The organism is Streptomyces sp. NPDC002835, from assembly GCF_053591995.1.
In genome coordinates this window covers 1-57,671 of the sequence record NZ_JBSFUW010000013.1, presented here as the reverse complement: position 1 = coordinate 57,671, position 57,671 = coordinate 1, and the positions used below count along the sequence as shown (strand labels likewise).

42 protein-coding genes, 1 tRNA gene and 4 pseudogenes (1 of these 47 running past the window's edge) are annotated in these 57,671 nt (G+C 70.0%); 15 read left to right on the top strand and 32 right to left on the bottom strand.

Going from position 1 to position 57,671, the window contains the following annotated elements; genetic code table 11:
- Positions 1 to 408 carry the 5' portion of a carbonic anhydrase gene (locus ACWD01_RS16600; RefSeq protein WP_451162327.1) on the bottom strand. The gene continues 441 nt to the left of window position 1, outside the view, so only the first 408 of its 849 coding nucleotides appear in the window; the start codon lies at positions 406 to 408; its stop codon lies beyond the left edge, outside the window.
- A 1,459-nt stretch (positions 409 to 1,867) separates the two neighbouring features.
- Between ACWD01_RS16600 and ACWD01_RS16595 the strand changes: the two genes are divergently transcribed.
- Entirely contained in the window at positions 1,868 to 2,071 is a 204-nt protein-coding gene (locus ACWD01_RS16595) for a helix-turn-helix domain-containing protein (RefSeq protein ID WP_451162325.1), read from the top strand.
- 63 nt (positions 2,072 to 2,134) lie between these two features.
- A pseudogene (locus ACWD01_RS16590) lies at positions 2,135 to 3,300 on the top strand (tyrosine-type recombinase/integrase).
- A 68-nt stretch (positions 3,301 to 3,368) separates the two neighbouring features.
- On the opposite strand, the gene ACWD01_RS16585 reads toward ACWD01_RS16590, so the two are convergent.
- The 11 genes from ACWD01_RS16585 to ACWD01_RS16535 all read right to left on the bottom strand — a co-directional run bounded on the left by ACWD01_RS16585 (position 3,369) and on the right by ACWD01_RS16535 (position 20,099).
- Positions 3,369 to 3,442 (bottom strand) — tRNA-Thr (locus ACWD01_RS16585).
- A gap of 112 nt (positions 3,443 to 3,554) precedes the next feature.
- Positions 3,555 to 5,096: an alpha/beta hydrolase gene (locus ACWD01_RS16580; RefSeq protein ID WP_451162323.1), complete on the bottom strand. Its 1,542-nt coding sequence runs from the start codon at positions 5,094 to 5,096 to the stop codon at positions 3,555 to 3,557.
- 125 nt (positions 5,097 to 5,221) lie between these two features.
- A complete protein-coding gene (locus tag ACWD01_RS16575; RefSeq protein ID WP_451162321.1) occupies positions 5,222 to 6,427 on the bottom strand; it encodes a DNA polymerase III subunit delta' in 1,206 nt (401 codons plus the stop codon).
- Positions 6,428 to 6,644: 217 nt separating this feature from the next.
- The gene (gene tmk, locus ACWD01_RS16570) at positions 6,645 to 9,845 is read right to left on the bottom strand and encodes a dTMP kinase (protein ID WP_451162319.1); all 3,201 of its coding nucleotides are present in this window, start codon (positions 9,843 to 9,845) and stop codon (positions 6,645 to 6,647) included.
- Positions 9,846 to 9,964: 119 nt separating this feature from the next.
- Complete coding sequence (topA, locus tag ACWD01_RS16565) at positions 9,965 to 12,808, bottom strand: type I DNA topoisomerase (RefSeq protein WP_451162317.1); 2,844 nt, start codon at positions 12,806 to 12,808, stop codon at positions 9,965 to 9,967.
- Positions 12,809 to 13,031: 223 nt separating this feature from the next.
- Positions 13,032 to 13,229 (bottom strand): hypothetical protein, encoded by a 198-nt coding sequence (locus tag ACWD01_RS16560; protein WP_356894555.1) that lies wholly within the window; start codon positions 13,227 to 13,229, stop codon positions 13,032 to 13,034.
- A gap of 646 nt (positions 13,230 to 13,875) precedes the next feature.
- Complete coding sequence (locus ACWD01_RS16555) at positions 13,876 to 15,375, bottom strand: DUF7059 domain-containing protein (protein ID WP_451162315.1); 1,500 nt, start codon at positions 15,373 to 15,375, stop codon at positions 13,876 to 13,878.
- Between the two features lie 73 nt (positions 15,376 to 15,448).
- Complete coding sequence (locus ACWD01_RS16550) at positions 15,449 to 16,036, bottom strand: small secreted protein (protein ID WP_451162313.1); 588 nt, start codon at positions 16,034 to 16,036, stop codon at positions 15,449 to 15,451.
- Between the two features lie 200 nt (positions 16,037 to 16,236).
- Complete coding sequence (locus ACWD01_RS16545) at positions 16,237 to 18,642, bottom strand: sodium-translocating pyrophosphatase (RefSeq protein WP_451162311.1); 2,406 nt, start codon at positions 18,640 to 18,642, stop codon at positions 16,237 to 16,239.
- A 567-nt stretch (positions 18,643 to 19,209) separates the two neighbouring features.
- Positions 19,210 to 19,653: an ATP-binding protein gene (locus ACWD01_RS16540; RefSeq protein WP_451162309.1), complete on the bottom strand. Its 444-nt coding sequence runs from the start codon at positions 19,651 to 19,653 to the stop codon at positions 19,210 to 19,212.
- Positions 19,654 to 19,745: 92 nt separating this feature from the next.
- A complete protein-coding gene (locus tag ACWD01_RS16535; protein ID WP_003967428.1) occupies positions 19,746 to 20,099 on the bottom strand; it encodes an STAS domain-containing protein in 354 nt (117 codons plus the stop codon).
- Between the two features lie 78 nt (positions 20,100 to 20,177).
- Here ACWD01_RS16535 and ACWD01_RS16530 point away from each other — a divergent pair, with 78 nt between their 5' ends.
- Positions 20,178 to 22,781, top strand: a complete 2,604-nt coding sequence (locus tag ACWD01_RS16530; RefSeq protein ID WP_451162307.1) for a DEAD/DEAH box helicase — start codon at positions 20,178 to 20,180, stop codon at positions 22,779 to 22,781.
- A 158-nt stretch (positions 22,782 to 22,939) separates the two neighbouring features.
- Here the strand turns inward: ACWD01_RS16530 and ACWD01_RS16525 are convergent.
- From ACWD01_RS16525 to ssd, 10 genes and pseudogenes are all read right to left on the bottom strand, one after another.
- Positions 22,940 to 23,161, bottom strand: a pseudogene (locus tag ACWD01_RS16525) (Rv3654c family TadE-like protein); the annotation flags it as partial.
- 53 nt (positions 23,162 to 23,214) lie between these two features.
- Complete coding sequence (locus ACWD01_RS16520) at positions 23,215 to 23,838, bottom strand: TadE family type IV pilus minor pilin (RefSeq protein WP_451162305.1); 624 nt, start codon at positions 23,836 to 23,838, stop codon at positions 23,215 to 23,217.
- Positions 23,825 to 24,025, bottom strand: coding sequence for a DUF4244 domain-containing protein (locus ACWD01_RS16515; protein WP_451162303.1), 201 nt, complete (start codon positions 24,023 to 24,025; stop codon positions 23,825 to 23,827). The genes ACWD01_RS16520 and ACWD01_RS16515 overlap by 14 nt, the downstream gene beginning before the upstream one ends.
- Before the next feature lie 75 nt (positions 24,026 to 24,100).
- Complete coding sequence (locus ACWD01_RS16510; protein WP_451162301.1) at positions 24,101 to 24,889, bottom strand: type II secretion system F family protein; 789 nt, start codon at positions 24,887 to 24,889, stop codon at positions 24,101 to 24,103.
- On the bottom strand, positions 24,886 to 25,719 hold the full coding sequence (locus ACWD01_RS16505) for a type II secretion system F family protein (RefSeq protein WP_451162561.1): 834 nt from the start codon (positions 25,717 to 25,719) through the stop codon (positions 24,886 to 24,888). Before ACWD01_RS16505 ends, ACWD01_RS16510 begins: the two co-directional genes overlap by 4 nt.
- 14 nt (positions 25,720 to 25,733) lie before the next feature.
- Positions 25,734 to 26,033: pseudogene (locus ACWD01_RS16500) on the bottom strand (ATPase, T2SS/T4P/T4SS family); the annotation flags it as partial.
- A 61-nt stretch (positions 26,034 to 26,094) separates the two neighbouring features.
- Complete coding sequence (locus tag ACWD01_RS16495) at positions 26,095 to 28,329, bottom strand: tyrosine-type recombinase/integrase (RefSeq protein ID WP_451162299.1); 2,235 nt, start codon at positions 28,327 to 28,329, stop codon at positions 26,095 to 26,097.
- Between the two features lie 206 nt (positions 28,330 to 28,535).
- Positions 28,536 to 29,243 carry a tyrosine-type recombinase/integrase gene (locus ACWD01_RS16490; protein ID WP_451162559.1) on the bottom strand — a complete coding sequence of 236 codons (708 nt, stop codon included), beginning with the start codon at positions 29,241 to 29,243 and terminating at the stop codon, positions 28,536 to 28,538.
- A 684-nt stretch (positions 29,244 to 29,927) separates the two neighbouring features.
- A pseudogene (locus ACWD01_RS16485) lies at positions 29,928 to 30,791 on the bottom strand (TadA family conjugal transfer-associated ATPase); the annotation flags it as partial.
- On the bottom strand, positions 30,788 to 31,891 hold the full coding sequence (gene ssd / locus ACWD01_RS16480; protein ID WP_451162297.1) for a septum site-determining protein Ssd: 1,104 nt from the start codon (positions 31,889 to 31,891) through the stop codon (positions 30,788 to 30,790). The gene ssd and the pseudogene ACWD01_RS16485, both read right to left, overlap by 4 nt.
- A 524-nt stretch (positions 31,892 to 32,415) precedes the next feature.
- Here ssd and ACWD01_RS16475 point away from each other — a divergent pair.
- On the top strand, positions 32,416 to 33,288 hold the full coding sequence (locus tag ACWD01_RS16475) for an HAD family hydrolase (protein WP_451162295.1): 873 nt from the start codon (positions 32,416 to 32,418) through the stop codon (positions 33,286 to 33,288).
- A gap of 391 nt (positions 33,289 to 33,679) precedes the next feature.
- Here the strand turns inward: ACWD01_RS16475 and ACWD01_RS16470 are convergent, their stop codons facing one another.
- Positions 33,680 to 34,510 (bottom strand): oxidoreductase, encoded by an 831-nt coding sequence (locus ACWD01_RS16470; RefSeq protein ID WP_451162293.1) that lies wholly within the window; start codon positions 34,508 to 34,510, stop codon positions 33,680 to 33,682.
- A gap of 103 nt (positions 34,511 to 34,613) precedes the next feature.
- On the opposite strand from ACWD01_RS16470, the gene ACWD01_RS16465 reads away from it, so the two are divergent.
- Positions 34,614 to 35,600 carry an ATP-binding protein gene (locus tag ACWD01_RS16465; protein WP_451162291.1) on the top strand — a complete coding sequence of 329 codons (987 nt, stop codon included), beginning with the start codon at positions 34,614 to 34,616 and terminating at the stop codon, positions 35,598 to 35,600.
- Positions 35,601 to 35,728: 128 nt separating this feature from the next.
- Here ACWD01_RS16465 and ACWD01_RS16460 read toward each other — a convergent pair whose 3' ends face one another.
- A complete protein-coding gene (locus ACWD01_RS16460) occupies positions 35,729 to 37,036 on the bottom strand; it encodes a hypothetical protein (RefSeq protein WP_451162289.1) in 1,308 nt (435 codons plus the stop codon).
- A 285-nt stretch (positions 37,037 to 37,321) separates the two neighbouring features.
- Here ACWD01_RS16460 and ACWD01_RS16455 point away from each other — a divergent pair, with 285 nt between their 5' ends.
- The 6 genes from ACWD01_RS16455 to ACWD01_RS16430 all read left to right on the top strand — a co-directional run bounded on the left by ACWD01_RS16455 (position 37,322) and on the right by ACWD01_RS16430 (position 45,363).
- Positions 37,322 to 39,697: a SulP family inorganic anion transporter gene (locus tag ACWD01_RS16455; protein WP_451162287.1), complete on the top strand. Its 2,376-nt coding sequence runs from the start codon at positions 37,322 to 37,324 to the stop codon at positions 39,695 to 39,697.
- Between the two features lie 240 nt (positions 39,698 to 39,937).
- A complete protein-coding gene (acs, locus tag ACWD01_RS16450) occupies positions 39,938 to 41,893 on the top strand; it encodes an acetate--CoA ligase (protein WP_451162285.1) in 1,956 nt (651 codons plus the stop codon).
- A 196-nt stretch (positions 41,894 to 42,089) separates the two neighbouring features.
- A complete protein-coding gene (gene nhaA, locus ACWD01_RS16445; protein ID WP_451162283.1) occupies positions 42,090 to 43,484 on the top strand; it encodes a Na+/H+ antiporter NhaA in 1,395 nt (464 codons plus the stop codon).
- A gap of 55 nt (positions 43,485 to 43,539) precedes the next feature.
- A complete protein-coding gene (locus ACWD01_RS16440; RefSeq protein WP_451162281.1) occupies positions 43,540 to 44,043 on the top strand; it encodes a phage holin family protein in 504 nt (167 codons plus the stop codon).
- 55 nt (positions 44,044 to 44,098) lie between these two features.
- Positions 44,099 to 45,046, top strand: a complete 948-nt coding sequence (locus ACWD01_RS16435) for an alpha/beta fold hydrolase (protein WP_356894519.1) — start codon at positions 44,099 to 44,101, stop codon at positions 45,044 to 45,046.
- 125 nt (positions 45,047 to 45,171) lie between these two features.
- Positions 45,172 to 45,363 (top strand): hypothetical protein, encoded by a 192-nt coding sequence (locus ACWD01_RS16430; RefSeq protein WP_451162279.1) that lies wholly within the window; start codon positions 45,172 to 45,174, stop codon positions 45,361 to 45,363.
- 18 nt (positions 45,364 to 45,381) lie between these two features.
- Here the strand turns inward: ACWD01_RS16430 and ACWD01_RS16425 are convergent, their stop codons facing one another.
- The 3 genes from ACWD01_RS16425 to nth all read right to left on the bottom strand — a co-directional run bounded on the left by ACWD01_RS16425 (position 45,382) and on the right by nth (position 48,344).
- On the bottom strand, positions 45,382 to 46,590 hold the full coding sequence (locus ACWD01_RS16425) for a MarP family serine protease (protein ID WP_451162277.1): 1,209 nt from the start codon (positions 46,588 to 46,590) through the stop codon (positions 45,382 to 45,384).
- Between the two features lie 115 nt (positions 46,591 to 46,705).
- Complete coding sequence (locus tag ACWD01_RS16420) at positions 46,706 to 47,443, bottom strand: NUDIX hydrolase (RefSeq protein ID WP_451162275.1); 738 nt, start codon at positions 47,441 to 47,443, stop codon at positions 46,706 to 46,708.
- A gap of 58 nt (positions 47,444 to 47,501) precedes the next feature.
- Entirely contained in the window at positions 47,502 to 48,344 is an 843-nt protein-coding gene (nth, locus tag ACWD01_RS16415; RefSeq protein WP_451162273.1) for an endonuclease III, read from the bottom strand.
- 291 nt (positions 48,345 to 48,635) lie between these two features.
- Between nth and ACWD01_RS16410 the strand changes: the two genes are divergently transcribed.
- Positions 48,636 to 49,310 (top strand): Crp/Fnr family transcriptional regulator, encoded by a 675-nt coding sequence (locus ACWD01_RS16410; RefSeq protein WP_356894509.1) that lies wholly within the window; start codon positions 48,636 to 48,638, stop codon positions 49,308 to 49,310.
- Between the two features lie 95 nt (positions 49,311 to 49,405).
- On the opposite strand, the gene ACWD01_RS16405 is transcribed toward ACWD01_RS16410, so the two are convergent.
- The 4 genes from ACWD01_RS16405 to ACWD01_RS16390 all read right to left on the bottom strand — a co-directional run bounded on the left by ACWD01_RS16405 (position 49,406) and on the right by ACWD01_RS16390 (position 51,878).
- On the bottom strand, positions 49,406 to 50,248 hold the full coding sequence (locus ACWD01_RS16405; protein ID WP_451162271.1) for an MBL fold metallo-hydrolase: 843 nt from the start codon (positions 50,246 to 50,248) through the stop codon (positions 49,406 to 49,408).
- The gene (locus ACWD01_RS16400) at positions 50,245 to 51,111 is read right to left on the bottom strand and encodes an NUDIX hydrolase (RefSeq protein ID WP_451162269.1); all 867 of its coding nucleotides are present in this window, start codon (positions 51,109 to 51,111) and stop codon (positions 50,245 to 50,247) included. Before ACWD01_RS16400 ends, ACWD01_RS16405 begins: the two co-directional genes overlap by 4 nt.
- A 132-nt stretch (positions 51,112 to 51,243) precedes the next feature.
- Positions 51,244 to 51,720, bottom strand: a complete 477-nt coding sequence (locus ACWD01_RS16395; RefSeq protein ID WP_451162267.1) for a RidA family protein — start codon at positions 51,718 to 51,720, stop codon at positions 51,244 to 51,246.
- Positions 51,717 to 51,878, bottom strand: a complete 162-nt coding sequence (locus ACWD01_RS16390; protein ID WP_356894501.1) for a DUF4177 domain-containing protein — start codon at positions 51,876 to 51,878, stop codon at positions 51,717 to 51,719. Before ACWD01_RS16390 ends, ACWD01_RS16395 begins: the two co-directional genes overlap by 4 nt.
- Positions 51,879 to 51,994: 116 nt before the next feature.
- Here ACWD01_RS16390 and ACWD01_RS16385 point away from each other — a divergent pair, with 116 nt between their 5' ends.
- Together ACWD01_RS16385 and ACWD01_RS16380 are read left to right on the top strand one after the other, a co-directional pair.
- The gene (locus ACWD01_RS16385) at positions 51,995 to 52,957 is read left to right on the top strand and encodes an ArsA family ATPase (protein WP_451162265.1); all 963 of its coding nucleotides are present in this window, start codon (positions 51,995 to 51,997) and stop codon (positions 52,955 to 52,957) included.
- Entirely contained in the window at positions 52,954 to 54,357 is a 1,404-nt protein-coding gene (locus tag ACWD01_RS16380; RefSeq protein ID WP_451162263.1) for an ArsA family ATPase, read from the top strand. The genes ACWD01_RS16385 and ACWD01_RS16380 overlap by 4 nt, the downstream gene beginning before the upstream one ends.
- A 239-nt stretch (positions 54,358 to 54,596) precedes the next feature.
- Here the strand turns inward: ACWD01_RS16380 and ACWD01_RS16375 are convergent, their stop codons facing one another.
- Entirely contained in the window at positions 54,597 to 54,941 is a 345-nt protein-coding gene (locus tag ACWD01_RS16375) for a WhiB family transcriptional regulator (protein WP_050791514.1), read from the bottom strand.
- 408 nt (positions 54,942 to 55,349) lie between these two features.
- On the opposite strand from ACWD01_RS16375, the gene ACWD01_RS16370 reads away from it, so the two are divergent.
- Positions 55,350 to 57,587 carry a transglycosylase domain-containing protein gene (locus tag ACWD01_RS16370; RefSeq protein ID WP_451162262.1) on the top strand — a complete coding sequence of 746 codons (2,238 nt, stop codon included), beginning with the start codon at positions 55,350 to 55,352 and terminating at the stop codon, positions 57,585 to 57,587.
- Positions 57,588 to 57,671: the final 84 nt, after the last annotated feature.

The window sequence follows — 57,671 nt, the reverse complement described above, 5'->3', positions numbered from 1 at the left end:
GCCGTCGATGACGATTTTGCTGCCTGTGGAGACATTGGCCTGGACGGTGTGGCCGTTGTTCACCAGCTCCGCGGTGACGGGCCTGTAGTCGATGGTCACTGCCTTGTCGACCGGGGCCTCGTCCACCTTGTCGTCGTCGAGATCGATCGGGGACTGCTCGTGCCCGGCCTCACACGCCTCGAAGTCCTCGGCGAGGGTCGCCCAGTTCGCCGGACCGCTGGCTCCCTGGTAACCCCAGTGGGCACCCTCCTTCTTCTCGGCCTTTCCGTCGGACTGAGGTGAAGCGGCCACGGCCGGTTTCTCCATCGTGTCCGTGCCGGCATCTCCCTCGGCGCAGGACGTGGCCGTGAAGACCGTGAGGGTGGTGACTCCGGCTATCGCGGCCATGCGTATGACATTGGAAGACATGCTTGTTCCACCTCGCGGAGGTTGGCTGATCGTGGTCCTCGGCACCCGCTGGGTGCCGACCCCCACTGTTCCGCCTCGCTGACCAGCGCTTGGACAAGCAATGAACAAGAGAGAATCAATAAAGGTAAGCGATCGTTCAAATTCCGACTACTGCTGGGTCTTTCACCGCGACTCCCAGGCAGGCCCAGCCCGCGCGTCTGCTCCCAGGCTCGGGCCTGCTCTCTGGCTGCCTGCGGCTCGGCGCGCTCCTGCCGCTGCCGGTCCTGTTCCGCCGCCCGCGTCCGCCGTAACTCCTCCTCCTGCTGCCGCCTTCGCTCGGCGACCTTCGCCTCCTGGCGCTGCTGGTGTACGGACAGCAGTTGACTCGCCGAGGACTTCTTGCGCGCCACATCCCCTCCCACCGGGCCGATCCCGCCGTACGACGCTCCCCACCGGCATGGAGCCAAGGGCCTGTCCAAAGTGAGGTCAGGAGCCAGTCGTGATGAGGGACTTCAAGACGTTCGGTGTAACTCCCGACGTAGCACGACGTGAGCCTCCCCCGCCGTCAGCAGCGGGATACGGTCGCCGGGCACATCGAGGAGGGCGTCGAGATCCATGCTGAGATCAACGCCACCCAGACGGAGCCAGTCACGCCGCTGCAGCCGCTGCTCACCCGCGGCTATCGTCGGAAGCGCCGAGAGTCCCAGCAATGCGCCCGGCACTCGGATTCCAGGCGGCTCCTCTGGCTCGGGAGCGGGCATCTACTGGCGCCACCGTTCGCGGTGTTGGCGGACGCATTCAGGTCGATCGCATGCTGGGAATGGGTCCGCAGGGTGCCACCTGCCTCCCCGGTGCGGAGCGCGGTGAGGTCGAAGGAGGAATCAACGACCGCCTTCAGACGAATCTGGCTCGTGGGGTCCTCATCGACTCGGGCCGCACCCGCGAAGGCCGATACCTCGAAATGACCCGCCGGGCCACCCCGCCGCCACACGAGCAGACGGGAGCGTTCTGACCCGCGACCGCGTTCGTCCGGACAAGCAAGAAGAGCACCCGCCGCGCCCAGGGTGCTCTTCTTGCTGTTCGGCGGAACGCCGCCCGATGGTCGCGCCGCGCAGCGGCCCCTCATTCACGTCCTGAGAGACCACCGGACCACTACAGACACCCCTTCTTTTTCCTAAGTAGGGAAGCTCTGCGTCACAGCGTCACACGGACGGAAAAAACACCCTCTGGCCTGCGGATACAAGCGTGACGCAGACGGCAGGCTCTGCGTCATCGTGCGTCACCTGCGTCACGCCGTGACGCAGCCCGTGACGCACCGATGACGCACGCTCGCTGCGCCGCGTCACGCGAAACCGCAGGTCAGGAGCCCGAGTGACGCTGGTGACGCTGTGACGCAGAAATCCGCACCTAGGACAGGTGCGGGCCGAGATCCCGAGCCCAACCCCTCGCAGGCAAAGACGACTGCCCAGGAGCACCCCGGATGAGCACCGCGACTGCCGCCCCCGTCGACCGACTCCTGTACAAGCCCGAGGAAGCGGCCGAAGCGCTCGCCATCGGCCGATCCACCGTCTACGAGCTGATGGCCGAAGGCGCCCTGAAGTACATCAAGTTGGGCCGCACGCGCCGGATCCAGCGTGCTGACCTCGAAGCATTCGTAGCAACCCTCTCCCCGCTGTCCAACTGACCAGAGCACGCACTGAGGCGCCCCGAGCACTCTGCTCGGGGCGCCTCCCGCATGGAGGAACACATGAGCCCCCGCAAGCCCAACATGGAGTCGTCCATCTACTTCGGCGCCGATGGCTGGTGGCACGGTCGCGTGACGATGGGCGTCAAGAGTGACGGCGGCCCCGACCGACGCCACCGCCGGGCCCGGACCGAGGCCGAGATCAAGCGCAAGGTGAAGGAGCTGGAGCGCCAGCGGGATCAGGGGCGTGCACCCGCAGCGGGCCGTAAGCCGACCGTCGCCGCGTGGATGGAGACCTATCTCACCGACATCGCGAGCCTGAAGCTCAAGCCGCGTTCGCTCGATGACTACTGGTCCAAGAGACCGAGGCCAACCCCTTTACCAAGGAGGAGGCGAAAACGTTCCTCGAAACCGCGGCAAAGCGGCCGACCTTCATGCGGTGGATTGTCGGGGTCGGCATGGGGTTCCGGCAGGGCGAGACGCTCGGGCTGCGCTGGTCGTACGTCGACCTGGAAGCGGAGCTGTTCCGCCCCGAGTGGCAGCTTCAGCGCCTCACGTGGCGGCACGGCTGCGACGATCCGCACGCCTGTGGAGGGCGTCTGCACCGCTTCGAGCCGTGCCCGCCGGACTGCACCGCGCACAAGGGCTACAAGCGTGGCTGCCCGAAGCCGTGCGCCAAGACGTGCACGAAGCATGCAAGCACCTGCCCAGAGCGCAAGGAAGGCGGACTCACCTTCACCCGGCCCAAGACCAAGAAGAGCCGGAACGCTGTGCCCATCCCGCCCGTCTTCGTTCCCTTCCTGCACGACCACAAGGCCCAGCAGCAAGCGGCACGGGAAGCTGCCGGGGAACTGTGGCAGGAGCACGACGTCGTGTTCTCGCGCCCGGACGGCCGGCCGCTGGATCCGCGCGCCGACTACGAGGAGTTCAAGGAACTGCTCAAGGAAGCCGGGATCGATGACCGCCGCCTGTACGACGGGAGCCGCCACACCGCCGGCACGATCCTGAACGAACTGGGCGTCGACATGCCCACGATCATGGAGATCCTGCGGCACACGCAGATCAGTCAGACCCGGCGGTACGTCAAGGGCCGGTCCCACCTGTCCAAGGACGCCATGCGGCGCATGGGCGAGTTTTTCGTACCCCCACCGTCGCCTCCGTCGGCCCCGGTTCTGGGCCCCACTGAGACCAGAAATGAGACCGCCGACACTCGCACGGCACGCGCGTAGCGCCGCCGTCGTATCCGGTAAAAGCAAAAGCCCCAGGTCACGGCGAGTGAGTCCTGAGGCTTCTACAGAGCCGCCTTCGGGATTCGAACCCGAGACCTACGCATTACGAGTGCGTTGCTCTGGCCAACTGAGCTAAGGCGGCAAGCTGCGGACGTACGCGTCCTCGCGGGACACGCTCTCATCAGCAGCGGCGCCAAGTCTACAGGGTTCCAGGGGGTGCCCCGGACCACCCCCGGTCACCCCCGTCGCGGGCCTCAGCAGCGCTTGCCGTCCTTGGGTGCCTCGCCCTCCAGGAGGTAGGTGTTGATCGCCGTGTCGATGCAGTCGCTGCCCCGGCCGTAGGCGGTGTGGCCGTCGCCGTCGTACGTCAGGAGCCGGCCGGACGACAGCTGGCCGGCGAGGCTCTCGGCCCACTTGTACGGGGTGGCCGGGTCGCGCGTGGTGCCCACGACCACGATCGGGGCCGCGCCCTTCGCCTCGATGGCGTGGGCCTTGCCGGTGGCCTCGGTGGGCCAGAAGCCGCAGTTCAGGGAGGCCCAGGCGAAGCCGCGGCCGAAGACCGGGGACGCCTTCTCGAACTCGGGGAGCGCGGCCCGCACTTCGTCGGCGCCCTCGAAGGCGGCCGGGAGGTCGAGGCAGTTCACGGCCGCGTTGGCGAACATCAGGTTGGCGTACGAGCCGTCCGCCTCGCGCTCGTAGTAGCTGTCGGCCATGGCCAGGAGCGGGGCGCCGTCGCCGTCCTGCGCGGCCGTGAGCGCGGAGCGCAGCTGGGGCCACGCGCCGTCGTCGTACATCGCGGCGATCACGCCGGTGGTGGCCAGCGACTCGCCGAGCGGGCGGTCCTCACCGGTCGGCACGGGCGAGGCGTCGACTTTCGCGAAGAAGTCCTTGAGGCGTTCGGTCGCGTCGGCGACGGACGTGCTGCCCAGGGGGCAGTCCGCCTTCTGCACGCAGTCCGCGGCGAAGGCCTTGAACGCGGTCTCGAAGCCGGCTGTCTGGTCGCGGTTCAGCTCGCGCGCCGGGAGCGCCGGGTCCATCGCCCCGTCGAGGACCAGTCGGCCGGTCCGGTCCGGGAACAGTTCGGCGTAGGTCGCGCCGAGGAAGGTGCCGTACGAGGCGCCGACGTAGTTCAGCTTCGCGTCGCCCAGGATCGCGCGCAGGACGTCCATGTCCCGGGCCGCCTCCGTGGTCGAGACATGGGGCAGGACCTTGCCGGAACGCTTCTCGCAACCCGCGGCGAAGTCCTTGTACGCCTGCTCCAGCCTGCCGGCCTCCGCGGTGTCGTCCGGCGTCTGGTCGACCTGGGTGTACGTGTCCATCTCCGGGCCGGTCAGGCACTCGACGGGCTCGCTGCGGGCGACACCGCGCGGGTCGACGGCCACCATGTCGTAGCGGGCGCGGACCGGGGCCGGGTAGCCGATGCCGGCGTACGCCTGGAGGTATCCGACGGCCGAGCCGCCGGGGCCGCCCGGATTCACCAGCAGGGAACCGAGCCGCTTGCCGGGCCCGGTGGCCTTGATCCGGGAGACGGCGAGCTTGATCGAGTCGCCCTCCGGCTTCGCGTAGTCCAGCGGAGCCTTCATCGTGGCGCACTCGAAACCGGGCACGCCGCACTCCCGCCAGTCCAGCTTCTGGCTGTAGTACGGCTTGAGGGCCGGCGACGGCGCCGCCCCGCCGGCCGCGCCTGGTGTGTCACGCTCCCCTGCCGACGGGCCGCCCGCCGTACAGCCGGAGACGAGGAGGCCGACCGTGGCCAGTGGAAGGGCGAAGGTGCGGAACAGGCGCCTGGTGTCCATCCAACGGAGCGTAATGGCAGCGGGCCGCCGATGCCGGTCCCGGCTCGCGCGGACGAACCCGGCCGGGCGGGCCCGGTGAGGTACGTGAACCGCCGCGGTGCCCGTACACGGCCCGCCCGGGCGCGTCAGCCGTCCCGCAGCGAAACCGCCATCGCCTCGACGGCCAGCAGCGGTGCCACATTGCGCTCCAGGGCCTCACGGCAGGCGACCACCGCCTCTATCCGCCGCAGAGTGCCCTCCGGTGTGGAGCTCCGGGCGACGCGGTCCAGGGAGTCCCGCACGTCACCGTTGGCGAGCTCCACGCGCGACCCCATCTGGAGCGCCAGTACGTCGCGGTAGAAGCTGGTGAGGTCGGTGAGCGCGAGGTCGAGGCTGTCGCGCTGGGTGCGGGTCTTGCGGCGCTTCTGTCTGTCCTCGAGCTCCTTCATCGCGCCGGCCGTGCCGCGCGGCATCCGGCCGCCCGCCTGCGCGCCGAGCGCCGCCTTGAGGTCCTCGGTCTCCTTGACGTCGATGGCCTCCGCGACCTGCTTGGCGTCCTCCGCGGCCGCGTCGATGAGCTCCTGAGCGCCTCGGAGGCAGCCGCCGATGTCCTCCACGCGCAGGGGCAGCTTGAGAACCGCGGTACGGCGGGCACGGGCCCGCTCGTCGGTGGCGAGCCGGCGGGCCCGGCCGATGTGGCCCTGGGTGGCACGGGCCACGGCCGCCGCGACGTCCGGCTCGATGCCGTCTCTCCTGATCAGCACGTCCGCCACGGCGGCCGCCGATGGCGTACGCAGGGTGAGGTGACGGCAGCGGGAGCGGATGGTGGGCAGCACGTCCTCGATGGACGGCGCGCACAGGAGCCAGACGGTACGGGGCGCGGGCTCCTCGACCGCCTTCAGCAGAACGTTCCCCGCGCCCTCCGTGAGACGGTCGGCGTCCTCCAGGATGATCACCTGCCAGCGGCCGACCGCGGGCGAGAGCTGGGCGCGGCGGACGAGCTCACGGGTCTGGCCGACACCGATGGAGAGCAGGTCGGTGCGGATCACGTCGACGTCGGCGTGCGTCCCGACGAGCGTGGTGTGGCACCCGTCGCAGAAACCGCAGCCCGGTGCGGCGCCGAGGGCACGGTCCGGGCTGGTGCACTGCAGCGCGGCGGCGAACGCACGGGCGGCGGTGGAACGTCCCGAGCCGGGCGGGCCGGTGAACAGCCACGCGTGCGTCATCTTGGACGCGGCGGGCACCGGTTCGCCCGCCGACTGGGCGGTGATCTGCGCGTCCGCGTCGCGCGCGGCGGCGGAGAGCTGCTCCTGGACACGCTCCTGGCCGACCACGTCGTCCCACACGGCCATGTGCCGTCACCGCCTTTCCTGCTGGGGTCTCCCATTGTGGCGGAGAGCACCGACAGTCCCGTCCACGTCGTCCACAGGTCCGAGACGGCACAGGCGCCGGCGCGGAAAGGCCCCGGCACGGAAAGGCCCCGGCACGGGAAGGCCCCGGCACGGAAAAGGACCGGGTCCTGTGGGACCCGGTCCTCTCCTGTCGCGTCCGGTCCGCCCGGAGCGTCCGTCAGCCGCGCCTGCCCCGGCGCCCGCGGCCGCCGTCGTCCTCGTCGTCCTCACGCGGACCGAGGAGTTCGTCCGCGAGCGTCGGCAGGTCGTCGAGCGGTGTCTCCTCCGCCCAGTCCGAGCGGCGGCGTGAGCGCTCCGCCGAGGGATCGATCTGCGGGAGTTCCGTGGTGCGCTCGTTCCCGTTCTCGCCGCGCTGCGCCTCGCGCTCGTCGCGGAAGATGCCCGGCGGCACACGGTCGGCCGGACCGGACGGCCCCGCGTCCCGTACCGGCGGCAGAACCGCCGTCTCGTCCGCCGCACGCTCCTCACGCACCTGCGGGAGCATGGCCGTCTCCGCCTCGTCGGGAACCTGCGGGAGCATGGCCGTCTCCGCCTCGTCGGGAACCTGGGGCAGCATCGCCGTCTCCGCCTCGTCCTGCACCTGCGGCAGCATCGCCGTCTCCGCCTCGTCCTGCACCTGCGGCAGCACGTTCGTCGCGTCGTGCGCCCCGCCCGGGACCGGGACCTCCTGCGTGACCTCGTCCGGCCTGACTACCGGAGTCGCCACCGTGGTCTCGGCGGACGACGCGGCGGTGACCGAGGCCGCGGCGGCCTCCGCCGCCCGGCGGGCCTCCTCGGCGCGCAGCAGCGCCTCCTCCGCCTTGCGCTGCTTCTCCAGGCGGCGCTCCTCGGCCTCCTTGCGCAGCCGGGCCTCTTCCTCGGCCTGCCTGCGCAGCCGTTCCTGCTCCGCCTGGCGGGCCTTCTCCTCGGCCTCGCGGCGCCGCATCTCCTCGTCGGCACGGCGCCGGGCCTCTTCCGCCCGCTGCCGGGCTTCCTCCGCCTGCCGCTCGGCCTCGCGCTGCCGCGCCTCCTCCAGCTCGCGGCGCTTGCGCTCTTCTTCCTCGGCGCGGAGCCTGGCGAGCTGCTCCTGCCGCTCGCGTTCGAGACGCTCCTCCTCGGCCTTGCGGGCGGCCTCTTCCTCGGCCTTGCGGCGAGCCGCCTCCTCGGCCGCCCTGCGCGCCTCTTCCCGGGCCTTGATCTCGGCCTCGGACAGCGGCAGCAACTGGTCGAGCCGGTGCCGTACGACGGTGGTGACCGACTCGGGCTCCTGGCCCGCGTCCACGACCAGATAGCGGCCGGGGTCGGCGGCGGCCAGCGTCAGGAAGCCGGACCGCACCCGCTGGTGGAACTCGGCCGGCTCCGACTCGAGGCGGTCCGGCGCCTCGGTGAAGCGTTCCCTCGCGGCCTCCGGGGAGACGTCGAGCAGCACGGTCAGGTTCGGTACGAGGCCGTCCGTCGCCCAGCGCGAGATCCGGGCGATCTCGGTCGGCGACAGGTCGCGGCCCGCGCCCTGGTAGGCCACGGACGAGTCGATGTACCGGTCGGAGATGACGACCGCGCCGCGCTCCAGAGCCGGGCGGATCACCGAGTCGACGTGCTCCGCGCGGTCGGCCGCGTACAGCAGTGCCTCCGCCCGGTTGGACAGTCCGGCGCTCGACACGTCGAGCAGGATGGAGCGCAGCCGCTTGCCGACCGGGGTCGCGCCGGGCTCGCGGGTGACGACCACTTCGTGGCCCTTGGCGCGGATCCACTCGGCGAGGGCCTCGACCTGGGTGGACTTGCCGGCCCCGTCGCCGCCCTCGATGGCGATGAAGAAGCCGCCTGCCACGGGCGCCTGCGCCGGGTCCGCCCCGCCACGCAGGGCGTCGCCGAGGTCCCGGCGCAGCGGCACACCGGACCGGTCGTCCGTCTTGGCGAGCACGATCGCCGCGACGGGCAGCAGCAGCGCCCCGACGAGCATGAGCGTGAACGCCGCCCCGCCGTGCGCGAAGACGAAGTCGCCGCTCGCCAGCCGGTGGGGGCCGATCGCGGCGGCGAGCAGTGGTGCGGCGATCGCGGCGATCGCGATGACGACGCGGACGACCGCCTGCAGGTGCGAGGCGAGCCGGTGCCGCCGGAACTCCTCGGTCTCCTGGTCGATGAGGATGTGCCCGGTGTTCGCGGCGACGCCCGCGGAGACGCCCGCGACCGCGGCGAGGAACAGCCCGGTCGCCGTGTCCGGCACGAGGCCCAGCGCGAGCAGCGCGACGCCGGTCACGGCGACCGCGAGCGGCAGCAGCCTGCGGCGGGACAGCGAGGGCAGTACGGAACCGGCCCCCCGGATGCCGGCGGCGGTGCCGCCGATCAGCGCGAGGATCAGCAGCGAGAACGTCACGGGCCCGCCGCCGAGGTCGACGGCGTGCAGCACGGCGACGGCGGCAGCGGAGGCGACGGCTCCGGTGACCGCGGCGCAGGCGACGACGAACAGCGGTATGCCGCCGGTGCGGCCCTTGTCCACGCCGTCGCCCGCGGACGGCCTGCGCAGGCCCTCGAGGGGCGAACGCGGCCGGGGCGTCTGGGAGCCGGGCAGCTCGAGGAAGTACAGGATCGACACGGACGCCGCGAAGAGGCCGGCCGCGATGTAGGACCCGAGGGCGGCCTGATGGGCGGTGAACCAGTTGATGCCGGTGCCCAGCAGATTGCCGATCAGGGTGGCGGCCAGCAGCACCGCGGCGGCGACGGGGATGACCCCGAAGCCGGTGCGCAGCCACAGCCTGCGCAGCGCGTCGAGGTGGTCGGGCAGCGGCCGGACCGCCGCGCCCTCCGGCGGCGGCGCGGGCAGCAGCGACGGCGCGGCGCCTTCACGGGCGACGGTCCAGAAGCGCTCCGCGACTCCGGTCAGGAAGACCGTGACGAGCAGGATCGCCAGCGCCTTGCCCGGCATCCAGTCGATCCACAGCGGTGCGACCACCAGCAGTCCCAGTCGCAGCCCGTCGGCCCCGATCATGGTCCAGCGCCGGTCGAACAGGCCGCTGGGCGCCGTCAGCGAGGTCATGGGACCAAGGAGTACGGCTCCGAAGAGCAGCGTGGACAGCACGCGGGCGCCCAGCACGGCGGCGACCGCGAAGGCCGCCCCGCGGTACCCGCTCCCGAACGCACCCGACGCCACCGCCGCCTGCAGCGACAGCAGCAGGAGGACGAGAACGGCGAGGGCGTCCGCGACGCCGTTGACCACCTGCGCGTTCCACAGCCGCCTCAAAGGAGGGTGGCGCAGCAGGGAGCGCACGGCCCGTTCTCGTGAGTCCGTGGCGAGTGTGTCGGAATCCGATGCGTGTGCGGCAGTCTCTGAAGCGGTGTTCATGACCGCCTGCTGATCGGCTGGCTGCTCGGCTCGCGTCATTCGGCCAGCCTATCCGGAGCCGCACGCTCCCCGGAGGCGTGTCCGAACATACAGGCGCTTTGTGGCAAGGGTGTGAAATTCCCCTGGCACGAAGCGCCTGTATGCGGTCGCGCGGAGGCCTACTCCTCGGACGGCGCGGCCGTCTTCCTGGCCGCGGTCTGCGCGGTCGTCTTCTTGGCCGTCGTCGTCTTCTTCGCGGCAGTCGTCTTCTTGGCGGCGGTCGTCTTCGCCGCCGTCTTCTTGGCTGCCGTCTTCTTGGCCGGGGCCTTCTTCGCCGGCGCCTTCTTGGCCGCCGTCTTCTTCTTGACGGGCCCCTTGGCCCGCTTCTCCGCAAGCAGCTCGTAGCCGCGCTCGGGCGTGATGTCCTCGACGCTGTCGCCGGTCCGCAGCGTGGCGTTCGTCTCGCCGTCCGTGACGTACGGGCCGAAGCGGCCGTCCTTGACGACCACCGGACGCTCGCTCACCGGGTCGGTGCCCAGCTCCTTCAGCGGCGGCTTGGCGGCGGCCCGGCCACGCTGCTTGGGCTGCGCGTAGATCGCCAGGGCCTCGTCCAGCGTGATGGAGAAGAGCTGCTCCTCGCGCTCCAGGGAGCGTGAGTCGGTGCCCTTCTTCAGGTAGGGGCCGTAGCGCCCGTTCTGCGCGGTGATCTCGACGCCCTCGGCGTCGGTGCCGACCACGCGCGGCAGGGACATCAGCTTCAGCGCGTCGTCGAGGGTGACCGTGTCCAGGGACATGCTCTTGAAGAGGGAGGCCGTCCGCGGCTTGACCGCGTTCTTGCCCGTCTTCGGCGTGCCCTCGGGAAGGATCTCCGTGACGTACGGGCCGTAGCGCCCGTCCTTGGCGACGATCTGGTGCCCGCTGACCGGGTCGGTGCCCAGCTCGAAGTCGCCGCTCGGCTTGGCGAGCAGTTCCTCCGCGTACTCCACGGTGAGCTCGTCGGGCGCGAGGTCGTCCGGGACGTCGGCGCGCTGGTGGCCCTCGGCGTCCTTCTCACCGCGCTCGACGTACGGCCCGTAGCGGCCGACGCGCAGCTTGATGTCGTTGCCGACGGGGAAGCTGGAGATCTCCTTGGCGTCGATCGCGCCGAGGTCGGTGACCAGTTCCTTGAGGCCGCCGAGATGGTCGCCGTCGCCGTTGCCCGCCTCCGAGGCGGCGCCGGTCGCGTCGCCCTTGCCGAAGTAGAAGCGCCTCAGCCACGGCACGGCCTGCGCCTCGCCCCGCGCGATGCGGTCGAGGTCGTCCTCCATCCGCGCGGTGAAGCCGTAGTCGACGAGTCGGCCGAAGTGCTTCTCCAGCAGGTTGACCACGGCGAAGGAGAGGAAGGAGGGGACGAGGGCCGTCCCCTTCTTGAAGACGTAGCCACGGTCGAGGATCGTGCCGATGATCGAGGCGTAGGTCGACGGGCGGCCGATCTCGCGCTCTTCCAGCTCCTTGACCAGGGATGCCTCGGTGTAGCGGGCGGGCGGCTTGGTGGCGTGGCCGTCGACCGAGATCTCCTCGGAGGACAGGGCGTCGCCCTCGGCGACCTGCGGCAGGCGCCGCTCACGGTCGTCGAGCTCCGCGTTCGGGTCGTCGGCGCCCTCGACGTAGGCCTTCATGAAGCCGTGGAACGTGATGGTCTTGCCGGACGCGGAGAACTCGGCGTCCCGGCCGTCGGACGCCCGGCCGCCGATCTTCACGGTGACCGAGTTACCGGTCGCGTCCTTCATCTGAGAAGCGACGGTCCGCTTCCAGATCAGCTCGTAGAGCCTGAACTGGTCGCCGGTCAGCCCGGTCTCGGCGGGCGTGCGGAACCGGTCGCCGGAGGGACGGATCGCTTCGTGCGCCTCCTGCGCGTTCTTCACCTTGCCGGCGTACACCCGCGGCTTCTCCGGCAGGTAGTCGGCGCCGTAGAGCTGCGTGACCTGCGCACGGGCCGCGGAGACGGCCGTGTCGGAGAGGGTGGTGGAGTCCGTACGCATATAGGTGATGAAGCCGTTCTCGTACAGCTTCTGCGCGACCTGCATGGTGGCCTTGGCCCCGAAGCCCAGCTTCCGGGAGGCCTCCTGCTGCAGCGTCGTCGTACGGAACGGAGCGTACGGAGAACGGCGGTACGGCTTGGACTCGACCGAGCGGACGGCGAACGACGCGCTCTCCAGCGCGGCGGCCAGCGCTCGGGCGTTCTCCTCGTCGAGGTGGAGCATCTGGTCGGACTTGAGGCGGCCGTCCGAACCGAAGTCGCGGCCCTGTGCGACACGCCGACCGTCGACGGTGTTCAGCCGGGCGGTGAGCGTGGACGGGTCGGACACGTCACCGGCACGGCCGGTGGAGAAGGTGCCGGTCAGATCCCAGTACTCGGCGGAGCGGAACGCGATGCGCTCACGCTCACGCTCGACGACGAGACGGGTCGCCACGGACTGCACACGGCCGGCGGACAGCCGGGGCATGACCTTCTTCCACAGGACCGGCGAGACCTCGTAGCCGTAGAGACGGTCGAGGATGCGGCGGGTCTCCTGGGCGTCGACCATGCGCTTGTTGAGCTCGCGCGGGTTGGCCACGGCGTCGCGGATGGCGTCCTTGGTGATCTCGTGGAAGACCATGCGGTGGACGGGGACCTTGGGCTTGAGGACCTCGAGGAGGTGCCACGCGATGGCTTCGCCCTCGCGGTCCTCATCGGTTGCGAGGTAGAGCTCGTCGGACTCGGCGAGCTGCTCCTTGAGCTTCCTGACCTGCGCCTTCTTGTCAGCATTGACGACATAGATGGGCTGGAAGTCGTGCTCGACGTCGACGCCGAGGCGCCGCACCTCACCGGTGTACTTCTCCGGCACCTCAGCGGCGCCGTTCGGGAGGTCGCGGATGTGCCCGACGCTCGCCTCGACGACATAGCCGGGGCCGAGATAGCCCTTGATCGTCTTCGCCTTGGCAGGCGACTCGACGATCACGAGTCGGCGGCCGCCCTGTGCGGTCTCGCTGGTCGGGGACAACTTCGCTCTTCTCTCCGGTCGACGCTCGATGGGCGCTCACAGCACTGCGGCACGCGGTGGTGGTGCCTTGCTGCGCTGCTGTGGCGCTGCTGTCGCTGCGGAGTGTGACGGTACAACCCGCCCCCGTGTCAAACGGCAAAAGCCCGCAACGGCCACTCGAACGGTAACCCGAGTCCAGCCATTCATGCCGCCCGGACCGGCACGTCGTCTCCCGGGCACCCCCTCAGAGGCGGCTGAAGCACCACACCGCGAGCGTGAGGAATGCCGCACCGAACAGCGTGCCGAAGGTGCCGGCCGTGGCCGCGGTCACTCCGTGCGCGACGGGTCGGCGGTGCGCGAGCCGCGTCCCGGTCCACAGCAGCAGCGCGGCCCCGAACAGCGCGAATGCCGTCCCGGCGAAGATCGCTGGCCCGCTCTCCATACCCGTACCCGGTCCTTCCCTGGTGCCGAGGTCCTTGCAGGGCGAGGCTGGCACCCCTGAGCGTCGTAGGCACGAATTACGGGTGAACGCCGCGGGGGGTTCACCCGCCCGGTGGCGGGCGATGTCACAGGAAACGCGGCCGCAAAACGAACCTTGGCCGGATTTACCTGTGGATTCGGGCCACCGGGGGGTCCGGGGCGGGCGTCTGTGAGCGAGCTCGGGAGGTCCGGGGCGGGCGTCTGTGAGCGAGCTCGGGAGGTCCGGGGCGGGCGTCTGTCACCGGGCGCGGGACGTCCGGTGCCCGCGCCGTCACCCGGAGCGGGTGAGGGCGGGGGCGGCGTGGGCCGGCGCGGGCGCCCGACCGGCAGCCGACCCGCAGTCGACCGGGGCGCAGCGGCAGGCGGCGCGACGGGGCGAAGACCGGCGCGGCCGCGGTCCGCGAACGGACGGAGATCCGGGAGGACCGGGACCCGTCGGCGCGGCAGGCGTCGGCCCCGCCGGACGAGAACCGGGCGCGGCAAGGCCGTCGCGCCGGGCGAAGATCCAACGCGGCTGCGGTCGGCGAGCGGTCACAGGCCCAGGGCGGGTACCCGTCAACGCACGGCGGCCGTTGGCAGCGTCGGGCGAAGATCCCGCGCGGCGGCCGTCAGCGCGCGGCCGGTTCCAGGAAGCCCTCGTCGACCAGCAGCCGCAGCGCCTGCGGCGTGCGGTCGCGCAGCTGGACGGGGTCCTCCCCGAGGAGCTGGGCGATGGCGTCGAGGATCTGCCCGGCGCTCAGGCTGCCGTCGCACGCCCCGGCGAAACCGGCGCCGACCGTGTCGACCTTGGTGGCGCGCCGCATACCGCGGTTCTGTCGCAGCACCACGTGCTCCGGGTCCTCGGCGCCCGGCAGCCCGACCTGCTCCTGCATGACCTCGTCGGCGAGCACGAAGTGGTCCGCGAGCAGCGCCGCGTCGTCCCGCGTCCGCAGATACTCCTGCCGGTCGAAGTGCGCGCGCACGCTGTCGCCGAGCGGCTGCTCGACCGGGTGCGGCCACTCCTCCGTGACGATCGAGGGCCGCTCGGAACCGGACTTCCGGAGGGTGATCCAGCCGAAGCCGACCGCCTTCGTCTTCCGCGCCTCGAACTCGTCGAGCCACGCGTCGTACCGCGCCGCGTACTGCGCGGGATCGCTGCGGTGGTCCCCGCTGTCCCGCAGCCAGAGCTCGGCGTACTGGGTGATGTCCTGCACCTCGCGCTGCACGATCCAGGCGTCACAGCCGCGCGGCACCCAGGAGCGGAGCCGTTCCTGCCAGTCCTCCCCTTCCACGTGCTGCCAGTTGGCGAGGAACTGGGCGTATCCCCCGGCGTTGAGCCGCTCCCCCGCCTCCGACACGAGCGTGCGGCACAGGTCGTCGCCGCCCATCCCGCCGTCCCGGTAGGTCAGCCGGGCGCCGGGGGAGATGACGAACGGCGGGTTGGACACGATCAGGTCGTACGTGTCGGAGCCGACGGGCCCGAACAGCGAGCCCTCCCGGAGATCGGCCTCCATGGCGCCGGACAGGGCGAGCGTGAGCCGGGTGAAGTGCAGTGCGCGGGGGTTCAGATCGGTGGCCGTCACGCGCACCGCGTGCTGGGCGGCGTGCAGTGCCTGGATGCCGGAGCCGGTGCCCAGGTCCAGGGCCGAGGCGACGGGCGTCCGCACCGTGATACCGGCGAGCGTGGTGGACGCCCCGCCGACCCCGAGGACCACTCCCTCGCCCTGGCCACCGGCACCGCCCGCGCCGCCGACCGCGCAGCCGAGGTCGGAGACGATGAACCAGTCCTGCCCTTCCGGCCCGCCGTACGGCCGGATGTCCACCGAGGCCCGTACCTCGTCGCCGTCGCGCATCACCCAGCCGTCGGCGAGGCACTCCTCGAGGGGCAGCGCGGCACGGGCCCGGTCCTGCGGCACGGCGCGCTGGAGCAGGAAGAGCCGGACGAGGGTCTCCAGGGCGCCGCTCCCCCGGGTGGCGCGCAGGGCGGGCACGGTCTCGCTGCGGGCGAGCGCCGCATAGGCGGGCGCGCCGAGCAGGTCGAGCAGCCCGTCCGCGGTGAACGCGGCGGCGAGCAGGGCTTCGCGGAGCCGGGGCGAGCGGTCGGGCGAGGGAAGGCTGGTCGTACTCACCAGCCCATTGTGGCCGCCCCCACTGACAACCGCCGCACGGCCCGGCCCACTCGGCCTCTTCCGAGGCCGCGGTCTACGCGCTGTCGGGGGACGCGGAGGCGCCGCTCGCGGGGCTGGACGTCTTGGCCCGCTGGCAGCCGGGCTGCTTCGCCATGGCCTTGCCCAATTCGCCGGCCTGGAGCTTCTCGAGCGCCGCCTGGTCCATCCGCTCGATCTTCTTCAGACCGTCCGCGACGGTCTGCAGGCCGTCGGCGAACTTCTGCTGGTCCTTGGGGTCGAGTTCGTCGACCTTCTTCTTCAGGTCGAGGTAGGCGCCCGCCGTGGCTTCGAGTTCCTTCACCGCGTCCTGCTGGAGCTTCGCGCCGTTCTCCACCGGGGGCGCTCCGGCGTCGTTGATGCCCTTGGCGAGCGCCTTGTCCGCCGCCGCGATGTCCGCGAACGCCTTGGAGTCGGCCGCCTGGATGTCGGCGGGCTTGCCGTCCGCGGCCGTGGAGATGATGGCCTGCTGGGCGTCGGCCCTCTTCTTGATCTGCGGCTGGGCCTGGTCGCAGACCTCCTTGGCCCAGGCGTTCACTTTTTCCTCGCTGTCGTCGCCGCAGCCCGACAGTGTGAGTACCAGTACCGCACCGCTGGACAGTGCGGCCGCAAGCTTCTTGTTCACCGGATCGGTCCCTTCCAAGGCCTCTCGGCCCCGGAACATACACGCCAACTGGGCGACAACCGCGTGTCGTGCGCCCGATTAAGGTGCTATTGAAGCCATTTGCACCAAGGGAGACAAGCCTCACCCATGCCCCTTGAGCACACACGGACGGGCGGGCGGCCGCCCCAAGGCGCACCGCCCGCCCGTCCACTGACAACGGGTCAGGAAACCACCGCCGCACCGGTCTGCTTCGCGCCGCGCTCCGCCGTACCGCTCTCGTCGTCGACGGCGATGCCGCGCCGCTTCGAGATGTACACGGAACCGACGATGATCAGGATCGACAGGACCGCGATCACGGCACGTACACCGGCGCTGGCGTCGTCCCCGTAGCTGAACTGGACGACCGCGGGCGCGATGAGCAGCGCCACCAGGTTCATCACCTTCAGCAGCGGGTTGATCGCCGGGCCGGCCGTGTCCTTGAACGGGTCGCCGACCGTGTCGCCGATGACCGTGGCGGCATGTGCCTCGCTTCCCTTGCCGCCGTGGTGCCCGTCCTCGACGAGCTTCTTGGCGTTGTCCCAGGCGCCACCGGAGTTGGCCAGGAAGACGGCCATCAGGGTGCCGGTGCCGATCGCACCCGCCAGGAACGACCCGAGGGCGCCCACGCCGAGCGAGAAGCCCACCGCGATCGGTGTCATCACGGCGAGCAGACCGGGGGTGGTCAGCTCGCGCAGCGCGTCCTTGGTGCAGATGTCGACGACGCGCCCGTACTCCGGCTTCTCCGTGTAGTCCATGATCCCGGGGTGCTCGCGGAACTGCCGCCGCACCTCGTAGACCACCGCACCCGCGGAGCGGGAGACGGCGTTGATGGCCAGCCCGGAGAAGAGGAAGACGACCGCCGCGCCAAGGACCAGGCCCACCAGGTTGTTGGGCTGCGAGATGTCCATCACCAGGTTCATCGGGGCGCCGTCGCCCAGTTTCTCGCCGACCTCCGTGGCCGCCGTCGCGATGGCGTCGCGATACGAGCCGAAGAGCGCCGCGGCCGCGAGTACGGCCGTGGCGATGGCGATGCCCTTGGTGATGGCCTTGGTGGTGTTGCCCACCGCGTCCAGGTCGGTCAGGACCTGGGCGCCGGCGCCGGTGACGTCACCGGACATCTCGGCGATGCCCTGCGCGTTGTCGGACACCGGGCCGAAGGTGTCCATGGCCACGATCACGCCGACCGTGGTGAGCAGGCCGGTGCCGGCCAGCGCCACCGCGAACAGCGCCAGCATGATCGACGTACCGCCGAGCAGGAAGGCCCCGTACACGCCGAGGCCGATCAACAGGGCGGTGTAGACGGCCGACTCGAGGCCGATGGCGATACCGGCCAGGACCACGGTGGCCGGGCCGGTCAGCGAGGACTTGCCGATGTCCCGCACGGGGCGCCGGTTGGTCTCCGTGAAGTACCCGGTCAGCTGCTGGATCAGCGCCGCCAGGACGATGCCGATGGCGACGGCGACGAGCGCCAGCACCCGCGGGTCCCCGTCGTGCGCCCGGACCGCGGCGTCGCCGACGCCGTCCAACTCGGCGTAGGAGCCGGGGAGGTAGACGTAGGCGGCCACTGCCACCAGGGCGAGCGAGATGGCCGCGGAGATGAAGAAACCGCGGTTGATGGCCGTCATCCCGCTGCGGTCGGCGCGCCGCGGGGCGACCGCGAAGATACCGATCATCGCGGTGACCACGCCGATCGCCGGGACGATGAGCGGGAAGGCGAGGCCGGCGTCGCCGAACGCCGCCATGCCGAGGATGAGCGCCGCGACGAGCGTCACGGCGTAGGACTCGAAGAGGTCGGCCGCCATGCCGGCGCAGTCGCCGACGTTGTCGCCCACGTTGTCGGCGATGGTGGCGGCATTGCGCGGGTCATCCTCCGGGATGCCCTGTTCCACCTTTCCTACGAGGTCGGCGCCGACGTCGGCCGCCTTGGTGAAGATGCCGCCGCCGACACGCATGAACATGGCGATAAGCGCGGCGCCCAGGCCGAAGCCTTCGAGCACCTTCGGCGCGTCGGCCGCGTAGACGAGTACGACACAGGAGGCACCGAGCAGGCCGAGGCCCACGGTGAACATGCCGACCACGCCTCCGGTACGGAAAGCGATCTTCATGGCCTTGTGCGCGACGGCCGTCAGATCCTTTTCCGGCTCGCCTTCCGCCGGTGTCGCTTCGCGCGCGGCAGCGGCGACGCGCACATTGGCCCGTACCGCAAGACGCATCCCGATGTATCCGGTGGCTGCCGAGAAAAGCGCACCCACCAGGAAAAACACGGAACGCCCGGCCCGCTGCGACCAGTCGTCGGCCGGGAGCAGCATCAGCAGGAAGAAGACCACGACGGCAAAGACGCCGAGCGTGCGCAGCTGCCGGGCCAGATAGGCATTTGCGCCTTCCTGCACGGCGGCCGCGATCTTCTTCATGGATTCGGTGCCCTCGCCCGCGGCGAGCACCTGGCGGACCAGGAGCTGGGCGACGACGAGCGCCGCCAGGGCGACAACCGCGATCACAATAACGATCAGTCGGTTGTCATTCGTGAGTACCGCGGCTGAGAGAGAAGTGGGGTGATCGATCAGGTGTGGGTTGAAGAGCCCCGCCATTCGTCCTCCTTGACGTTCAGAGCTCAAGATGTGGACGGATTGTAGGGAGCGGAACCTGATCAAAACAGGGCGCGATAAATGCAATTGACCTTGACTTGCTCCTCAGGGAACGATCGGGCGCCAAAATCGACCCCGAAAGCGGTAACGGGGCAAAAGCATTGACGCCGGATCGATGATCTAGAAAATACGAAAGAGGCCCTGCTCAGCGGGGCCTCTTTCATTCGGAATCACCGGGAACGATCAACTGACAAAAGATCGGACGCAGCGGCTGGGCGGCCCCGCCCCGTCCGTCCCCTCGGGCACAAGACTGTCCGGCGAACGCGGGAGTGACCGGTAAACCCGCTCGGCGGACGTGGTTCGGCGGGCCGTGGCAAGGACGCCATTCGGCGGGGCCGCGCGAGTGACCGGCGCGGTGGACGCCGTTCGGCGCCCCCGGTGCGGTGGGCCGGTGCCGTGGCGCAAGGCCGTCCGGTCCGGTGCGGGCGATCGGCAGGGGCCCTCAGCGATCCCACACAGGTCCGCAGAGGTCCACGGCGATCCGCTCAGCGAGCGGCGGCGCGACAGAGCTCAGCGAGCGGTCACGACCGATGCGGTCGGCCAGCTCATACGGATGACGCCACCGTCCTCCGTGGTGGAGAACTCCACGTCGTCCACGAGACCGCTGATGACGGCGAGACCCATTTCGTCCTCGCCCTCCGCGTCCCCGGCGTCGGCCCCCACGCCGCTGCCGGCGGAGACTGCCGTGGAGCCGGCGCCCGACGCCGGCACCTCGTCACCGACCTCGATGGAGAAAGTCTTCTCCTCCTCGGCCAGAATCACCCGTACGGGCGCGGTGATGCCGTGGCTGCGATGCAGCCCGACAGCACGGCTGCATGCCTCTCCGACGGCGAGCCGGACCTCGTCCAGCACCGCCTCCTCGACCCCGGCCCGGCGAGCCACGGCAGCGGCGACCAGACGGGCCGTTCTGACGTGCTCGGGCTGGGCGCTGAAGCGGAGCTCGACGGTTGCCATGCATTCCCCCTCGGACGTACGGACGTGCCTCTCAGGGGCCCGGGCTGGATGCCCGGGGCCCCTCTCTGCTTCCGGCAGTCTCCGGCCGACCGTCAGTCGGTCGCGGCGACTGCTTCGTCGACCGTGGTGTGAATCGGGAACACCTTGGTCAGACCCGTGATCCGGAAGATCTTGAGAATGCGCTCCTGGTTGCAGACCAGGCGCAGGGAGCCCTCGTGCGCACGCACACGCTTGAGGCCGCCCACGAGCACGCCGAGGCCGGTGGAGTCGAGGAAGTCCACGCCCTCCATGTCGACAACCAGGTGGTAGCTGCCGTCGTTCACCAACTCGACCAACTGCTCGCGCAGCTTGGGCGCGGTATACACATCAATCTCGCCACCGACCTCGACGACCGTACGGTCACCACCAGGTCCGGACACATTGCGAGTCGACAGGGACAGGTCCACGGATCCTCCAGCACCTTGCTATCGAGCGGCCGCCCTTCAAGTCTCCCCGACGGAGCCGGAAGACGGTCGCCAGCCGCGATGGCATTCAATCACTTACCAGCAGCCATGCACGACGCCTTGGGACCATTGTCCGTCACGCCAGTGACACACTCGGTGCCGATGGCCATGAATCACCGTCCCAGTCGACCGCCCGGGAGCGGGGCGAACCGCCCCTCTCCCAGCTCGGTCCTCGACCGGCTCGCCGCAGGTGCGAGCCGGGCTGCGCGCATCACTCATACGGAGCACCTGCCCCCTCGACCGGGCAGACATGCCGTCTGGCCGGACCGCATCCGGGCAGAAGTGATCAGCGCCGTCCAGCATGCGGGGATCGAGCATCCGTGGGCCCACCAGGCGGCCGCCGCCGAGCACGCCCTGGACGGCGAGTCCGTGGTCATCGCGACCGGTACCGCGTCGGGCAAGTCGCTGGCCTATCTGGCTCCCGTGCTCAGCGCCCTGCTCGACGGCGCGGAGGCCCCCAACGGCCGTGGCACCACCGCCCTGTACCTGGCGCCCACCAAGGCCCTCGCCGCCGACCAGCGGCGCGCGGTGAAGGAACTCGCCGCGCCGCTCGGCAACCGGATCCGGCCCGCCGTCTACGACGGCGACACGCCGGTCGAGGAACGCGAATGGGTACGCCAGTACGCCAATTACGTCCTCACCAACCCGGACATGCTGCACCGCGGCATACTTCCCTCCCATCCCCGCTGGGCGTCCTTCCTGCGCTCCCTGCGCTACGTCGTGATCGACGAGTGCCACACCTACCGCGGCGTCTTCGGCTCCCATGTCGCCCAGGTGCTGCGGCGGCTGCGCCGTCTGTGCGCCCGCTACGGCGCGGACCCGGTCTTCCTCCTCGCCTCCGCCACCTCGGCGCAGCCGGCCGTCGCCGCGGGCCGGCTCATCGGTCTGCCCGTACGCGAGATCGCCGACGACGCCTCACCGCGCGGCGAACTGGTCTTCGCCCTGTGGGAGCCGCCCCTGACCGAGCTCCACGGCGAGAAGGGCGCACCAGTGCGCCGCACGGCGACCGCCGAGACCGCCGACCTCCTGACCGACCTGACGGTGCAGGGCGTACGCAGCGTCGCCTTCGTACGCTCCCGGCGCGGCGCCGAACTGATCTCCGTGATCGCCAAGGAACGCCTCGCCGAAGTGGATCGATCTCTGCCCGGGCGTGTCGCGGCCTATCGGGGCGGTTATCTCCCCGAAGAGCGCCGCGCCCTCGAGCGCGCCCTCCACTCCGGCGAGCTCCTGGGCCTCGCGGCCACCACCGCGCTCGAACTCGGCGTCGACATCGCCGGTCTGGACGCCGTCATCATCGCCGGATACCCCGGCACACGGGCCTCCCTGTGGCAGCAGGCAGGCCGGGCCGGCCGCTCGGGCCAGGGCGCCCTCGCCGTGCTCGTGGCCCGTGACGACCCGCTGGACACGTTCCTCGTCCACCATCCCGAGGCGCTGTTCGACCGTCCGGTGGAATCCACGGTCCTCGATCCCGACAACCCGTATGTGCTCGCGCCGCATCTGTGCGCGGCCGCCGCGGAGCTTCCGCTGACCGACGCCGACCTCGACCTCTTCGGACCGGCCACGGCCGATCTGATGCCCCAGCTGGAGGCGGCGAAGCTGCTGCGCCGACGTGCCTCCGGCTGGCACTGGACCCGCCGCGAGCGCGCCGCCGACCTCACCGACATCCGGGGCGAGGGCGGCCGTCCCGTGCAGATCGTGGAGGCCGCCACCGGCCGGCTGCTCGGCACGGTCGACGAAGGGGCCGCCCACACGGCCGTCCACGACGGCGCGGTCCACCTCCACCAGGGCCGCACGTATCTCGTCGACCGACTCGACCTGGACGACTCCGTCGCCCTGGTTTCGGAGGCGAACCCGCCCTACTCGACCACCGCCCGCGACACCACCGCCATCTCCGTACTCGAGACCGACACCGAGATCCCGTGGGGCGACGGGCGCCTCTGCTTCGGCTCCGTCGAAGTCACCAACCAGGTCGTCTCCTTCCTGCGACGCCGGCTCATCACCGGCGAGGTCCTCGGCGAGTCCAAGCTCGACCTCCCGCCCCGGACACTGCGGACCCGGGCCGTGTGGTGGACGGTCACCGAGAACCAGCTGGACACCGCCCGCATCGGCCCGGAACAGCTGGGCGGTGCTCTGCACGCCGCCGAGCACGCCTCCATCGGGATGCTGCCCCTCTTCGCCACGTGCGACCGCTGGGACATCGGGGGCGTCTCCGTGCCGCTCCATCCCGACACGCTGCTGCCGACGGTCTTCGTGTACGACGGGCACCCGGGCGGGGCCGGTTTCGCCGAGCGGGCCTTCCACACGGCCCGGGAGTGGCTCACCGCCACCCGGGAGGCGATCGCCTCGTGCGAGTGCGACGCGGGATGCCCTTCCTGCATCCAGTCGCCCAAGTGCGGCAACGGGAACGATCCGCTGCACAAGCGGGGCGCGGTCCGGCTGCTCACGGAGCTCCTGCGAGCGGCCCCGGCGACCGAAGCACCGGGCTCGGAAGCCCTGGCGATCGGGACACCGGGCTCGGAAGCCCCGGCAGCACCTGAAGCGCCCGCCCCGGCCGCTTCTGAAACCCCGAGTCCGGGAGCGTCGGGCCCGGGCGGGTCGGGTCCCGGGAGCCCCTGCGTCTCCTGAAGCCCCGCCTCCGGAAGCGTCGGCCCCCGGAAGGTCGGGTCCCGGAGCGTCGGCCCCCGGAAGGTCGGGTCTGGGCGCGCCGGATCGGGGAGCCCCTGCGGCCCCGCCCGCGCCCTGACCACCGGGGCGTAGGGCCCGAACCGGGCCAGTGCCGTCACGTCCGCGACCTCGCCCGTCACGGCGCACCGCACCACCTCGGCGCCCTGGGCCCTGGCCACCCGGCTCGCCTTCGCGCAGGCGTCGGCCGTACCACTCAGGGCGTGGTCGGCCGCGGCCAGCGCCGCCAGGTCGGCGGCAGCTCCGGCCCGGTGGCGGGCCACAACGGCCTGACCCATCGCCAGCACGATCGCGAAGACGGCGCACAGTACGGTCGTCGCCATCGCCACCCACACGGTCGCCGAGCCGCCGTCCTCATCCACGGCGCCACGTACGGTCACCGAGCCGCCTCCTTCCCCCGGACGAGGACCGGACTGCCCTCCCGTACCGCGCTGGGGGCCGTAGTCGGCCCTGAGACGGCAGCCAGGGGCGGCTCCACGGCCACAACCGGCGCCGCACCCGAGGGCGTGGTCTCGTCAGGCGCAGTAACCCGTACGACCTCCCTGCGGCCCCGCCCGCCCGGGCCGGCGGCACCCTCCCGCTCGGTATCCCGGCGGACGACCACCTCGTGCCCCACGGCCCCGGCTGCCGACCCCACGGTGTCCTCTGCCGACGCCACCGCCTCGGCGCTGAGCGTCAGGGCCAGCGCGCCCGGACCGGGAGCATCCGCCTCGACGCGCACACGCCAGAGGTCGCCGCCGCGTGTCAGCGTGACCACGGAGCCGCTCGGCGCAGCCGACCGTGCCGCGGCTACCGCGGCCGCCCGCGGTTCGGACCGTGCCGCCGCCCGAGCACCGGCCCGAGCGGCGTCCACGCACTGGATCTGCGCCGCAGCGGCCGTCAGTGCCCAGACCAGGGCCATGGCGAACACCACCAGCGCCGGCACAGCCACGGCCGCTTCCGCCGTCACCGAGCCCCGTTCACGGGAACCACCGGCACACGGTGCGTCAGAACTGGGCATCGAGCGCCTTTCCGATCACCGCTTCGAGGGCTCCCGACACGGTCCCGCTGGTGACGATCTTGTAGAGGACCGCCGCGAAGGCGCACGCGGCGATCGTTCCCATCGCGTACTCGGACGTCGTCATTCCCTCGTCGGTACGCATCCCGCGCCTCAGCGCCTTCAGGCGGTCACGCATCGCTTTCCACATGTCCCATGCCTCCAGATGTCGAAGTTGTCGTCTGTCCTGGTTGGTGTGTTTCCGGCGATTGCCGGGGGTCGTGCCTCAATTGCCGTGCAGGAGTCCGCCCGCCAGGCCGATCACCACCGGCGCCACCCCGACCGCGAGGAACGCGGGCAGGAAACACAGGCCCACCGGTGCGGTGATCAGCACTTGTGCCTTGCGGCCCTGACGGGCCACGGCGCGGGCCCGCTCGGCGCGGAATCGCTCGGCCAGCCGCGACACCGGCTTCGCGGCCGGCGCTCCGGTGGAGTCGGCCCGCTCCAGACAGCGGGCCAGCGGCTCCGCGCCCGGTATTCCGCCGAACCAGCCCCACGCGGGCGCCGGTTCGGCCCCGAGACGCAGCTGTGCGGCGGTGTGTGCGAGGCGGGCGCCGACCGGGCCACCCAGAGACTCTCCGACCGCCTCCGCGGCCTCCCGCGGGCCCGCCCCGGCCGAGATACACGCGGCCAGCAGGTCCGCGGCCAAGGGCAGTTGACGCGCCGCCTCCCCGTACTCACCGGCCTCGACCGCAGCGGGACCTTGCCGCCGGTCACGGTTCTGCTGCCGGCGCCGGGCGCAGAAGGCGGCGGCGATCCCCACGGCGCCGCCCGCGAGCCCGCCGATCAGGACCCAGGCGAGCACCGCCACGCCCATAGGCGGTGCCCAGCGCTTGCCCCAGCGCGGTAAGTCCACGTGCCCGCGCCGGGGTTCGGGCCCGATGCGCAGGAGGGACCTGATCCTCTTCCGCGCCCTGTTCTCCCGCCGCCTCGCCATCGTCAGCGAGACCAGGCAGGCCGCCGATGCGAGGACCGCCACGGCTGTCCCCAGCCTGTGCACAGCTTCACCGTTCATGACTGCTCCCCGGCACGCACGATCCGTCCGGCCCAGCACAGCCCCGCCGTCTCGAGCAGTCCGCCGGTCACCAGGCACGCGATTCCCGCCGGGGTGTGGAAAAGCACGTACAGCGGGTCCGCGCCGAGTGCCCATCCCATGGCGAGGCCCGCGACGGGAAGCAGCGCGAGCAGCGCGACGGTCGACCAGGCTCCTGCCAACTGCGCTTTGAGGTCCTCATGTTGATCACTCTCGGAACGCAGGGCCGCCTCCAGGCGGTCCAGCCCGGCGGCCAGGCCCGCGCCACTGTCCACGGCCACCCGCCAGCAGGCCGCCATTCCGGCAAGCCCTTCCGCACCCGGCTGCCGAGCCGCCTTGCGCAGCGCCCCGGGTACGTCTCCACCGAACCGGGCCGCCGCCAGCACGGCCGCCTCCGCGTCGCCGAGCACGTCAGTCGCCCCTGCGGCGAGGAGCAGTGCCTGCGCCGGCTGCAGCCCGGCCCGCAGCTCCCCCGCGGTCGCGCCACACAGATCGATGACTCCCTGGACCCGCCGGTCGCGGTCCCTCCCGCGTTCCCTGGCCAGCAGCCACCTCCGCACCAGCGGCACGGCAGCGGCTCCCAGGGCCAGCGGCAGCGGCGACTCGGCAGCAAAGGCCGCCATCAGAGCGACCGGCAGGCACAGCCACTCCCTCCGGAGCCTGATCACGGGCAGCAGCCGCTCCCCCGACCACCACGGAGGCAGCGCCACCGCACCCGCGTCCGCGAAGAGCAGCCGCGCTCTCCGCAGCCCCCGCTGATGGCCCGCCATCAGCCAGGCGGCCCCGGCCAGGCACAGCGCCGCCGCGCACATCGCCTGCATGGCGGTCACAGGGCATCACCGACCAGTGCCCGCAGCCGCTCCCACCCGGCCTCGGCCACGAATGCCGCCCTGCCCCACCGCAGCGCCGGCACCGTCACCACCAGGCCCGCCGCATCCCGCTCCAGGACACGGATCTCGGCCACCCGGCGACGGCCCGCTCTGTCCCGCACAAGATGGATCACCACCGAGAGGGCCGCCGCCAGTTGGCTGTGCAGCGCGGCACGGTCGAGCCCTGCGGCGGTCCCCAGCGCCTCGAGCCGCGCGGGCACGTCCGCCGCCGCGTTGGCGTGGACCGTGCCTTCTCCGAACTTGGAGTTGAGGCGGTGGGGATCGATGGCGCGTGCGGTCGGCAACCGCTCGGGCAGCTCATGGAGCGTTCACTTCGCTGCTGCGCGCGACGACCTGCTCGAAGGAGGGAACGCCTAGGAATACCGGCACATCCTTACGATCTTGCCGCGCGTCGAGTCGAGCAATCTTTTCCTCGGCTGCGGCATGACTCACGGCCAGACCCTCGACTTCGCCAAGCCAGCCTTCACGCTTGGCCTCTTCGATTCGATCCGCAAGGTTGTCGCGAATTTCAACCAAACGCGGCCTGTCCGTGAAGTCAACGATGAGAACCGGGCATCGGACACATGCGTGTTCATGAGCGCAGTCAGTGCCATAAGCCCGCCCACATTCCCCGAGAGCGAGCTTGCGTCGCTCGAAGTGCCCCAGGAACTCCTGCCACTCTTCTGGTGTGACAGCCCTATATTCCTCGACAGGGCGGAGTGCACGACGGCGAGCAATAAAGGCTTGGTGCGCCTCGATGGCATCCGCAGGGGCAGCGTATCCCATCGTCGTGTTGATGTTCCCGTGACCTGCGATGACTTGAGCAATGTGAGGAGGTAGACCGTTGAGGATGGCATCCGTAATGAAGATTCTCCGGAAGTCATGTGGCTGAAATTTCAGAGGATTCCCGGAGATATCAGTGAGGCCGGAGGCTTCTAGTGTTTCATTGAGGGCCTGGCGAATGGTTCGCTCGGAGATCTGTCGATCTTCTCCACTTACGTGCCACTGATAGAGGAGCGGCATGGGAGAGTTCCAGGTCTTCTCATGATGGTCATAGCTGTGAATAATCGGGACGACGCTTTTCCCTCTGCGGATACGTGAAATCACAGCGCTGAGTACATCTGCGAGCTCTGGAATGACGAGCAACAGCCGCTCTTGGTCCGTCTTTGACGGTGCGATTTGCAGGAGGGGAACAACTTCGCCGGTGGCGGGCACCGTATAGCTGATGATGCTGTGATGGCCGAGCTCACGAAGTTCTTCGATCCGAATTCCGGTGTGCCGCAGGATCTCAATCGTTGCCCAGGCCCAGAAGGCCCGTTTCTCCTCGGTGCGAAGATCACGACGGCGACCTTGCGCGTCTCGGACCATCGATGGCCGGCCGTCCGATCGATTGGTGCTCCGGGGAATGGTGAAGGTTTCTCCAAGCACTGAGAAGGTAGAGCCGAGCCGAGCAGAGTTCAGCGCGTCGAGGCGGACTCCGGCTTCCTTGAGCCGACGGTCTGCAACACGGACCAGGACCGGTAGGACAGGGAGCCGTTCCCGGGTGCGCTGGTCTGACCTAGATTTCTGCCTTTTCTCAGCCTTCTTCACCGAGCAGTCGGCTTCGCTGACTGGTGCCCGGGCGGCCCAGGGACCCCATCGGTCGGGTTCGTCCAGGGCCCATTGAGCGATGTCCAGGTAGAACGCGCGCACGGACTGCTTGACCGCGGGTGCACTGATCCGAGGCTCAGTGACCTCGCCGATGGTGCCGTCCGGCTGCCTTCTTCGGACGGTCTTGGTGGCGATTCGAGACTTCCAGGCCGCGCTCGTTTCGGCGCTCAGATGCAGCGAGTTTATGCCGGGTTGATGCTTTTCGAGATCAGCCCAGAACAAGTGGGCCAGGGTCAACGACAGGCTCTTGAGGGAGCTGTAGTCGAGGCTGGCCTGGCGTTCGGTGAGGTAGTCGACGATTAGGTCGCGGACGGGTTTGCACTGGAGGTCGTAGCGGTCCACCAATTCGGCAGGGGTGGCCTGACCAGAACGGTTCTCAAAGTTGGCCAGGGTCGCGGGGGCGTCTGACGAAAACTGGCCCAGGGCTCGCAGCCAGGCGTAGGCAAGGCGGGGGCCCCGGCTATCGCGTCGACTAACCATCAGCCGCGCCAGGCAGTCACCGACTGTGATGTCTTCGACCTTGCCGCCGTAGGTCACGATGATCTGCGCGATGGCTTTGAGGGCAACGGAAGAATCGCGTCCACTGCTGCCGGTGGGCGATCCAGCCGCTTCCAGTCGGATGAATCCCTCGGGATCGCGCGCCACTTGAATGGCCGGCCTGAGGTACCGAGAGGAACTTGAGGCAAGCCAATTCAGGTCCGGACGGATGGCATCGCCGCACATCAGGGCCAGCATTCCGGCTTGGAGCGAAACGGAACTCCTGCCGATCGTCTTGGTCCACTGGAGCACCGTCTCGTGCCAGCGTTCAGGTTCATTTGACACTGGTGTGGCCTGCCAGCGCTCCTGCCAAGTGTCACCTGGGAAGGTCTCCAACCAGGACAGCAGCAGACGGGCGCCGACCATCCGAGTCGATTGCCCGGAGACGCTGCCGCCCCCGGGCAGAGGGACCTCCAAGAGGCGGTTGAGGAGGTCTTCTCGACTCAAGGCGGTTGTGGGCCATGCAGTGGGGCGTGGGCGAGCCGGAAATTTTTGAAGGAGAGCAGCTGCCGCAACTCCAGATAGTGGCCGGAGGATTGATGGTGCAAAGCCCTTAGGGAGGACCGATGTCGTCATGCGGAAGGTCCTCCGAACAGGACGTTGAGGGACTCACGGTTGTAAGCGGGCGCGGGCGAAGCCGACGGTGGGTTGCTGCGCTTCTTCTCTTGCCGGGCATGGTGCGCGAGGCCAGCTGCAATGACGTCGTCTCTGGTGGGACGGCTGTAGATGTCCAAGGTCGACAGGTGCTTGTGGCCGAGGATGTGCTGAACGTAAACGGGCGGCATATCCGGGTCGTCGAGCATCAAGAAGGTCGCGGTATGCCGTAGGTCGTGGAGCGACCAGTTGGAGCCCAGGAGCCCTTGGGCGCGTTTGAACATCATGCGGGCCGCGTCGTACTCCAACGGCCGCCACGGACGCCGCAGGGTCCACCACAGCGGCTGGTGGCGGCCTCGTGGGATCCCCTTCTTCCAGGCTTCTTCCTGGTAAAGCCGTAGCCAGACGAACGCATCCAGGTTGGCGGGCAGTTCCTGGTAGTCCTCGGTACCTTTGCGGATCACGCCGATGGTCTGCTGGCCGACCTTCGCGTCGCCCTGCTTTGGGCTGAGGAGTTCCTCGGCGCGGGCGCCGTTGGAGACCCAGAAGGCCAACAGGGCCCGGTCGCGGTGCGAACGGAGACCCGCGAAGACCTCGGTGTACTTGTCATCGGGGATCCGCCGCGGAATTCGCTTTGGGACCTTGGGTCGGTAGCGGCCTTTCTGATCCGTCTGGAACTCGTCCATCGGGTTGTGGTGGGCGTTCGACCGCTCGCCTGGACGGCCCTGCTCACCCTGGGCGCTGGGACGGCGCCGGCCCCGGTGTCGTGAGCGGTCCAAGGGGAACGGGTTGACCAGCAGCGAACCGGAGTTGTTGTCCAGGTGCCAGTCGTAGAAGGTCCGCAGGACCGTCTCGCAGTGAGCCCGTGTGGTGGGGGCGTACTTCGTCCCGATGGTCGGCTTCCCGGTCACCGGGTTGGGTGTTCCAGGCGTCGGCCTGTCAGTCCTGGGCCGGGGAATTTCAGAAGCCGCCTTGCCACGGTGCCGCCAGTGGACGCGCACTGGTTTGTCCGCCAATTTCATCCACAGCGTGAAGTCCCTAGCGTCCTCACGTGTCGCGCGGTCCCACTCAATCCCGAACGCCCACAGGAAACGCCACCACCGCAGCAAGTCCATTCCGTACGAGCGCGGAGTGCGCGGCGAATAGGGCCCGGCCATCAGATCCTTGAAGTAGACCCTGACCGGATCGACTGGTCTCCCGAATGGGTCAAGCAGCTGGAAGGGTTCCCATGGATCTCCCGTCTCCAGCAACTTGCCCATCTCAGGTAAGACGAAGCTCCTCATGTCCCTTCCGGGACGCTGGTCCTCGGGCATGTCGGGGAAGGTAGCAGAACCCCAACTGACCTGCATAAATGCCCGATTTAGTTCGGTCAATACGCCGCACCCCCCGTCGTGGCCGGTGTTGAGCGCCGCGAGGAGTTCGGTCACCTCCGCGCCACGCACCTCGCCCACCACCAGCCGGTCTGGGCGCATCCGCAGCGCCTGCCTGACCAGGTCCCGGAGCGTCACCCGCCCGGCGCCCTCCTGGTTCGCCGCGCGTGACTCGAGCCGCACCACGTGCGGGTGCTCGGGCCGCAGTTCGGCCGAGTCCTCGGCCAGCACGATGCGCTCCCGCTCCCCCACCATCCCCAGCAGACTGCTCAGCAGCGTGGTCTTCCCTGAACCGGTACCACCGCTGATCAGGAACGACAGCCGGGCCTCGACCAGCGCCCGCAGCAGCCTGTCTCCGCCCGGGGGCACCGTCCCCGCCGCGACCAGTTCCTCCACGGAGAAGGCGCGGGGCCGCACGACGCGCAGCGACAGGCATGTCGAGCCGACCGCGACCGGAGGGATCACGGCGTGCATCCGTGTCCCGTCCGGCAGACGGGCGTCCACCCATGGGCAGGCGTCGTCCAGCCGCCGTTCGGCCACTGCCGCGAGCCGCTGGGCGAGTCTGCGCACCGATGCCGCGTCGGCGAACGTCACCTCGGTGAGCTCCAGGCCCTTGCCGCGGTCCACCCACACCCGGTCGTGCGCGGAGACCAGCACGTCGGTGACCGATGGATCGGCGAGCAGCGGCTCCAGCGGTCCTGTGCCGACGAGTTCGCAGCGCAGCTTCTCCGTACCGCCCAGTACCTCGGCGTCGCCCAGCAGCCGCCCCTGGGCCCGGAGCGCGGCAGCCACCCGGGCCGGCGTGGGATCCGCGCCGCTCTCCGCCAGCCGCTGCCGTACCGCCTCCAGCAGGCCGGAGCTCATGCGACGCCCTCCCCGACCAGCACACGGTCCCAGAAGGCCGTGCAGAACCTGGCCAGCGGTCCACGGCCGTTCCCGCCCGGCGGCGCCCCGCCGCTCTGCGCGGCGGCCAGACCGGGCTCTGTCGGCAGCTCACCGGCGAGCGGCAGCCCGAGGGCGCCGGCCACCCACTGCTCGTCCAGGCCGGGCGCGTACGGTCCGCGCACCACTACCCGCAGGTCGGGAAGGACCATGCCCACGATTGACGCCACCCGGTTGGCGGCCGCGACGGCGCGCAGTTCACCGGGGACGACCAGCAGGCCCAGGTCGAGCTGTGCCAGCGCTTCCGCCACGCCTTCGTCGACGCGGCGCGGCAGGTCGACGACGACTGCTCCACCACGTCGGCGTGCGGCTGTTAGGACCGATCTCATGGCCTCCGGAGGAATGACCACGGAATCACCGCGGTCCCAGCTGAGTACGCGCAGCGCGTGGAGTTCGGGCAGCGACTCCTCCAGTGCCCCGCCGGCGACCCGGCCCTTGGAAGCGGCGAAATCCGGCCATCGCCTGCCCTCGGTGTGCTCGCCTCCGAGCAGCACGTCGAGCCCTCCGCCCAGCGGGTCTCCGTCGACGAGCATGGTGCGCCGGCCGCCGCGTGCCGCGGTCACCGCGAGCGCGGTCGCCAGCGTCGAGGCGCCGGCGCCGCCGCGTCCGCCGATCACTCCGACGGTCAGCGCCTGGCGTCCGACCCCCTCGACGACATCGGCGATCCGGTCGACGAGCCAGCTCTCGGCATCGGGCAGCCGCAGCACGCAGTCGGCCCCGATCTCCACGGCCCACCGCCATACATCCGGGTCGTCCTGGTTCCTGCCGACGAGCAGCACCCCGCGCCTGCGCGATGCCCCGCGGCAGCGTGCGGCGGCGTCGTCACCGACCAGGACGAGCGGCGCGTCGTCCCATCCGCCGGTCCGCTCCGGCAGTGTGTGGTGCACCTCGGGCTCGGCGCCGGCCGCCGCGCAGAGCCGCAGCAGATCGTCGAGCAGCTCCAGGTCCTCGGTGACGATCAAGGGTCCGCCCGGCCGCTTCTCCGCGGCGCGTGAGCGGTCCGATGTGATGGATCCGGCCACGATCTCCACCCCTTCCCTCTGCGATCTCGCATCTCATCGAGATCCGTGATTCCTTCCGGCCCGCGAGTTACGCGGCTGGAATCACGGTGCAGCGCAGTGAAAAATCGTGTGGATCTTGCTGAAAAACTGTGGACAACTAGCCACTTGTGAATATCCCCGTAGCCCATACCAGTGAGTGCGCGGCGGCCCATGGACGGCGCCGGAAGGGTTCCCTTAAGCCGTTCCCGAAGACCTGCCGGAGCGCAGCCCGACCACTACGCGCAGTGACGAAACTGAGGGTCGGCCGTCCGCCGGCATCGAAGCGTGCTGAAGGGCCGTGAAGGCGGCTGCGAGGCGGATCGAAGAGGAAAAACGTGCCCGGACATGCGACGACCCCCGCCGGGGGGGAGAGCGGGGGTCGTCTCTCCGGCCGACTCGGGGGGGGAGGAGCCGGACCGGGTTAGCACGGTCGCGAACGATCCGTGACTTCCATGGTGTACCCGAGAGCCTTCTCAGGCAAACCCACAGGCCCCAGCGTACGCCGAATGGCGGGCACATATGCTCGGCTCGTGGAAAACCACTCCTTGCCGCGCACAGCCGCCTTCTTTGACCTGGACAAGACGGTCATTGCGAAGTCTTCGACTCTGACCTTCAGCAAGTCCTTCTACCAAGGCGGGCTGATCAACCGGCGCGCCGTACTGCGTACCGCCTATGCACAGTTCGTTTTCCTCGCCGGGGGCGCGGACCACGACCAGATGGAGCGGATGCGCGAGTACCTCTCCGCACTCTGCAAGGGCTGGAACGTCCAGCAGGTGAAGGAGATCGTCGCCGAGACCCTGCACGATCTGATCGACCCGATCATCTACGACGAGGCCGCCTCTCTCATCGAGGAGCATCACGCCGCCGGCCGGGACGTGGTCATCGTCTCCACCTCCGGCGCCGAGGTGGTGGAGCCCATCGGGGAGCTCCTCGGCGCCGACCGGGTCGTGGCCACCCGCATGGTCGTCGGCGACGACGGCTGCTTCACCGGCGAGGTGGAGTACTACGCCTACGGGCCGACCAAGGCCGAGGCCGTCCGGGAGCTCGCCGAGTCGGAGGGGTACGACCTGAGCCGCTGCTACGCGTACAGCGACTCGGTCACCGACGTCCCCATGCTCGCGGCGGTCGGGCACCCCTACGCGGTGAACCCCGGGCGCGGGCTGCGCCGCGAGGCGACCGTGCGGGACTGGCCGATTCTCGACTTCAACCGGCCCGTGCGGCTGAAGCAGCGGCTGCCCGGCTTCTCCATGGCGCCGCGGCCCGCGCTGATGGCGATGGCGGCCGTCGGAGCGGCGGCGGCCACGGCGGGACTCGTCTGGTACGCCAGCCGCCGGCGCACTGTCGCAGCACAGGCGGCGGGCCGGGCCACCACCCTCTGAGCGGGTTCCGGCTCCGGTCGGCCTGCGGCGACAGACCTGAAGGTTCGTCCGCATTTGAACTTAAAAGTAAAGAAGCGCGGGCAGGGCTTTCACATCGCTGCTGGTAGTAGTACAAAGGAGTCACGGCCCGCGAGACCGAGGCACATCCGAAAGGATCACCTTTAACGCACAAAGGCCCCACGGACCGAAGCATGAAAACCGAGTACCCACGCGACGTCGACCCGTCGATTACGGGCCAGCCGCACCAGGTGACGGGCAAAGTTCCCGACCTGATGGGCAACATTTCGAGGACGCATGGTAACTCGGCGCTCATGCCAGCGGCGGTACCGGAACCGGTACCGCCGCAACCCTTTGCCCAGGACCTCGCCGCTTCGAGACATCTCAAGAAACCTCAGGCGGCGCCCCGCTGAAGCGCCTCGCACACCGCCGTGGACTCCCTGACACCCAGCTCGACGGCACGGCCGCAGTGGGCGATCCAGGCAGCCATCCCCTCGGGCGTCCCGGTCAGATACGCCTCGAAGGCGGCGACGTACGCGGCCCTTCCCTGCTCCGCGTGCCCGACCTCCGCCGGGCAGATCGACTTCGGGTCGAGCCCGCTGCCGACGAGCACGATCCGTTCCGCCGCCCGCGCGACCAGTCCGTTGTACGAGCCGAAGGGGCGCAGCGCCAGCAGCTCGCCGTGCACCACGGCGGCAGTGATCAGGGCGGGAGCCTCCGTGCCCGAGATGATCAGCTCCGCCAGACCCTCCAGCCGCCCCGTCAGCTCGGCCACCTCCGGCAACGGCGCCCCGATCAGCGGCTCGTCCACCACCTCGCCGGGAAGGCGGGGGCGCCCGACGGTGTCGTCGTCGCCCGCACCGCTCGCCGCGACCAGGTGCAGCCGGGCCAGCACGCGCAGGGGCGACTGCCGCCAGATGGAGAGCAGTTGGCCCGCTTCCGCAGTGAGCCGCAGGGCGGCGCCGACCGTACGCGCTTCCGGCTCACTGCCGAAGTCGGTGCGCCTGCGGACCTCCTCCAGCGCCCAGTCCGCTCCGGACAGCGCGGCGGAACCGCGGGCTCCGCGCAGCGCCGCCTCCGAGGTGATCTCGTTGCTGCGCCGGCGCATGACCCGGTGTCCGTAGACCCGGTCGACGGCTTTTCGCACGGAGTCCACGGAGTCGGTGACACCCGGCAAGGCGCCGAGGATGGCGAGGGGATCGGCCGGCGAGGCGTTCGTACTCATAGGTAGCGAGGCTACGCGCCGCAGCGGGCGCTCCCCACCTTCGAGTGGTGTTCCTCACCCGGCACGAGCACGGCATGCCACCACTCCACTACGCTAGGTGAACATGAAGATCGCTTTCGTAGGGAAGGGCGGCAGCGGCAAGACGACGCTGTCATCGCTCTTCATCCGCCACCTTGCCGCCAACGAAGCCCCGGTCGTCGCGGTGGACGCCGACATCAACCAGCACCTCGGCGCCGCCCTCGGCCTCAGCGAGGCCGAAGCGGCCGAGCTGCCCTCGATGGGCGCCCATCTGCCGCTCATCAAGGACTATCTGCGCGGCTCGAACCCCCGCATCGCCTCGACCGAGACGATGATCAAGACGACCCCTCCCGGTGAGGGTTCCCGCCTGCTCACGGTCACCGAGGACAACCCCGTCTACGACGCCTGCGCCCGCACGGTCCGGCTCGACGACGGTGACATCAGACTGATGGCCACCGGCCCCTTCACCGAGTCCGACCTCGGTGTCTCCTGCTACCACTCCAAGGTCGGAGCGGTCGAGCTCTGCCTGAACCACCTTGTCGACGGCGCCGAGGAATACGTCGTGGTCGACATGACGGCCGGCTCGGACTCCTTCGCCTCCGGGATGTTCACCCGCTTCGACATGACGTTCCTGGTGGCCGAGCCGACCCTCAAGGGTGTCTCCGTCTACCGCCAGTACAAGGAGTACGCCCGGGACTTCGACGTCGCGGTGAAGGTCGTGGGCAACAAGGTGCAGAGCCAGGACGACATCGAGTTCCTCCGCGGGGAGGTCGGTGACGATCTGCTCGTCACCCTCGGGCACTCGGACTGGGTGCGTGCCATGGAGAAGGGGCGTCCGCTCCGCTTCGAGCTCCTGGAGGCGGACAACCGCATGGCGCTGCAGACGCTGCAGAACGCGGCGGAGGATTCGTACGCCGCCCGCGACTGGGAGCGCTACACCCGCCAGATGGTGCACTTCCATCTGAAGAACGCGGAGAGCTGGGGCAACGCCAGGACCGGGGCCGACCTGGCGGCACAGGTGGACCCGGCCTTCGTGCTCCGTGAGCCCGTCCTGGTGCCGCAGCCCGGCTGAGACTCCCGTGCCGCAGCCCGGCCGAGTTTCCCGTGCCGAGGTGCGGCCGGCCGAGGTGCCTGCGGTCCCGCCCCGTGGGCTTCCCCGGGGGCGGGACCGCGGCCCTCCTCCTCAAGGAGCCGTCGCGCTCAGTGCTTCTCCGCCGACTTCTGTCCGGCTCCCTTGGCCGGCTTCCCCGCAGGCGGCGCCGCCGGTGCCACCGGCGCGGTCAGGAACTGCTTCCAGCCGCCCTTGGGCGCCTCGCCGACCCCGAGGCCGCGCAGCTTCTCGAGAACCTTCGGGTCCTGCGCGTCCAGCCAGTCGACCAGCTGGCGGAACGACACGCACTCCACCTCGCGCTTCACGCACACCGTGGCGATCGTCTCCTCGATGGCGCGCATATAGGTGCCGCCGTTCCAGGACTCGAAGTGGTTGCCGATGATCAGCGGCGCACGGTTGCCGTCGTAGGACCGCTCGAATGCCTGGATCAGGCCGTCACGCATCTGGTTTCCCCAGTACGCGTGCTTCGAGGGGTCGCCCTTCACGGTGCCGGACTGGTTGACCATGAAGTTGTAGTCCATGGACAGCGTCTCGAAGGCGCGCCCGGGCACGGGGACCAGTTGCAGCGAGAGGTCCCACAGACCGAGTTCCTTCTCCGGCCAGACCTGGTTGTTGACGCCGCTGGTGTCGTAGCGGAAGCCCAGTTCACTGGCCGCGCGAACGAAGTTCTCGCGTCCTTCCAGGCATGGCGTGCGGGCGCCGATGAGTTCCTTGTCGTAGTCGAAGGGGAGCGGCTCCATGGAGGCCAGATCCGCATTGGTCTTCCAGTTCTTGACAAACGACTTGGCCTGGCGGATCTCGCTCTTCCACTCCTCGACCGACCAGGTGCCGACCCCGCCGTCCTTGCCGCAGAAGTGGCCGTTGAAGTGCGTGCCCACCTCGTTCCCGTCCAGCCAGGCGGCGCGCAGCTCGCGCACGGTGTCCCTGATGCCCTCGACGTCGTTGAAGCCGATGTCGGACCGGCCGGCCGCATGCTGCGGTGGGTTGTACAGCGCCCGCTTCTCCTCGGGCAGGAGATAGACGCCGCTGAGGAAGTAGGTCATCGTCGCGTCGTACTTCTTGCCGACCTCGCGGAAGTGGGAGAACAGCTTCTGGCTGTCCTCACCGGCGCCGTCCCAGGAGAACACCACGAACTGCGGCGGCTTCTGGCCGGGCTTCAGTCGCTTCGGCTCGAGCAGGCCGGGCTGGGCACCCGTGAAGGCGGTGGACCCGTCGCCGATGAGGCGTACGGCGCCCTTGGGAGCGGCGACGCCTTCCTTGCCTCCCGCGGCTCCCTCCTTGGCGGCCGGACCACCCGGTGCCTCGGCGCCGCCGGGCCCGGAACACCCTGCGAGACCTGCGATCAGCGCCGTGGCGACCGTGCCGACGACGACGAGCCTCTTCGTGGCGGTCAACATCCGCCCACCTCATTCCTGTGCCAATACGACTGTCTGACGACCGGTGCATACGGGGCCGTCAAACTCGCATCGCGATGGCTCAGGTAATGAGCGGCGAGCCGATATGAAATGACTAATCAGCAGATCGAGTGAAAGCCTGACCTATTTGCCGCGAAAATAATGCCCGAGTCTTTACTTTGCATTACGATCCATTTACCGAACGTTTGAGAATCCCGCCACTGCACGCCGTGACCCACGGCCGCGTCCCACATTCCGCGACCGCGCTCCCCGGAGGAGACGGGAACCATGTCCTGCGCCCCCATTCGCACCGACGATCCTTCTCACCAGCCCGACAAACCCGCGAAGAACCACCCCGCCCGGCTCGACGGGGTGTCCCCTGCATCTCGCTTCCAGCGTCCGCACGGGCCGCCGCCCGGCGGGATCCGCCGACTCCGCATCCGGGGCGCCGACTTCTCCGCGTCCATCGCCGTATTCCTGATCGCGCTGCCCCTGTCCCTCGGCATCGCCCTGGCCACCGGCGCCCCGCTCCAGGCCGGTCTCGTCGCAGCAGCCGTCGGAGGCATCGTCGCCGGACGGCTCGGCGGCTCCGCCCTCCAGGTCAGTGGGCCTGCCGCCGGACTGACCGTGGTGACAGCCGAGTTGATCCAGCAGTACGGGTGGCGCACAACCTGCGCGATCACCGTGCTCGCCGGGTTGTGCCAACTGGTCCTGGCCGCTTTACGGGTCGCCCGCTCCGCCCTCGCCGTCAGTCCGGCGATCGTGCACGGAATGCTGGCCGGGATCGGTGCCACGATCGCCCTCGCCCAGCTCCACATCGTCCTCGGCGGCACCCCGCAGAGTTCGGCCGTGAGCAATGTGCAGGCACTGCCCGCGCAGTTGAGCGACCTGCACCCGGCCGCGCTCTCCGTCAGCGTCCTGACCATCGCCGTGCTGCTGATCTGGCCGCGTGTCCCCGGCCGCGCCGGCAGGATCGTCCGGATCCTGCCCGCCGCCCTCGCCGCAGTGGCCGCGGCCACCGTGCTCGCGACGCTCGCCGATCTGCACCAGCCGACGGTGGATCTGCCGTCATGGCGTTCGCACGCACTGCCCGGGCTTCCCGAAGGGCCGGTCCTCGGCCTGCTCGCCGCGGTTCTCACCGTGACCCTCGTCGCGAGTGTCGAGTCGCTGCTGTCGGCGGTCGCCGTCGACAAGCTGGCCGCCGCCCGCAAGAAGCCGCACGTCCGCCTGCCTCGTGTCGATCTCGACCGCGAACTCACCGGACAGGGCGCCGCGAACGTCGTGTCCGGCGCGCTCGGAGGGCTGCCGATCACCGGCGTCGCCGTGCGCAGCTCGGCCAACGTGGCCGCGGGGGCGGTCAGCCGTAACTCCACCATGCTGCACGGTCTCTGGATCGTGGTGGCGGCGCTGCTGCTCGTCCCCGTCCTCGACCTGATCCCGCTGGCCGCGCTGGCCGCGCTGGTCATGGTCGTCGGCATTCAGATGGTCAACATCACGCACCTGCGCAGCGTCCGGAAGAATCGCGAGGTCCTCGTCTACGCGGCCACGCTGAGTGCGGTCGTTCTCACCGGTGTACTCGAAGGCGTCGTCATCGGCGTCGCGGTGGCCGTCGCGGTCGCGCTGCACCGGCTGACGCGGACCCGGATCACGGTGGAGGAGCAGGACGGCCTCTACAGGGTCCGTGCACGAGGTCAGCTGACCTTCCTCGCCGTGCCCAGACTGAGCCGGGTGCTGAGCCAGGTCCCCCCGGGAGCCCCGTGCGCGGTCGAGTTGGACGGCTCCTTCATGGACCACGCGGCGTACGAGGCCCTGCACGACTGGCAGACGTCGCACACCGCGCAGGGCGGCACGGTGGAGGTGACCGGCCGCGCCGGGGGCCGGATCAGCGAGCCCGCCGACGAGACCCACGGCTGCTGCCGCCCCTGGACGCCCTGGCGCAACCATCACTGCGACGAGCGGCCCAGAGAGACGGACGCGCATCACCTGGCCAGCGGGCTCAGCTCCTTCCAGCGCAACACCGCGCCGCTGGTACGCGACGAGCTGGCGCGACTGGCGCGCGAGGGCCAGCGTCCGTCCCAGCTCTTCATCACCTGTGCGGACTCCCGCCTGGTGACCAGCATGATCACGGCCAGTGGCCCCGGCGACCTGTTCACCGTGCGCAACGTGGGCAATCTCGTGCCGCCGCCCGGCGAGGAGAGCACGGACGACTCCGTCGCGGCCGCGATCGAGTACGCGGTCGACATCCTCGGGGTGGACTCCATCACCGTCTGCGGGCACTCGGGCTGTGGCGCGATGCAGGCGCTGCTGAACAGCCCGCCGGGCGGCACGCCCACACCGCTCGCCCGCTGGCTTCGGCACGGCCGGCCCAGTCTGCGGCGGATGGAGAGCCGCCACCGGACCTGGGCAAGGATCTCCGGCCGGCTGCCGAGCGACGCGGTGGAGCAGTTGTGTCTGACCAATGTGGTCCAGCAGCTGGAGCATCTGCGGGCCCATGAGTCGGTGGCACGTCGGCTCGCGGACGGATCCCTCCGGCTGCACGGAATGTACTTCCATGTCGGCGAGGCCCAGGCCTATCTCCTCACAAGCACCGCGGAGCACGAGATCGAGGCTGTCTTCGACAGGGTGGCCCCGACCCCCTCGGCGCTGGAGACGTCCCGGGCCTGATCGGCCCGCCGGGCGGCCGGTTCCGGACGCCCGGCAGGCGTGGCTGAACCAGCCCCGTCCCGCGTCCGTGAGAACGTGTGGCCCCTCGTCCCCACCGCCCGGAGGCGAGGGGCGCCCACAGACCCGGGAACGACAGGTCTAAACCAATATCCGGAAGGGCCTTGTCACCCGGCCCCCTGGCTGATGAGCTACGGCCTGGGACACATACGCACGGAAGACGCCCTGGGAAAGGGAGATGTCGTGAGCAACGAAAGCCTGGCCAACCTTCTTAAAGAAGAGCGGCGGTTCACCCCGCCGGCCGAGCTGGCAGCGAACGCCAACGTGACGGCGAAGGCGTACGAGCAGGCCGCGGCGGACAGGCTTGGCTTCTGGGCCGAGCAGGCACGTCGGCTCAGCTGGGCCACCGAACCGACCGAGACCCTCGACTGGACCAACCCGCCCTTCGCGAAGTGGTTCGCCGACGGCAAGCTGAACGTGGCGTACAACTGCGTGGACCGCCATGTCGAGGCAGGCCACGGTGACCGTGTCGCCATCCACTTCGAGGGCGAGCCGGGCGACGGCCGCACCATCACCTACGCAGAGCTCAAGGACGAGGTCTCCAAGGCCGCCAACGCGCTGCTCGAGCTCGGTGTCCGCAAGGGCGACCGGGTCGCCGTGTACCTGCCCATGATCCCCGAGGCCGCCGTCGCGATGCTGGCCTGCGCCCGGATCGGCGCCGCGCACTCGGTGGTCTTCGGCGGCTTCTCCGCCGAGGCGGTGGCCTCCCGTATCCAGGACGCCGACGCCAAGCTCGTCATCACCTCCGACGGCGGCTACCGCCGCGGCAGGCCGAGCGCGCTCAAGCCCGCGATCGACGAGGCGGTCACCCGCTGCCCGCAGGTCGAGCATGTGCTCGTCGTGCGGCGCACGGGCCAGGAGACGGCCTTCACCGAGGGCCGCGACGTCTGGTGGCACGACATCGTCGGCCGCCAGTCCGCGGAGCACACCCCCGAGGCCTTCGACGCCGAGCACCCTCTCTTCATCCTCTACACCTCCGGTACGACGGGTAAGCCGAAGGGCATCCTGCACACGTCCGGCGGTTATCTGACCCAGACGGCGTACACCCATCACGCCGTGTTCGACCTCAAGCCCGAGTCGGACGTCTACTGGTGCACGGCCGACATCGGCTGGGTGACCGGCCACTCGTACATCGTGTACGGGCCACTGGCCAACGGTGCGACGCAGGTGATGTACGAGGGCACCCCCGACACCCCGCACCAGGGCCGCTTCTGGGAGATCGTCCAGAAGTACGGCGTCACGATCCTCTACACCGCGCCCACCGCGATCCGTACGTTCATGAAGTGGGGCGACGACATCCCCGCCAAGTTCGACCTGAGCAGCCTGCGGGTCCTCGGGTCGGTGGGCGAGCCGATCAACCCCGAGGCGTGGATCTGGTATCGGGAGAACATCGGCGGGGGCAAGACCCCGGTCGTCGACACCTGGTGGCAGACGGAGACCGGCGCCATGATGATCTCGCCGCTGCCCGGTGTCACGGCCGCCAAGCCGGGCTCCGCGCAGCGCCCGCTGCCCGGCATCTCGGCCACCGTCGTGGACGACGAGGCGAACGAGGTCCCCAACGGGGGCGGCGGCTATCTGGTCCTCACCGAGCCGTGGCCGTCGATGCTGCGCACCATCTGGGGCGACGACCAGCGTTTCCTCGACACCTACTGGTCGCGCTTCGAGGGCAAGTACTTCGCGGGCGACGGCGCCAAGAAGGACGATGACGGCGACATCTGGCTGCTCGGCCGGGTCGACGACGTCATGCTGGTCTCCGGCCACAACATCTCGACCACTGAGGTCGAGTCGGCGCTGGTCTCGCATCCGAAGGTCGCGGAGGCGGCCGTCGTGGGTGCGACGGACGAGACCACCGGACAGGCCATCGTCGCCTTCGTGATACTGCGCGGGACGGCGACCGAGGACGACAGCCTCGTGAACGACCTGCGCAACCACGTCGGCGCGACCCTCGGACCGATCGCCAAGCCCAAGCGGATCCTTCCGGTGGCCGAGCTGCCGAAGACCCGTTCCGGCAAGATCATGCGCCGGCTGCTCCGGGACGTGGCGGAGAACCGCCAGCTGGGAGACGTCACCACGCTGACGGACTCCTCTGTGATGGATCTCATTCAGACGAAGCTGCCCAGCGCGGCCAGCGAGGACTGACCAGCGCAAACACCCGCACGCGGGCCCCGGCAGACCATGCCGGGGCCCGCGCGCGCCCGCACCCCGCTCACCGGTAGTGCCGGAACGGGCTTGGGTAGAGTGAAGAACGCGTCAGCGAAGCGACGTAGATCCAAGGTGCGCCGGGAAGTCTGGTCGGCAAGCTTGTTGTGCTGCCCCCGACCGGAGGTTTCGTCCCGTGGTTCCGCCCAGTCCCGACCGCAAGTTCCTCGGCCGCCTTTCCCTGCCCGAGCGCAACTACGTCGCCGAAGCCCTGCGCACGGAAACCGTGGGCGGCATGCTGCTGCTGCTCGCGGCAGTCGTAGCACTGATCTGGGCGAACACCCCCCTCAGCGACAGCTACGCCTCCGTACGCGACTTCCACATCGGCCCGGCCTCGCTCCACCTCGATCTTTCGATCCAGCACTGGGCCGCCGACGGACTGCTCGCCATCTTCTTCTTCGTCGCCGGCATAGAACTCAAGCGAGAGCTGGTCGCCGGCGAGCTGAGCAACCCCAAGGCAGCCGCCCTGCCCGTGATCGCCGCGCTCTGCGGCATGGTGATGCCCGCGCTCGTCTACCTGGTGGTCACCATCGTCGGCGGGGGCTCCACCGACGGCTGGGCCGTGCCGACCGCCACCGACATCGCGTTCGCGCTCGCCGTTCTCGCCGTCATCGGCACATCACTGCCGTCGGCGCTCCGTGCCTTCCTGCTGACACTGGCCGTCGTCGACGACCTCTTCGCCATCCTGATCATCGCGGTCTTCTTCACGAGCGACCTGAACTTCTGGGCCCTCGGCGGAGCCTTCGTGGGCCTCGCCGTGTTCTGGCTGCTGCTGCGCAAGTCGGTGCACGGCTGGTACATCTACGTGCCCCTCGCGCTGGTCATCTGGGGCCTGATGTACAACAGCGGCGTCCATGCCACCATCGCCGGTGTCGCGATGGGCCTGATGCTGCGCTGCGCCCGCCGTGAGGGCGAGGAGCACTCCCCGGGCGAGCACATCGAGCATCTCGTCCGCCCCCTCTCGGCCGGCATCGCCGTACCGCTGTTCGCCCTGTTCTCGGCCGGGGTCGCCGTCACCGGTGACTCGCTGACCCATGTGTTCACCAAGCCCGAGACCCTCGGTGTCGTGCTCGGCCTGGTGGTCGGCAAGGCCCTCGGCATCTTCGGCGGCACCTGGCTGGCCGCGCGCTTCACCAAGGCCGAACTCAACGACGACCTGGCCTGGCCCGACGTCCTGGCGCTCGCCACACTCGCCGGCATCGGCTTCACCGTCTCGCTGCTCATCGGCGAGCTCGCCTTCACCGGCGACGCGACGCTGACGGACGAGGTCAAGGCCGCGGTGCTGATCGGCTCGCTGATCGCCGCCGTCTTCGCCGCGATCCTGCTGAAGATGCGGGTACGCACGTACCAGGCGCTGTCGGCGGAGGAGGAGCGCGACGAGGACATGTCCGGGATCCCGGACATCTACGAGGAGGAAGACCCCGCGTACCACCTGCGGATGGCCGCGATCTACGAGAAGAAGGCGGCGGAGCACCGCAAGAAGGCGGAAACGGCCGCGGTTTCGAGCGACAACGGCGACAGTCCGGCATGATCTGACATCGGACCGTACGAACACCGGACCCGTGGAAGAGGAGAGGGAGTCAGCGATGAGCGACCCCGGCAACACCGCAGCGAACGCTGTCGGCGCCGACCGCAGTCTTGGCCAGCTGGTCGCCTCGGCGACCACCGAGATGTCCGCGTTGGTGCACGACGAGATCGCGCTGGCCAAGGCCCAGCTGCGGCAGGATGTGAAGAAGGCCGGGATCGGTGGAGCCGCGTTCACGGCGGCCGGCGCGGTACTGCTCTTCTCGTTGCCCATGCTGAGTTTCGCCCTGGCCTACGGCTTCGAGGCCTGGACCGGCTTGGAACTGGGATGGTGCTTCCTGCTGTCGTTCGCGGTGAACCTCGTTCTGGCCGCTCTGCTCGGACTCGTCGGCGTGGTCTTCGTCAAGAAGGCGAAGAAGGGTCAGGGCCCGCAGAAGGCCGTCGCGTCGGCCAAGGAGACGGCCGCCGTGCTCGGCAACGCCAAGCCGCATCCGCGCGGCGTCGAACTGACCAAGGTCTCGGGCCGCACGAGGGCGGACCGGCTGTCGGACAAGGTTTCGACGTGACCTGCGGGCACCGGGGCGCGAACACCGCGTCCCGGGTTGTGGCACGCTCATCAGCATGACGGTCCCTGATTCCGCTCCCGGCAGCTTCGGCGCCCCTGGCAGTCCCGTACGCATCGACGGTCCCTGGACCCACCGCGACGTGGCGGCCAACGGCGCCCGCTTCCACATCGCCGAGATGGGCGACGGGCCGCTGGTGATGCTGCTGCACGGGTTCCCGCAGTTCTGGTGGACCTGGCGGCATCAGCTGCCGGCGCTCGCCGACGCGGGGTTCAGGGCCGTGGCGATGGACCTGCGCGGCGTGGGCGGCAGCGACCGTACGCCGCGGGGTTACGACCCGGCCAACCTGGCGCTCGACATCACCGGTGTCGTCCGGTCGCTGGGTGAGCCGGACGCCGCCCTGGTCGGGCACGATCTGGGCGGCTACCTGGCGTGGACCGCGGCCGTTATGCGGCCCAAGCTGGTGCGCCGGCTGGCCGTGTCGTCGATGCCGCACCCGCGGCGGTGGCGCTCGGCGATGCTCTCCGACTTCGCGCAGAGCCGCGCCGGCTCCTACGTGTGGGGTTTCCAGCGGCCCTGGCTGCCGGAGCGCCAACTGGTGGCGGACGACGCGGCCTTGGTGGGCGAGTTGATCGAGAACTGGTCCGGGCCGCAGCCGCTCGACGAAGAGGCAGTCGAGGTCTACCGGCGGGCGATGTGCATCCCGTCGACCGCGCACTGCTCCATCGAGCCCTATCGCTGGATGGTGCGGTCGCTGGCCCGGCCGGACGGCATCCAGTTCAACCGCCGGATGAAGCGTCCGGTACGGGTGCCCACGCTGCATCTGCACGGCTCACTCGATCCGGCGATGCGGACACGCAGCGCGGCCGGCTCGGGCGAGTACGTCGAAGCCCCCTACCGGTGGCGGCTGTTCGACGGCCTCGGCCACTTCCCCCACGAGGAGGACCCGGTCGCCTTCTCGAACGAACTGATCAACTGGCTCAAGGATCCCGAGCCCGATCGGTAGCCGGTCGAAGGGTTCCGCTCACCGAAAGTACGCTTGTTCTACGAACAGCCAAATGCCTGGCGCATAAGCCAATTGGCCGCCCCGGGCACGGTTACCGACCATGGGGCCCGGGCACACGTCCGGGTATGGGCTGGACGCACGACTACGGTGACGCAGCACGCAACCGACGCTCGGCCAGCAGGCCGATCACTCGCGAGACAAGTGGCCTTCCGAGCGAGGACCACGAGCATCCGGGGCAGGGGATGGGGATTCCGCGCATCCTGAGGCGCCGCGCGCGCTGGGTGTCCGCGCGCCTGCGGCATCATCCCCGGGACTGACCCTGCGTCGCGGCGCCGCTACAGCGCGCACCCCTGGCTGTCGACCTCTTGGTTGGCGTTGCGGCCGAGTTCGATGTCCTTGCGGATCTCGTCCGCCGTCAGGGCGTAGCCGGTGTCCGCGTCGTCGAGTGACCTGGCGAAGATGACCCCGTAGACCTTGCCGTCGGTGGTGAGCAGCGGGCCGCCGGAGTTGCCCTGCCGCACGGTCGCGAACAGCGAGTAGACGTCGCGGCGGACGGTGCCCCGGTGGTAGATGTCGGGACCGTCGGCGTTGATCCGTCCGCGGACACGGGCGGAGCGCACGTCGTACGCGCCGTTCTCCGGGAAGCCGGCGATGATCGCGCTGTCACCGCTCTCGGCGTCGCCCTCCTCGAAGTCGGCGAACTCGAGCGGGCGGGCCCGGAGGTCCGGGACGTCCAGGACGGCGATGTCGCGCTGCCAGTCGTAGAGGACGACCTTGGCGTCGTAGAGCCGGCCCTCACCGCCTATCTGCACGGTCGGCTCGTCGACGCCGCCGACGACGTGGGCGTTGGTCATCACCCGGCGCTCGTCGAAGACGAAGCCGGTTCCTTCGAGGACCTTGCCGCAGCTCGGGGCCGTACCGACGACCTTGACGATGGACTGCTTGGCGCGCGCGGCGACGGGGCTGCCGACGAGCGCCGGGTCGGGGGGCTGCACCTCGGTGATGGGCTCGTTGGCGAACGGACTGAAGACCTGGGGGAAGCCGTTCTGCGCGAGGACCGAGGAGAAGTCCCTGAACCAGGTGTTGGCCTGATCGGGCATCACACGCGACACCCCGAGCAGCACCTTCGAACTGCGCACCTCCTTGCCCAGGGTGGGCAGCGAGGTGCCGGCGAGCGCGGAGCCGATCAGCCAGGCGACCAGCAGCATCGCGACGACGTTGACCAGCGCGCCGCCCGTGGCGTCGAGCGCGCGGGCGGGCGACCAGGTGATGAACCGCCGCAGTTTGTTGCCCAGATGGGTGGTGAAGGCCTGACCGACCGAGGCGCAGACGATCACGATGACGACCGCGACTATCGCGACGGTGGTGGACACTTCGGCGTCGTCGGTCAGCGCGTTCCAGATCACCGGAAGCAGATAGACCGCGACGAGTCCGCCGCCGAGGAAGCCGATCACCGACAGGATGCCGACGACGAAGCCCTGGCGGTAGCCGACGATCGCGAACCACACGGCGGCGACCAGCAACAGGATGTCCAGCACGTTCACCGAATTTTGCCTCGCAGTGTCGTCGCCGGTGCTCGGTCCGGCTGGGGGGTGGGGCACGGCGAGCCGCGCGGTCGGTGTCACGCCCCCGCCGGGAGGGCATCACTCGGTCAGCCTGTCATGCGTGCCAGTCCAGCGGGACCTTCTTGGTACGGTCCCATGGTCGCTCCCAGCCCGCGAAGTGCAGGATCCGGTCGATCACCCCGGCGGTGAAACCCCAGACCAGAGCCCCTTCGACGGTGAACGCCGGTCCGGCGTGGCCGCGCGGGTGCACGGCCGTCGCGCGGTTGGCCGGGTCCGTGAGGTCGGCCACGGGCACGGTGAACACGCGTGCGGTCTCCGCGGGATCGACCGCTCCGACCGGGCTGGGGGCTCGCCACCATCCCAGTACGGGCGTGACGACGAAACTGCTCACCGGGATGTAGAGCTTGGGCAGTATGCCGAAGGTCTGCACTCCCGCCGGGTCCAGCCCCGTCTCTTCCTGGGCCTCCCGCAGCGCGGCACGCAGCGGGCCGGTCGTCGCCGGGTCGCCGTCCTCGGGATCGAGCGCACCGCCGGGGAAGGACGGCTGTCCCGCATGCGAGCGCAGCGTGCCCGCGCGCTCCATGAGCAGCAGTTCCGGCCCCTTGGCGCCCTCACCGAAGAGAACGAGGACGGCGGACTGGCGGCCGTGCCCGCTCTCGGGCGGCAGGAAGCGGCTGAGCTGGTGCGGCTGCACCGTGTCGGCGGCGCGCACCACGGGGTCGAGCCACTCCGGCAGACCGTCGGTCGTGACGACGACGTCACCGTCGACGACCACCTCACCGTCGCCGTGCTGTTCGAATCGCTGGTACGTCTCTTCTCCAGTACGTGTCATCGGCACCCCCTCACGCACAACGTCCCAAGGCGCCTCGATCGTTCCGCTCGCGGCAGCGTCACCCGGTCGCGCCCAGCGCCGGGGCCGGTTTCCCCGGGTAGTCCGGGGGCGGCTTGAGACGCTGGCCGGGCTGGCCGCCCTTCTCGTACTTCAGCAGCTTCGCGGCCTTCTCCGGATCGGTCTCGCCCTCCCCGTAGGCGGGGCAGAGGTGTGTGATCGGGCAGGCGCCGCAGGCGGGTCTGCGGGCGTGGCAGATACGGCGGCCGTGGAAGATCACCCGGTGCGAGAGCATGGTCCACTCGCTCTTCGGGAAGATCGTGGCGATCTCGGCCTCGATCTTCACCGGATCGTCCTGGTCGGTCCACTTCCAACGCCGGGCCAGGCGCATGAAGTGCGTGTCCACGGTGATCCCGGGAACACCGAAGGCATTGCCCAGGACGACGAACGCGGTCTTGCGGCCCACTCCGGGCAGGCTCACCAGGTCCTGGAGCCGGCCGGGGACCTCGCCGCCGAAGTTGTCCCGGATGGCGGCGGACAGGCCCATGATCGACTTGGTCTTGGCACGGAAGAACCCCGTCGGGCGGATGAGCTCCTCGACCGCTTCCGGCTCCGCCGCCGCCAGGTCCTCGGGCGTGGGGTACTTGGCGAAGAGGGCGGGCGTCGTCTGGTTGACCCGGAGGTCGGTGGTCTGCGCGGACAGGACCGTCGCGATCAGCAGCTGGAAGGCGTTCTCGAAATCGAGCTCCGGATGGGCGTACGGATACACCTCGGCGAGCTCGCGATTTATGCGGCGGGCGCGCCGGACCATGGCCAGCCGCGTTTCCGGCTTGGGCGTTTTATCCTTTTTGCCCGAGGCGGGTGATCGCTGTTCGCCCACAGCGGAATTCTGCTTACCGGACACGCTCCCAGCCCCCTCGGCCTGTGCTCTCACCGGCGAATTGGACACCCGGCCAGCCTAAAGGCCCCCACCGACATCCGCCCCGGCCACCCTGAATCAGGACCCGATCGGGCCCCTGCCGTAGGGAGAGACACGCCAGTACGTCAAACTTGTTGTGACTGATCGCACGATTGTTTACCACCAGGGTCCGTGCCCGGGTGGAGCCCCACCGGGCACAGTGTCCCCAGGCCGGCACAGCACAGTCCGGCATCATGGGACCAACGTCCCCTGAGCAGGTCGACAAGGAGAGAACTCGTGGACGACGTTCTGCGGCGCGCCCCGCTCTTCGCGGCGCTCGATGACGAGCAGGCCGCGGAGCTCCGCGCCTCGATGAGTGAAGCGACGCTCGCCCGCGGCGACGCGCTCTTCCACGAGGGCGAACCGGGCGACCGCCTCTACGTGGTCACCGAAGGCAAGGTCAAGCTCCACCGCACCTCACCCGACGGCCGCGAGAACATGCTGGCGGTCCTCGGCCCCGGCGAGCTGATCGGCGAGCTGTCCCTCTTCGACCCCGGCCCCCGCACCGCGACCGCCTCCGCGCTGACCGAGGTCAAGCTCCTCGGCCTCGGCCACGGCGACCTCCAGCCCTGGCTGAACGTGCGGCCCGAGGTGGCCACGGCGCTGCTGCGCGCCGTCGCCCGCCGACTGCGCAAGACCAACGACCAGATGTCCGACCTGGTCTTCTCCGACGTACCGGGCCGTGTCGCCCGCGCGCTCCTCGATCTGTCGCGCCGCTTCGGCGTGCAGTCGGAGGAGGGCATCCACGTCGTCCACGACCTCACCCAGGAAGAGCTGGCCCAGCTGGTCGGCGCCTCCCGCGAGACTGTGAACAAGGCCCTGGCCGACTTCGCGCAGCGCGGCTGGCTGCGTCTGGAGGCGCGTGCGGTGATCCTGCTGGACGTGGAGCGTCTGGCCAAGCGTTCGCGCTGAGGCCGCCCGCTCAGGCACACCCTGTCCCGTGCGAAGGGGCCGCCCGCGTGACGCGGGCGGCCCCTTCGCGTGGAGACCGGCCTCCTGGGGTGCCGCTAGGCGGCGGGCCCGATGAGGCCGTGGTCCCGCAGATACTCCAGCTGTGCCCGTACGGAGAGTTCCGCGGCCGGCCACAGGGACCTGTCCACGTCCGCGTACACCTGCGCCACCACCTCGGCGGCCGTCGCGCAGCCGTTCTCGACAGCCGTCTCCACCTGAGCGAGCCGGTTCGCGCGGTGCGCGAGGTAGAACTCGACGGCGCCCTGGGCGTCGTCGAGCACCGGGCCGTGGCCGGGGAGCACGGTGCGGATGCCGTCGTCGACGGTGAGCGAGCGCAGCCGCCTCAGCGAGTCGAGGTAGTCGCCGAGCCTGCCGTCGGGGTGCGCGACGACGGTCGTGCCACGGCCGAGGACCGTGTCCCCGGTGAGCACGGCCCGGTCGGCCGGCAAATGGAAGCTGAGCGAGTCCCCGGTGTGGCCGGGCGTGGGGACGACCCGCAGCTCCAGGCCGCCCGTGGTGATCACATCCCCCGGGGCGAGCCCCTCGTCGCCGAGCCGCAGTGCCGGGTCGAGGGCCCGCACGTTCGTACGGGTCAGGGCCGCGAAGCGCGCGGCGCCTTCGGCGTGGTCGGGGTGGCCGTGGGTCAGCAGGGTGAGGGCGACCCGCTTGCCCGCCCGTTCGGCGGTGTCGACGACGGCCCGCAGATGGCCGTCGTCGAGCGGCCCCGGGTCGACGACGACCGCGAGATCGGAGTCCGGCTCTGAGACGATCCAGGTGTTGGTGCCGTCGAGGGTCATCGCGGACGCGTTCGGGGCGAGGACGTTCACGGCGCGGGCGGTGGCGGGTCCGGAGAGCACACCGCCGCGGGGCTGTCCCGGCAGCGTGGCGGCATCCGTCATCGCGGGCCTCCGGTGGGCACGTGCTTGGTGAACTCGTCGTGTCCCGGCCAGCTCAGGACGACCCCCCCGCCCTCCAGCCGGGCCTCGGCCAGCACCGGGGTGAGGTCCTGGTCCGCCGCCGCCTCCAGGGCCCGCGCGGCCGTCCCGTACGGCTGGAGCGTGCGGAGCGTCGCGACGGTCGGCGGCATCATCAGCAGGTCGCCCTTGTCGTACCCGGCGGTGGCGTCCGCGGGGCTGATCCAGACGGTGCTCTCCGCCTCCGAGGAGGCGTTGCGGGTGCGCTGGCCCTCGGGGAGCGCGGCTACGAAGAACCAGGTGTCGTACCGGCGCGGCTCGAACTCCGGCGTGATCCAGCGCGCCCACGCGCCCAGCAGGTCCGAGCGGAGCACGAGCCCTCTGCGGTCCAGGAAGTCCGCGAACGACAGTCCCCGGTCGACCAGTGCCTGCCGGTCCGCCTCCCAGTCGTCGCCCGTCGTGTCGCCGACGACCGTGTCGTGGGTGGCACCGGCCAGCAGGACGCCCGCCTCCTCGAACGTCTCGCGCACCGCCGCGCACACGATGGCCTGGGCGGACGCCGTGTCGTCGACTCCGAGGCGCTCCGCCCAGACCTCCAAAGAGGGGCCCGCCCAGCGCACCGGGCGGTCGTCGCGGGGGTCCACGCCGCCGCCCGGGTACGCGTACGCACCGCCGGCGAAGGCCATGGAGGCGCGCCGGCGCAGCATGTGGACAGCGGTGCCGTCGGCCGTGTCGCGCAGCAGCATCACCGTGGCGGCCCGCCTGGGGGCCACGGCGGTGAGCTCGCCACTCGCGAGCGCGCGGATGCGATCGGGCCATTCCGGCGGGTACCACTGACCATTCGACATGGGCGGATGCTATGCGCTTCCGCGTCGATGTTCGAGGGCTCTCTTCCCGCCGGACCGCGGGCGTACGGCAACGGCCCCGTGCCCGCCGGAAGGGCGGCGGGCACGGGGCCGTCCTCGTACTGAGGCGCTCGGTCAGCTTCCGCCCGGGACGAGCTCCACCTGGATCTCGACCTCGACCGGAGCGTCCAGGGGCAGCACGGCCACGCCGACCGCGCTGCGCGCGTGGACGCCCTTGTCACCGAGCACTTCGCCGAGCAGCTCGCTGGCGCCGTTGAGGACGGCGGGCTGGCCGGTGAAGTCCGCGGCGGACGCCACGAAGCCGACGACCTTCACCACACGCGCGATGCGGTCCAGGTCACCGACGACCGACTTCACGGCCGCCAGGGCGTTCAGCGCACAGGTGCGGGCGAGCTCCTTGGCCTCCTCGGGAGTGACCTCGGCCCCGACCTTGCCGGTCACCGGAAGTTTGCCTTCCACCATCGGGAGCTGGCCCGCGGTGTAGACGTACGCTCCGGACACCACGGCCGGCTGGTACGCGGCCAGCGGCGGCACCACCTCGGGCAGCGTCAGTCCGAGTTCGGCGAGCCGGGCGGCGACGACGCCACTCACGAGGACTTCTCACGCTTCAGGTAGGCCACGAGCTGCTCGGGGTTGTTGGGTCCCGGTACGACCTGGACCAGCTCCCAGCCGTCCTCGCCCCAGGTGTCCAGAATCTGCTTCGTCGCGTGCACGAGAAGGGGCACGGTCGAGTATTCCCACTTGGTCATGGAGCCGACTGTAGCCGCACCCCCGGCATGGTCCGTGACGCAGGCGGACGGTTCGTGACGCAGCCCGCACACAGCCTCGTGCGTAGGGCGGGGCGCGACTGGTTAGGCTCGCATACGTGAGCAGGCTCCAGGTCGTCAGCGGCAAGGGCGGGACCGGTAAGACCACGGTTGCCGCCGCCCTCGCGCTCGCCCTCGCGACCGAGGGAAAGCGGACTCTCCTCGTCGAGGTCGAGGGCAGGCAGGGCATCGCCCAGCTGTTCGAGACAGAGGCACTTCCTTATGAGGAGCGCAAGATCGCCGTCTCCTCCGGCGGCGGGGAGGTCTTCGCGCTGGCCATCGACGCCGAGCGCGCGCTCCTCGACTACCTCCAGATGTTCTACAAACTCGGCGGCGCCGGCCGCGCCCTGAAGAAGATCGGCGCGATCGACTTCGCGACGACGATCGCCCCGGGCGTCCGCGACGTGCTGCTGACCGGCAAGGCCTGCGAGGCGGTCCGCCGCCGGGACAAGCAGGGGCGGTACGTCTACGACCACGTGGTCATGGACGCCCCGCCCACCGGCCGCATCACCCGCTTCCTGAACGTCAACGACGAGGTGGCGGGGCTGGCGAGGATCGGCCCGATACACAATCAGGCGCAGGCGGTGATGCGGGTCCTCAAGTCCCCCGAGACGGCGGTCCACCTGGTGACCCTCCTGGAGGAGATGCCGGTGCAGGAGACCGCGGACGGCGTGGCCGAACTGCGCGCCGCCGATCTGCCGGTGGGCCGGGTCATCGTGAACATGGTCCGTCCGCACCTCCTCGACGAGGACACGCTGCGCGACGCGGCGGACGGCCGGCGCGGCGCCGTCACCAAGGCCCTCAGGGCGGCCGGCGTCCCGGGCGCCGCGGCGCTCGTCACCCCGCTGCTGGAGCAGGCCGCCGAGCACGCGCAGCGCGTGGAGCTGGAACGCGAGCAGCGCGGGACGCTGAACACGCTGGAGCTGGGCGCGTACGAACTCCCCATGCTGAGTGAGGGCGTCGACCTGTCCGGCCTCTACCAACTGGCGAAGGAACTGCGCAAGCAGGGGGCGGGCTCATGACACTGGACCCATCGGCCCGGCTCGAGATCGACCCGCTCATCGACGACCCGGCCACGCGCATCATCGTGTGCTGCGGCGCCGGGGGCGTCGGCAAGACGACGACGGCCGCGGCCCTCGGCGTACGGGCGGCCGAGCGCGGCCGCAAGGTCGTCGTCCTCACCATCGACCCGGCCCGGCGGCTCGCGCAGTCCATGGGCATCGACTCGCTCGACAACACCCCGCGCCGGGTCAAGGGCATCGAGGACCGGGGCGCGGCGTCGCGGAAGGGTTCCGGCAAGGACGGTGACGGCCGGCCGGCGGGCGAACTGCACGCCATGATGCTCGACATGAAGCGGACGTTCGACGAGATCGTCGAGTCGCACGCGGACGCGGAGCGGGCGCGCGCCATCCTGGAGAACCCCTTCTACCAGTCCCTGTCCGCCGGTTTCGCGGGCACGCAGGAATACATGGCCATGGAGAAGCTGGGCCAGCTGCGGGCGCGGGACGAGTGGGACCTGATCGTCGTCGACACCCCGCCGTCGCGTTCGGCGCTGGACTTCCTGGACGCGCCGAAGCGGCTCGGGTCGTTCCTGGACGGCAGGTTCATCAAGCTGCTGATGACGCCGGCGAAGGTGGGCGGCCGGGCGGGGATGAAGTTCCTCAATGTCGGCATGTCGATGATGACGGGCACGCTGGGCAAGGTGCTGGGCGGTCAACTGCTGAAGGACGTGCAGACGTTCGTCGCGGCGATGGACACCATGTTCGGCGGGTTCCGTACGCGGGCGGACGCCACGTACCGGCTGCTGCAGGCCCCGGGGACGGCGTTCCTCGTCGTCGCGGCGCCCGAGCGCGACGCGCTGCGGGAGGCGGCGTACTTCGTGGAACGGCTGGCGGCGGAGAAGATGCCGCTCGCCGGTCTGGTCCTCAACCGGGTGCACGGCAGCGGGGCGGCGGGGCTGTCCGCGGAGCGGGCGCTGGCTGCCGCGGAAAATCTTGACGAGGTCGGCATTGTGGATCAGGGGCCCGGGAAGACTGGTGTTCGTGACGCCGCGGCCGTCTCTCCCGAATCGCCGTCCGCGGGTCGCTCCCCCGAAGCCCCACCGGCTTCCGGCACGTCGGCGGCCGGCGCACCGGAAGCCGTATCGGACCCGCTCGAAGTGCCCGACCCACCCGCAGACTTGAAGAGTTCGACGGAGCAGACCACCGAGCAGATGACCGCCGGTCTGCTGCGGCTGCATGCGGAACGGATGCAGGTGCTCGCCCGCGAGCAGCGCACCCGTGACCGTTTCACCGCGCTCCACCCGGAAGTGGCGGTGGCCGAAGTACCCGCGTTCCCCGGGGACGTCCACGATCTCGCCGGCCTGCGCGCCATCGGCGACCGCCTCGCGGCGGGCGGGGACGCGTCGGCCGGGGCGGCTTAGGCGCGTCGGAGCTCAGCACGCGGGCTCGTGCGCGCGCGGCGTTGCCGCATCGGCCCTCGGCACCCGCCCCCGGATGCGGGCCCGACGCGTGACACCCGTACACACTGCGGCTGTCGGCGCCCGTACGGGCGTGGCCCGGTGTGAGACGTATCACGCCCTCCCGGGGCCCACGCCCCCCGCGCTGCCGGCACATGCCGAAGGCGCACGTCGTGCACTTCCCAAGGCCGCTGACCGGCCCGCTAACCCACTGCCGCGTACGCCTCGTAGGTCTCGTCGTCGTCGAGGGCGACGGGAAGGATCCCCGCGCTGCGCTCGTATTCCGTGCGTGCGGTCTCGAGCAGTCGCCGCCACGAGGTGACCGTGGGCCGCCTGCGCAGCAGTGCCCGCCGCTCCCGCTCGGTCATTCCGCCCCACACGCCGAACTCGACGCGGTTGTCGAGCGCGTCGGCCAGGCACTCCGTGCGCACCGGGCATCCCGTGCACACCGCCTTGGCCCTGTTCTGCGCTGCCCCTTGTACGAACAGTTCATCCGGATCCGTCGTGCGGCAGGCTGCCTGCGCACTCCAGTCGGTTACCCAGCCCATGCCGGCGCCGTCCTCTCCCGAATCGAGGCTCCCCCACGGCGGCAGCGGCATATTCACCGCTGCCAGTTGAGGACGTTACGGAAGGTGGGCACAGCGCAACACCCCCTTGGGGCCCAATCTTGAATGGCCCGAACGGACTATGCGTACGCGGCAGATCACCCAGGGGAGTGACCTGGGGACATAGCGGAAAAGCCCGGCAAAGCGGGGCGATTCAGCCGGGTCACACGGGGCACATCACCACGCATGCGCCGGATTCGGACATGACTCGCGGACACAACTTCGCCGGATTCGGGTACAGCGGGAGTCGTGTCAAGTACTTGATGCAGAACCGCACTGCTGTGACAGTTGTGAGCAGCTTAGGCCAAGGCCTTTACGCCTGTCCGGCAAATGAGAACGTAGGCTGCCCTCATGCCAAAGAAGCGCTCGGGCGGCGGTCTGACAGCGACGCAGCAGGCCGCCAAGTTCCTCGGTGTCAGTGTGCTCTCCGGAGCGGTGCTGGCAGGCATCGCCCTGCCCGCGGCCGGAGCACTGGGGCTGGCGGCCAAGGGGACGGTCGAAGGATTCGACACCATCCCCGCCAACCTCAAGACGCCGCCGCTGAGTCAGCGCACCACGATCCTCGACTCCGAGGGCGGCAAGATCGCCGTGGTCTACTCGCGTGACCGCACGGTGGTGCCCCTCAAGGACATCTCGCCGTACATGCAGAAGGCGATCGTCGCGATCGAGGACGCCCGTTTCTACGAGCACGGCGCGATCGACCTCAAGGGCGTGCTGCGCGCACTGAACAAGAACGCGCAGGCGGGCGGCGTCTCCGAGGGCGCCTCCACGCTCACCCAGCAGTATGTGAAGAACGTCTTCGTCGAAGAGGCCGGCGACGACCCCGACAAGGTCGCCCAGGCCACCCAGCAGACCCTCGGCCGCAAGATCCGCGAACTGAAGTACGCGATCCAGGTCGAGGAGGAGCTCGGCAAGAAGAAGATCCTCGAGAACTACCTCAACATCACGTTCTTCGGCCAGCAGGCGTACGGCATCGAGGCCGCCTCCCAGCGCTACTTCTCCAAGCACGCCAAGGACCTGAAGCTGGAGGAGGCGGCGCTCCTCGCCGGCGTCGTCCAGTCTCCGAGCCGCTTCGACCCGGTCAACGACTCGGAGGAGGCGACCAAGCGCCGCGACCTCGTGCTGCAGCGCATGGCCGACGTCGGTGACATCTCCCGGGCCGAGCTGGAGAAGGCCAAGGCCGCGCCGATCGAGCTGAAGGTGAGCAAGCCCAAGAACGGCTGCATCACCGCCGTCGACGGCGCGGGCTTCTTCTGCGACTACGTGCGCCAGATCTTCCTGACCGACCCGGTCTTCGGAAAGACCCGCAAGGACCGGCTCAAGGTCTGGAACCAGGGCGGTCTGACGATCAAGACCACGCTGAAGCCCCAGGCCCAGAAGGCGGCGCAGCAGTCGATAAAGGACCACGTCTACCAGACCGACAAGGTCGCCGCCGCGGTGACGCTCGTCGAGCCCGGGACCGGCAAGGTCGTGGCGATGGGCCAGTCCAAGCCGTACGGCTTCGGCAAGAACGAGACCCAGATCAACTACTCGGTCAACAAGGCGATGGGCGGCTCGAACTACGGCTTCCCGGTCGGCTCGACCTTCAAGCCGTTCCTGGCGTCCGCCGCGCTGGAGCAGGGCAAACCTCCGACGCAGATCTATCCGTCGCCGTTCAAGATGCCGTACCCCGAGCGCATCATGACGTGCAGCGGAAAGCCCTGGGTCAACACCGACGGCGCCGTGCTCGAGAACGAGAACGAGGCGGAGGTCGGACCGTACCCGCTCAAAAAGGCGATGGAACTGTCCGTCAACACCTACTTCGTGCAGATGATCTCCGAGATCGGGATGTGCCCGATCTCGGAGATGGCCACCAAGCTCGGTGTGGTGCAGGGCGACGGGAGCAAGCTGCCCGAACTGCCCTCGGCCCTCACTCTCGGCTCCACCGGCATCTCGCCGCTCAACATGGCCAACGCCTACGCGGCCTTCGCCAACCGGGGCAACTACTGCACGCCGACGGCCATCGAGTCGATCAAGACGGCGGACGGCAAGAGCCTGAAGGTCCCGCAGACCCAGTGCTCCCGGGCGATGTCGGAGCAGACCGCCGATACCATCAACACGCTGCTGCGCGGAGTGGTCGACTCCGGTACCGGCCGGCAGGCCGGTCTGCAGAGCCGCGACAACGCGGGCAAGACCGGTACCACGGACTTCCGCAAGAACGCCTGGTTCGTGGGCTACACCCCGAACATGTCCGGCGCGGTCTGGGTCGGCAGCGCCGACCAGCAGGTGGAGATGGTGGACATCACCATCGGCGGCCAGTACCACCCCAAGGTCTTCGGCGGCGGCGTCCCGGGTCCGATCTGGAAGGACGCGATGGCGGGCGCGCTGGAGGGTCAACCGGCCCTTCCGTTCAACACCGTCCACATCCCGGATCCGAAGAAGGACGAGGACAAAGAGAAGGACAAGGACAAGGGGAAGCCGGGCGACGACAAGCCCGGCGACCAGGAGCCGTGGCCCGGCATCTCCATCCCGCCGGACCTGATCGGCGGCGGCAACAACCGCGGCCAGGGCAACGGCGGCGGTGACGGCGGCGGCGGCAACTGGCCGTAGGAGTCCGGCGACGCACGAGGGGGGGGGGGCGGGGCGGGGGGGGGGGCGGGGGGGGGGCGCGCCCCGCGGGGCGGGTGGCACGAG

What these genes read in the sequence shown, in the direction of transcription:
- ACWD01_RS16515 (WP_451162303.1), bottom strand. Translation starts at nt 24,025, where the DNA reads ATGTGGAAAGCGATGCGTGACCGCCTGAAGGCGCTGAGGCGCGGGATG.
- ACWD01_RS16390 (WP_356894501.1), bottom strand. Translation starts at nt 51,878, where the DNA reads ATGACCAAGTGGGAATACTCGACCGTGCCCCTTCTCGTGCACGCGACG.
- ACWD01_RS16370 (WP_451162262.1), top strand. Translation starts at nt 55,350, where the DNA reads ATGCCAAAGAAGCGCTCGGGCGGCGGTCTGACAGCGACGCAGCAGGCC.
- ACWD01_RS16505 (WP_451162561.1), bottom strand. Translation starts at nt 25,719, where the DNA reads ATGTGCGCGGCGGCGCTGTGCCTGGCCGGGGCCGCCTGGCTGATGGCG.
- ACWD01_RS16440 (WP_451162281.1), top strand. Translation starts at nt 43,540, where the DNA reads ATGAGCGACCCCGGCAACACCGCAGCGAACGCTGTCGGCGCCGACCGC.
- ACWD01_RS16530 (WP_451162307.1), top strand. Translation starts at nt 20,178, where the DNA reads ATGGCATTCAATCACTTACCAGCAGCCATGCACGACGCCTTGGGACCA.
- ACWD01_RS16420 (WP_451162275.1), bottom strand. Translation starts at nt 47,443, where the DNA reads ATGACACGTACTGGAGAAGAGACGTACCAGCGATTCGAACAGCACGGC.
- ACWD01_RS16430 (WP_451162279.1), top strand. Translation starts at nt 45,172, where the DNA reads ATGGGCTGGACGCACGACTACGGTGACGCAGCACGCAACCGACGCTCG.
- ACWD01_RS16375 (WP_050791514.1), bottom strand. Translation starts at nt 54,941, where the DNA reads ATGGGCTGGGTAACCGACTGGAGTGCGCAGGCAGCCTGCCGCACGACG.
- ACWD01_RS16575 (WP_451162321.1), bottom strand. Translation starts at nt 6,427, where the DNA reads ATGGCCGTGTGGGACGACGTGGTCGGCCAGGAGCGTGTCCAGGAGCAG.
- ACWD01_RS16475 (WP_451162295.1), top strand. Translation starts at nt 32,416, where the DNA reads ATGGCGGGCACATATGCTCGGCTCGTGGAAAACCACTCCTTGCCGCGC.
- ACWD01_RS16510 (WP_451162301.1), bottom strand. Translation starts at nt 24,889, where the DNA reads ATGAACGGTGAAGCTGTGCACAGGCTGGGGACAGCCGTGGCGGTCCTC.
- ACWD01_RS16465 (WP_451162291.1), top strand. Translation starts at nt 34,614, where the DNA reads ATGAAGATCGCTTTCGTAGGGAAGGGCGGCAGCGGCAAGACGACGCTG.
- ACWD01_RS16490 (WP_451162559.1), bottom strand. Translation starts at nt 29,243, where the DNA reads ATGGACGAGTTCCAGACGGATCAGAAAGGCCGCTACCGACCCAAGGTC.
- ACWD01_RS16470 (WP_451162293.1), bottom strand. Translation starts at nt 34,510, where the DNA reads ATGAGTACGAACGCCTCGCCGGCCGATCCCCTCGCCATCCTCGGCGCC.
- tmk (WP_451162319.1), bottom strand. Translation starts at nt 9,845, where the DNA reads ATGACGCGAGCCGAGCAGCCAGCCGATCAGCAGGCGGTCATGAACACC.
- ACWD01_RS16460 (WP_451162289.1), bottom strand. Translation starts at nt 37,036, where the DNA reads ATGTTGACCGCCACGAAGAGGCTCGTCGTCGTCGGCACGGTCGCCACG.
- ACWD01_RS16455 (WP_451162287.1), top strand. Translation starts at nt 37,322, where the DNA reads ATGTCCTGCGCCCCCATTCGCACCGACGATCCTTCTCACCAGCCCGAC.
- ACWD01_RS16560 (WP_356894555.1), bottom strand. Translation starts at nt 13,229, where the DNA reads ATGGAGAGCGGGCCAGCGATCTTCGCCGGGACGGCATTCGCGCTGTTC.
- ACWD01_RS16400 (WP_451162269.1), bottom strand. Translation starts at nt 51,111, where the DNA reads ATGTCGAATGGTCAGTGGTACCCGCCGGAATGGCCCGATCGCATCCGC.
- ACWD01_RS16545 (WP_451162311.1), bottom strand. Translation starts at nt 18,642, where the DNA reads ATGGCGGGGCTCTTCAACCCACACCTGATCGATCACCCCACTTCTCTC.
- ACWD01_RS16520 (WP_451162305.1), bottom strand. Translation starts at nt 23,838, where the DNA reads ATGCCCAGTTCTGACGCACCGTGTGCCGGTGGTTCCCGTGAACGGGGC.
- ACWD01_RS16380 (WP_451162263.1), top strand. Translation starts at nt 52,954, where the DNA reads ATGACACTGGACCCATCGGCCCGGCTCGAGATCGACCCGCTCATCGAC.
- ACWD01_RS16595 (WP_451162325.1), top strand. Translation starts at nt 1,868, where the DNA reads ATGAGCACCGCGACTGCCGCCCCCGTCGACCGACTCCTGTACAAGCCC.
- ACWD01_RS16540 (WP_451162309.1), bottom strand. Translation starts at nt 19,653, where the DNA reads ATGGCAACCGTCGAGCTCCGCTTCAGCGCCCAGCCCGAGCACGTCAGA.
- ACWD01_RS16580 (WP_451162323.1), bottom strand. Translation starts at nt 5,096, where the DNA reads ATGGACACCAGGCGCCTGTTCCGCACCTTCGCCCTTCCACTGGCCACG.
- ACWD01_RS16405 (WP_451162271.1), bottom strand. Translation starts at nt 50,248, where the DNA reads ATGACGGATGCCGCCACGCTGCCGGGACAGCCCCGCGGCGGTGTGCTC.
- ACWD01_RS16435 (WP_356894519.1), top strand. Translation starts at nt 44,099, where the DNA reads ATGACGGTCCCTGATTCCGCTCCCGGCAGCTTCGGCGCCCCTGGCAGT.
- ACWD01_RS16495 (WP_451162299.1), bottom strand. Translation starts at nt 28,329, where the DNA reads ATGGTCGGCGCCCGTCTGCTGCTGTCCTGGTTGGAGACCTTCCCAGGT.